Annotated in this window: 53 protein-coding genes (2 of these 53 running past the window's edge); 33 read left to right on the top strand and 20 right to left on the bottom strand. The window is 71.5% G+C overall.

Going from position 1 to position 55,477, the window contains the following annotated elements; translation table 11 throughout:
- From AB0P08_RS15965 to AB0P08_RS15955, 3 genes are all read right to left on the bottom strand, one after another.
- On the bottom strand, window positions 1-599 hold the 5' portion of the coding sequence (locus AB0P08_RS15965; RefSeq protein WP_363590503.1) for a carbohydrate ABC transporter permease. Its footprint begins 385 nt before the window's first position; only the first 599 of its 984 coding nucleotides appear in the window; it begins with the start codon at window positions 597-599; its stop codon lies beyond the left edge, outside the window.
- Between the two features lie 96 nt (window positions 600-695).
- Window positions 696-1,964, bottom strand: a complete 1,269-nt coding sequence (locus AB0P08_RS15960; protein ID WP_187662499.1) for an ABC transporter substrate-binding protein — start codon at window positions 1,962-1,964, stop codon at window positions 696-698.
- 131 nt (window positions 1,965-2,095) lie between these two features.
- Window positions 2,096-2,632 (bottom strand): CGNR zinc finger domain-containing protein, encoded by a 537-nt coding sequence (locus AB0P08_RS15955; RefSeq protein WP_363590502.1) that lies wholly within the window; start codon window positions 2,630-2,632, stop codon window positions 2,096-2,098.
- A gap of 38 nt (window positions 2,633-2,670) precedes the next feature.
- Here AB0P08_RS15955 and AB0P08_RS15950 point away from each other — a divergent pair, with 38 nt between their 5' ends.
- The 6 genes from AB0P08_RS15950 to AB0P08_RS15925 all read left to right on the top strand — a co-directional run bounded on the left by AB0P08_RS15950 (window position 2,671) and on the right by AB0P08_RS15925 (window position 9,815).
- A complete protein-coding gene (locus AB0P08_RS15950; protein WP_363590501.1) occupies window positions 2,671-3,615 on the top strand; it encodes an EamA family transporter in 945 nt (314 codons plus the stop codon).
- 196 nt (window positions 3,616-3,811) lie between these two features.
- Entirely contained in the window at window positions 3,812-4,477 is a 666-nt protein-coding gene (locus AB0P08_RS15945; protein WP_187662496.1) for a GntR family transcriptional regulator, read from the top strand.
- Window positions 4,474-6,000, top strand: coding sequence for an MmgE/PrpD family protein (locus AB0P08_RS15940; RefSeq protein ID WP_363590500.1), 1,527 nt, complete (start codon window positions 4,474-4,476; stop codon window positions 5,998-6,000). The genes AB0P08_RS15945 and AB0P08_RS15940 overlap by 4 nt, the downstream gene beginning before the upstream one ends.
- A 118-nt stretch (window positions 6,001-6,118) precedes the next feature.
- Entirely contained in the window at window positions 6,119-7,021 is a 903-nt protein-coding gene (gene prpB, locus AB0P08_RS15935; protein WP_187662494.1) for a methylisocitrate lyase, read from the top strand.
- 2 nt (window positions 7,022-7,023) lie between these two features.
- The gene (locus AB0P08_RS15930) at window positions 7,024-8,157 is read left to right on the top strand and encodes a bifunctional 2-methylcitrate synthase/citrate synthase (RefSeq protein ID WP_363590499.1); all 1,134 of its coding nucleotides are present in this window, start codon (window positions 7,024-7,026) and stop codon (window positions 8,155-8,157) included.
- Between the two features lie 170 nt (window positions 8,158-8,327).
- Window positions 8,328-9,815: an MFS transporter gene (locus AB0P08_RS15925; protein WP_363590498.1), complete on the top strand. Its 1,488-nt coding sequence runs from the start codon at window positions 8,328-8,330 to the stop codon at window positions 9,813-9,815.
- Window positions 9,816-9,828: 13 nt separating this feature from the next.
- On the opposite strand, the gene AB0P08_RS15920 is transcribed toward AB0P08_RS15925, so the two are convergent.
- Entirely contained in the window at window positions 9,829-10,431 is a 603-nt protein-coding gene (locus AB0P08_RS15920; protein WP_062765537.1) for an antibiotic biosynthesis monooxygenase, read from the bottom strand.
- 741 nt (window positions 10,432-11,172) lie between these two features.
- On the opposite strand from AB0P08_RS15920, the gene AB0P08_RS15915 reads away from it, so the two are divergent.
- The 4 genes from AB0P08_RS15915 (at window position 11,173) to AB0P08_RS15900 (ending at window position 15,620) form a co-directional block, all read left to right on the top strand.
- Entirely contained in the window at window positions 11,173-12,672 is a 1,500-nt protein-coding gene (locus tag AB0P08_RS15915; protein ID WP_363590497.1) for a CoA-acylating methylmalonate-semialdehyde dehydrogenase, read from the top strand.
- Between the two features lie 9 nt (window positions 12,673-12,681).
- The gene (locus tag AB0P08_RS15910) at window positions 12,682-13,863 is read left to right on the top strand and encodes an acyl-CoA dehydrogenase family protein (protein WP_268777066.1); all 1,182 of its coding nucleotides are present in this window, start codon (window positions 12,682-12,684) and stop codon (window positions 13,861-13,863) included.
- The gene (gene mmsB / locus AB0P08_RS15905; RefSeq protein WP_363590496.1) at window positions 13,860-14,738 is read left to right on the top strand and encodes a 3-hydroxyisobutyrate dehydrogenase; all 879 of its coding nucleotides are present in this window, start codon (window positions 13,860-13,862) and stop codon (window positions 14,736-14,738) included. The genes AB0P08_RS15910 and mmsB overlap by 4 nt, the downstream gene beginning before the upstream one ends.
- Window positions 14,739-14,843: 105 nt before the next feature.
- Window positions 14,844-15,620 (top strand): enoyl-CoA hydratase-related protein, encoded by a 777-nt coding sequence (locus tag AB0P08_RS15900; RefSeq protein WP_363590539.1) that lies wholly within the window; start codon window positions 14,844-14,846, stop codon window positions 15,618-15,620.
- 93 nt (window positions 15,621-15,713) lie between these two features.
- On the opposite strand, the gene AB0P08_RS15895 is transcribed toward AB0P08_RS15900, so the two are convergent.
- The 3 genes from AB0P08_RS15895 to AB0P08_RS15885 are packed head-to-tail and all read right to left on the bottom strand — an operon-like array spanning window position 15,714 to window position 17,160.
- Entirely contained in the window at window positions 15,714-16,157 is a 444-nt protein-coding gene (locus AB0P08_RS15895; protein WP_363590495.1) for a YdeI/OmpD-associated family protein, read from the bottom strand.
- Window positions 16,154-16,624, bottom strand: coding sequence for an SRPBCC family protein (locus tag AB0P08_RS15890; protein WP_363590494.1), 471 nt, complete (start codon window positions 16,622-16,624; stop codon window positions 16,154-16,156). The genes AB0P08_RS15895 and AB0P08_RS15890 overlap by 4 nt, the downstream gene beginning before the upstream one ends.
- A complete protein-coding gene (locus tag AB0P08_RS15885; protein WP_259953343.1) occupies window positions 16,624-17,160 on the bottom strand; it encodes a MarR family winged helix-turn-helix transcriptional regulator in 537 nt (178 codons plus the stop codon). The genes AB0P08_RS15890 and AB0P08_RS15885 overlap by 1 nt, the downstream gene beginning before the upstream one ends.
- Window positions 17,161-17,335: 175 nt before the next feature.
- Here AB0P08_RS15885 and AB0P08_RS15880 point away from each other — a divergent pair, with 175 nt between their 5' ends.
- Genes AB0P08_RS15880 through AB0P08_RS15860 form a run of 5 tightly spaced genes read left to right on the top strand, consistent with a single transcriptional unit; the run spans window position 17,336 to window position 22,376 of the window.
- Window positions 17,336-18,112: an electron transfer flavoprotein subunit beta/FixA family protein gene (locus AB0P08_RS15880; RefSeq protein WP_363590493.1), complete on the top strand. Its 777-nt coding sequence runs from the start codon at window positions 17,336-17,338 to the stop codon at window positions 18,110-18,112.
- A gap of 1 nt (window position 18,113) precedes the next feature.
- Window positions 18,114-19,085, top strand: coding sequence for an electron transfer flavoprotein subunit alpha/FixB family protein (locus tag AB0P08_RS15875; RefSeq protein WP_363590492.1), 972 nt, complete (start codon window positions 18,114-18,116; stop codon window positions 19,083-19,085).
- A gap of 2 nt (window positions 19,086-19,087) precedes the next feature.
- Entirely contained in the window at window positions 19,088-20,734 is a 1,647-nt protein-coding gene (locus AB0P08_RS15870; protein WP_363590491.1) for a cytochrome b/b6 domain-containing protein, read from the top strand.
- 3 nt (window positions 20,735-20,737) lie between these two features.
- On the top strand, window positions 20,738-21,211 hold the full coding sequence (locus AB0P08_RS15865) for an ASCH domain-containing protein (protein ID WP_363590490.1): 474 nt from the start codon (window positions 20,738-20,740) through the stop codon (window positions 21,209-21,211).
- Window positions 21,212-21,224: 13 nt separating this feature from the next.
- Window positions 21,225-22,376: an acetyl-CoA C-acetyltransferase gene (locus tag AB0P08_RS15860; protein WP_363590489.1), complete on the top strand. Its 1,152-nt coding sequence runs from the start codon at window positions 21,225-21,227 to the stop codon at window positions 22,374-22,376.
- 52 nt (window positions 22,377-22,428) lie between these two features.
- On the opposite strand, the gene AB0P08_RS15855 is transcribed toward AB0P08_RS15860, so the two are convergent.
- Entirely contained in the window at window positions 22,429-22,938 is a 510-nt protein-coding gene (locus tag AB0P08_RS15855; protein ID WP_060922628.1) for a GNAT family N-acetyltransferase, read from the bottom strand.
- Between the two features lie 130 nt (window positions 22,939-23,068).
- Between AB0P08_RS15855 and AB0P08_RS15850 the strand changes: the two genes are divergently transcribed.
- The 7 genes from AB0P08_RS15850 to rocD all read left to right on the top strand — a co-directional run bounded on the left by AB0P08_RS15850 (window position 23,069) and on the right by rocD (window position 31,612).
- Window positions 23,069-23,629 (top strand): acyl-CoA thioesterase, encoded by a 561-nt coding sequence (locus AB0P08_RS15850; protein ID WP_187662479.1) that lies wholly within the window; start codon window positions 23,069-23,071, stop codon window positions 23,627-23,629.
- 64 nt (window positions 23,630-23,693) lie between these two features.
- Window positions 23,694-27,368, top strand: a complete 3,675-nt coding sequence (locus AB0P08_RS15845) for a proline dehydrogenase family protein (RefSeq protein WP_363590488.1) — start codon at window positions 23,694-23,696, stop codon at window positions 27,366-27,368.
- A 271-nt stretch (window positions 27,369-27,639) separates the two neighbouring features.
- Window positions 27,640-28,074 carry a hypothetical protein gene (locus tag AB0P08_RS15840; RefSeq protein WP_363590487.1) on the top strand — a complete coding sequence of 145 codons (435 nt, stop codon included), beginning with the start codon at window positions 27,640-27,642 and terminating at the stop codon, window positions 28,072-28,074.
- Window positions 28,074-28,304, top strand: a complete 231-nt coding sequence (locus tag AB0P08_RS15835; RefSeq protein WP_187662476.1) for a helix-turn-helix transcriptional regulator — start codon at window positions 28,074-28,076, stop codon at window positions 28,302-28,304. The genes AB0P08_RS15840 and AB0P08_RS15835 overlap by 1 nt, the downstream gene beginning before the upstream one ends.
- On the top strand, window positions 28,301-29,299 hold the full coding sequence (locus AB0P08_RS15830; RefSeq protein WP_363590486.1) for an NAD(P)-dependent alcohol dehydrogenase: 999 nt from the start codon (window positions 28,301-28,303) through the stop codon (window positions 29,297-29,299). The genes AB0P08_RS15835 and AB0P08_RS15830 overlap by 4 nt, the downstream gene beginning before the upstream one ends.
- Before the next feature lie 163 nt (window positions 29,300-29,462).
- Window positions 29,463-30,341, top strand: coding sequence for a dimethylargininase (gene ddaH, locus AB0P08_RS15825; RefSeq protein WP_187662474.1), 879 nt, complete (start codon window positions 29,463-29,465; stop codon window positions 30,339-30,341).
- A complete protein-coding gene (gene rocD / locus AB0P08_RS15820; RefSeq protein ID WP_363590485.1) occupies window positions 30,338-31,612 on the top strand; it encodes an ornithine--oxo-acid transaminase in 1,275 nt (424 codons plus the stop codon). Before ddaH ends, rocD begins: the two co-directional genes overlap by 4 nt.
- Before the next feature lie 90 nt (window positions 31,613-31,702).
- Here the strand turns inward: rocD and AB0P08_RS15815 are convergent, their stop codons facing one another.
- From AB0P08_RS15815 to AB0P08_RS15805, 3 genes are read right to left on the bottom strand one after another with little or no spacing between them, the layout of a single operon-like run.
- A complete protein-coding gene (locus AB0P08_RS15815; protein WP_025105431.1) occupies window positions 31,703-31,987 on the bottom strand; it encodes a hypothetical protein in 285 nt (94 codons plus the stop codon).
- Window positions 31,988-32,047: 60 nt separating this feature from the next.
- Window positions 32,048-33,379: an MFS transporter gene (locus AB0P08_RS15810; RefSeq protein WP_280567314.1), complete on the bottom strand. Its 1,332-nt coding sequence runs from the start codon at window positions 33,377-33,379 to the stop codon at window positions 32,048-32,050.
- Window positions 33,380-33,384: 5 nt separating this feature from the next.
- Complete coding sequence (locus AB0P08_RS15805; protein WP_187662473.1) at window positions 33,385-33,825, bottom strand: MarR family winged helix-turn-helix transcriptional regulator; 441 nt, start codon at window positions 33,823-33,825, stop codon at window positions 33,385-33,387.
- Window positions 33,826-33,895: 70 nt separating this feature from the next.
- Between AB0P08_RS15805 and AB0P08_RS15800 the strand changes: the two genes are divergently transcribed.
- From AB0P08_RS15800 to AB0P08_RS15780, 5 genes are all read left to right on the top strand, one after another.
- Window positions 33,896-34,654 carry a copper homeostasis protein CutC gene (locus tag AB0P08_RS15800; RefSeq protein WP_363590484.1) on the top strand — a complete coding sequence of 253 codons (759 nt, stop codon included), beginning with the start codon at window positions 33,896-33,898 and terminating at the stop codon, window positions 34,652-34,654.
- 9 nt (window positions 34,655-34,663) lie between these two features.
- On the top strand, window positions 34,664-35,518 hold the full coding sequence (locus AB0P08_RS15795; protein ID WP_187662471.1) for an alpha/beta fold hydrolase: 855 nt from the start codon (window positions 34,664-34,666) through the stop codon (window positions 35,516-35,518).
- A 543-nt stretch (window positions 35,519-36,061) separates the two neighbouring features.
- Window positions 36,062-36,799: a DUF1684 domain-containing protein gene (locus AB0P08_RS15790; RefSeq protein ID WP_363590483.1), complete on the top strand. Its 738-nt coding sequence runs from the start codon at window positions 36,062-36,064 to the stop codon at window positions 36,797-36,799.
- Window positions 36,800-36,832: 33 nt separating this feature from the next.
- Window positions 36,833-37,882, top strand: a complete 1,050-nt coding sequence (gene lplAB, locus AB0P08_RS15785; protein WP_315636266.1) for a lipoate-protein ligase LplAB — start codon at window positions 36,833-36,835, stop codon at window positions 37,880-37,882.
- Window positions 37,883-37,995: 113 nt separating this feature from the next.
- Window positions 37,996-38,913 carry a DNA-methyltransferase gene (locus AB0P08_RS15780; protein ID WP_187664232.1) on the top strand — a complete coding sequence of 306 codons (918 nt, stop codon included), beginning with the start codon at window positions 37,996-37,998 and terminating at the stop codon, window positions 38,911-38,913.
- 24 nt (window positions 38,914-38,937) lie between these two features.
- Here the strand turns inward: AB0P08_RS15780 and AB0P08_RS15775 are convergent, their stop codons facing one another.
- Genes AB0P08_RS15775 through AB0P08_RS15765 form a run of 3 tightly spaced genes read right to left on the bottom strand, consistent with a single transcriptional unit; the run spans window position 38,938 to window position 41,182 of the window.
- A complete protein-coding gene (locus AB0P08_RS15775; protein WP_363590482.1) occupies window positions 38,938-39,288 on the bottom strand; it encodes a cupin domain-containing protein in 351 nt (116 codons plus the stop codon).
- On the bottom strand, window positions 39,285-40,688 hold the full coding sequence (locus AB0P08_RS15770) for an NAD(P)/FAD-dependent oxidoreductase (protein ID WP_363590481.1): 1,404 nt from the start codon (window positions 40,686-40,688) through the stop codon (window positions 39,285-39,287). Before AB0P08_RS15770 ends, AB0P08_RS15775 begins: the two co-directional genes overlap by 4 nt.
- Before the next feature lie 26 nt (window positions 40,689-40,714).
- Complete coding sequence (locus AB0P08_RS15765) at window positions 40,715-41,182, bottom strand: Lrp/AsnC family transcriptional regulator (RefSeq protein ID WP_025105441.1); 468 nt, start codon at window positions 41,180-41,182, stop codon at window positions 40,715-40,717.
- 99 nt (window positions 41,183-41,281) lie between these two features.
- Here AB0P08_RS15765 and AB0P08_RS15760 point away from each other — a divergent pair, with 99 nt between their 5' ends.
- Window positions 41,282-42,730, top strand: coding sequence for a gamma-aminobutyraldehyde dehydrogenase (locus tag AB0P08_RS15760; protein ID WP_363590480.1), 1,449 nt, complete (start codon window positions 41,282-41,284; stop codon window positions 42,728-42,730).
- 12 nt (window positions 42,731-42,742) lie between these two features.
- Here AB0P08_RS15760 and AB0P08_RS15755 read toward each other — a convergent pair whose 3' ends face one another.
- Window positions 42,743-43,270: a GNAT family N-acetyltransferase gene (locus AB0P08_RS15755; protein WP_363446477.1), complete on the bottom strand. Its 528-nt coding sequence runs from the start codon at window positions 43,268-43,270 to the stop codon at window positions 42,743-42,745.
- 239 nt (window positions 43,271-43,509) lie between these two features.
- Between AB0P08_RS15755 and AB0P08_RS15750 the strand changes: the two genes are divergently transcribed.
- From AB0P08_RS15750 to AB0P08_RS15740, 3 genes are read left to right on the top strand one after another with little or no spacing between them, the layout of a single operon-like run.
- On the top strand, window positions 43,510-44,655 hold the full coding sequence (locus tag AB0P08_RS15750) for an ROK family protein (protein ID WP_363590479.1): 1,146 nt from the start codon (window positions 43,510-43,512) through the stop codon (window positions 44,653-44,655).
- 19 nt (window positions 44,656-44,674) lie between these two features.
- Entirely contained in the window at window positions 44,675-45,604 is a 930-nt protein-coding gene (locus AB0P08_RS15745; protein WP_363590478.1) for a polysaccharide deacetylase family protein, read from the top strand.
- Window positions 45,601-46,926 (top strand): MFS transporter, encoded by a 1,326-nt coding sequence (locus tag AB0P08_RS15740; protein ID WP_363590477.1) that lies wholly within the window; start codon window positions 45,601-45,603, stop codon window positions 46,924-46,926. Before AB0P08_RS15745 ends, AB0P08_RS15740 begins: the two co-directional genes overlap by 4 nt.
- Before the next feature lie 2 nt (window positions 46,927-46,928).
- Here AB0P08_RS15740 and galE read toward each other — a convergent pair whose 3' ends face one another.
- Genes galE through galT form a run of 3 tightly spaced genes read right to left on the bottom strand, consistent with a single transcriptional unit; the run spans window position 46,929 to window position 50,360 of the window.
- Entirely contained in the window at window positions 46,929-47,906 is a 978-nt protein-coding gene (gene galE, locus AB0P08_RS15735) for a UDP-glucose 4-epimerase GalE (RefSeq protein ID WP_292797446.1), read from the bottom strand.
- A 46-nt stretch (window positions 47,907-47,952) separates the two neighbouring features.
- Window positions 47,953-49,137, bottom strand: coding sequence for a galactokinase (galK, locus tag AB0P08_RS15730; RefSeq protein WP_363590476.1), 1,185 nt, complete (start codon window positions 49,135-49,137; stop codon window positions 47,953-47,955).
- Window positions 49,134-50,360, bottom strand: a complete 1,227-nt coding sequence (gene galT, locus AB0P08_RS15725; protein ID WP_522727320.1) for a galactose-1-phosphate uridylyltransferase — start codon at window positions 50,358-50,360, stop codon at window positions 49,134-49,136. The genes galK and galT overlap by 4 nt, the downstream gene beginning before the upstream one ends.
- 67 nt (window positions 50,361-50,427) lie before the next feature.
- On the opposite strand from galT, the gene AB0P08_RS15720 reads away from it, so the two are divergent.
- Complete coding sequence (locus tag AB0P08_RS15720) at window positions 50,428-51,393, top strand: LacI family DNA-binding transcriptional regulator (RefSeq protein ID WP_363590538.1); 966 nt, start codon at window positions 50,428-50,430, stop codon at window positions 51,391-51,393.
- Window positions 51,394-51,396: 3 nt separating this feature from the next.
- On the opposite strand, the gene AB0P08_RS15715 is transcribed toward AB0P08_RS15720, so the two are convergent.
- Both AB0P08_RS15715 and AB0P08_RS15710 read right to left on the bottom strand, forming a co-directional pair.
- Window positions 51,397-53,355: a DUF2264 domain-containing protein gene (locus tag AB0P08_RS15715; RefSeq protein WP_363590474.1), complete on the bottom strand. Its 1,959-nt coding sequence runs from the start codon at window positions 53,353-53,355 to the stop codon at window positions 51,397-51,399.
- The gene (locus AB0P08_RS15710) at window positions 53,352-54,365 is read right to left on the bottom strand and encodes a hydroxyacid dehydrogenase (RefSeq protein WP_363590473.1); all 1,014 of its coding nucleotides are present in this window, start codon (window positions 54,363-54,365) and stop codon (window positions 53,352-53,354) included. The genes AB0P08_RS15715 and AB0P08_RS15710 overlap by 4 nt, the downstream gene beginning before the upstream one ends.
- Before the next feature lie 186 nt (window positions 54,366-54,551).
- On the opposite strand from AB0P08_RS15710, the gene AB0P08_RS15705 reads away from it, so the two are divergent.
- On the top strand, window positions 54,552-55,477 hold the 5' portion of the coding sequence (locus tag AB0P08_RS15705; protein ID WP_363590472.1) for a substrate-binding domain-containing protein. Its footprint extends 175 nt past the window's final position; only the first 926 of its 1,101 coding nucleotides appear in the window; the start codon lies at window positions 54,552-54,554; its stop codon lies off the right edge, out of view.

Raw genomic sequence — 55,477 nt, 5'->3', positions numbered from 1 at the left:
TGCGACCACACGATCGTGAAGATCACGCTCGCCTTGGCGAAGGTCGGGTCCGTGAGGAACGGCATCGCCGGGAGGCCGAGCGTGCTGAGCAGACCGTTGACGGCGCCGGTGGGGGAGAGCATCGCCGACCACAGGAAGCCGATGATGAGGGCGCTGATCACGTACGGGTAGAAGAAGACCGTCCGCAGGATCGTGTTCGAGCGGCCGGGCCCGGAGATGAGGGCGGCGATCGCGAGGCCGATGGCGTTGCAGAGGATCGTGCCGACCACGGCGATGATGCCCGTGAAGATCGCGGCCTGTATCGAGCGCGGGCTGCGGAACGCCTTGATGTAGTTGTCCCAGCCGACGAAGGTGAAATTGAGGCTGTACCCGTTCCAGTCGGTGAAGCTGAGCACCGCCGCCAGGATCATCGGGATGACGAACATCGCCAGGAACACGGCGACCGCCGGGCCTCCCATGAGGATGCCGGGGATCCGGTTCCGCCACTGCTGCAGCGCGGTGCGGCGGGGCGGGGCGGGGGTCGAGCTCATCGGCGTCGATGGTCCTGTCGGGGAGGTGGCCGCGGCCGGGGGCGGCGCGGTCGTGGTGGGCGGGGTCATGGCGGCACTCTCGTTCTCGGTGGCGCGTAAGCGGGGAGGGCGCTGGAGCAGCGCCGGGGAGGAGCCGGGGACGATGTGTCCCCGGCTCCTCGAGGGTCAGCCGGCGTTCGCGGCGAACCAGTCGTCCATGGCCTGCAGCACCTGGTCGGCGGGCGCGCCGCCGAGGAGGGCCTGGGTCTGGGTGTTGATCTCGCCCGCGTAACCGTCGGGGAGGGTGCGCTCGCCGTAGCCACCGCCGGTGGGCGTGTAGGCCTCGGCGGGGGTGTCGGCGACGATCTGCAGCAGCTCCTCGCCGAGCGGCGTCATGTCGTACTCGTAGCCGTCGCGGAAGTTGCCGTCGACAGCGAGCTGGTCGCTCACGGCGGTCTGGTCGGTGGTGAGGAACTCGATGAGCTTCGCCGCGGCATCCTGGTTCTTGCTCGCCTTGAGGATCGAGTAGGGACTGGCGATGTTGGCGCCCATCGCGGGCTGCTCGTCGGCGCTCATCGCGGGGGCGCGGAAGACGCCGATGTCGGCCGAGTCCGTCGCCTTCGCCTGGGTGCCGGCGAACCAGCTGCCCATCGAGTACACCGCAGTCTTGCCGGAGAGGAAGGCCTGCTCGGCATCCGGGTACTTGATGCCCAGGGCGTCGCCGGGGATGTACCCCTCGGACACCCAGTCCGCGTAGGTCTCGACCGCGTCGCCGTAGGTCTCGCTGAACGTGACATCGCCCGCCGAGATGTCCTGGAACCACTCCGGGTCGTCGGCGATGATGGTCGGCAGTCCGAGCGCTTGCAGCGTGTGGCTGGTCATCCAGTCGCCGCCGGTCTGGACGGGGGTCCACCCTGCGTCCTTGAGCTTCCCGAGGGCGTCCGTGAGCTCGTCGACGGTCGTCGGCAGCTCCGTGATCCCGGCCTCCTCGAAGGCGGTCTTGTTGTAGAAGAAGAGGCTCTGCAGCTGCACGCCGATGCCGGCCATGTAGTTCTTGCCGTCGATCGAGTACTGGTCGGCGAGCGGACCGGACGACGCCCATTCGTACTGCGAGAGGTCGACGAGCTCGGGAGCGAGCTTGGTCGTCGGGGCGATGGACTGCACGACGTCGGGAGCGTCACCGGCGGCCAGCAGACGCGGCACGGCGGCTTCGACACCCTCGGCACCCGGGTTCTGGATGACGACGTCGATGTTCGGGTTGGCGTCCTCGAACGGGGCGACGAGGTCGTTCCAGAACTCCTCGGTCAGGTTCGGGGTGACGTTCACGAGCATGCGGACGGTGACGTCGCCGCCGGCATCGCCGCCGTCGTCGCCGGCGGTGGTCGAGCAGCCGGCGATGGCGAGGGCGGATACCGCCGCGATGCCGGCGAGGGGGAGGACTCGGGCCTTGATCATCGTTGATCCTTTCCTGATGCATGAGGGAGGGCCGCTCGCGACATTACACTAATCGATAATCGTTTGTGAAGAGCGGGCAGCATCAGATCCCGCTCGGAGAGGGCGGCCTCCGAGCGTGGTGGGTGCCGCGGTCAGCGGGCGGCGCGACGAGCGCGGTAGGCGGCCACGGCATTCCGGTTGGCGCAGCTCGTGGAGCAGTACCGTTTGGAGCGGTTGCGGGAGAGATCGAGCGCGATCGCCTGGCAGGTCTCGTCCGCGCAGACGGTGAGGCGAGAGCCCTCGTCCGTGCGGATGACGTCGATCAGGGCCATCGCCGTCTCCACGAGCACGCGTTCGGCGAGCGGGCGCTCATCGGCGAGGCCGTGCAGGTGCCAGTCCAGCTCGTCGTGACGCACGAGCCGCGGGGTCAGACGCACCTCCGCGAGAGCGGCGTTGACGTGCCCGGCCATCTCGTCGCGCGGGGCGAGCAGCATCGCGCGGAGCCGCGGGCGCAGGGCGCGGAGGTCGTCGAGCTCCACCGTGTCCCCGTCGACCCGTCCCGTGTACGGGAACACCTTCAGGAAGGCCTTCTCGTCGTCGATGTCGACGAGGGTGTCCGGTTCTTCCGCCGAGTTCGCGAGCCAGACCGCGGCTCGGAGTGCGTCCTCGGTGTCATCGGTGAAGACCATGTTGACAGCTTACTCCCGTCGGCGTAGCGTCATCTCCCATGAGCACCGTGGCTGATGACAAGATAAGCACACGGGCGAGTGTGCGTCTCGGCCTCCCGCTCGCAATCGCCGCCGCTTTCGCGTTCGGGTCCTCCGGGGCCTGGGCGCGCGGACTCATCGATGCGGGGTGGACGCCGGGTGCCGCCGTCACCGTGCGGGTGTGGGTCGCGGCGCTCGTGCTGCTCGTCCCCACTCTTCTCGCGCTGCGGGGACGGTGGCGTGCGCTCCAGCAGAACGCGGGGATGGTCGCCGTCTATGGTCTGCTCGCCGTCGCAGCCACCCAGCTCTGCTACTTCCAGGCTGTCGCGGTGATGGACGTCGGGATCGCTCTGCTCATCGAGTACACCGCCCCGGTCGCGGTGCTCCTCTGGCTCTGGCTGCGCCGGGGAGAGCGTCCCACGCGGCGCAGCATCCTCGGTGCGGCCATCGCCTTCGTGGGACTCGTCCTCATGCTCGACATCGTCACCGGTGCGCAGGTGAACGTGCCCGGGGTGCTCTGGGCGCTCGGTGCGATGGTGGGGGCCGCGAGCTACTTCGTGCTGTCCGCGCGGGCCGACACCGGCATCCCGCCGATCGCGCTCGCGGGGAGCGGGTTGCTGCTCGGCGCCGTCGGCCTGAGTCTCGCCGCGCTCGTCGGGGTGCTGCCCTTCGCGTGGACGACCTCCGACGTCGACTACCGCTTCGGCGCGGTGCCGTGGTTCGTGCCGGTCCTCGCGATCGGCGTGATCGCGACGGCCCTCGCGTACGTGCTCGGCATCGTCTCGACACGGATGCTCGGCTCGCGCCTGGCCTCGTTCGTCGCCCTCGCCGAGGTCGTGGCGGCCCTGCTCTTCGGCTGGCTTCTGCTCGGCCAGCTCCCCGGCCCGCTGCAGGCCGTCGGTGGCGTGCTCGTGCTCACCGGCGTGGTCGTGGTCAAGCTCGGCGAGCCCCGCCCCGCGGCCTGAGCGGCGTCTCCGCGCACAACTTCGGACTCCAGGGCCGACACGCCGGCCCCCCGGCCCCCGCCGTGCGGCGTGTCCCCGGCGATCTCCGAAGCTGTGCCCGGATGGGGGAACGGCTGGGCGGAGACTATGTATACGAATGCACTACCTGAATAAGACAGGTGGCCTGCTGGGGACCATTTATGTATACACTGACGACATGGTTCTCCCGGTCGAGCGCACGTCCATGGGTGATCGCGCCTATGCGGCGCTCCTGGACGGCATCCAGTCCGGGGAGCTGCCGGCCGGTTTCGTGCTCGGCGAGGTGGAGCAGGCCGAGCGCCTCGGCGTGAGCCGGACGCCGCTGCGGGAGGCGCTGCGTCGTCTGGCCGCCGACGGCCTGGTCGTGCAGCAGTCGCCCCGCGTCACCGTGGTCGCCGACCTCGACGCCGACGACATCCGGTCCCTGTTCGAGATCCGCCGCGCGCTGGAGGAGACCTCCGCCCGCCTCGCGGCCGTCCGGGGCGACGCCGACCGGTTCGCCGCGCTCGCCGCGGAGTTCGCGCACGTGGACCTCACCAGGGCGGAGGGCCGCGACGCCTACTACGCCCTGATCGCGCGGTTCGATGCGGCCCTCGACGACGCCGTCGCCAACGACTACATCGCCGCGGCGCTGCGCACCGTCCGCACCCACCTCGTGCGCGTGCGGCGCATGGCCCGTGACAAGCCCGCGCGGCTCGCCGCCTCCGCGGCCGAGCACCGCACGATCGCCGAGGCGCTCGCCGCCCGCGACGGCGACCTCGCCGCCCATGCCACGCACGTGCACCTGCACAACGCGCTCACCGGCATCCTCGACTCCCTCCCCGACAGCGAAGGACACTCATGACCGTCACCCACCACGTCCGCGTGCACGCCAGCTCCGAGAACCTCGTCCGTGAGGACCAGCTCGCCTGGAAGATCGCCGAGGTCGCGGTCGACCAGGTCGAGGTCGAGCAGCCCGTCGTCGACATGATCATCAACCGCATCATCGACAACGCGTCCGTCGCCGCGGCCTCCCTCACCCGTGCGCCGATCGTCGCAGCCCGCGCGCAGGCGTTCAGCCACCCCGTGTCCACCGGTGGTGCCGGCGCCAACCTCTTCGGAACACCGCTCGACCGCCGCACCAGCCCGGAGTGGGCGGCCTGGGCGAACGGCGTGGCCGTACGCGAGCTCGACTACCACGACACGTTCCTCGCCGCCGAGTACTCGCACCCGGGCGACAACATCCCGCCGACCCTCGCGGTCGCGCAGCACACCGGCAAGGACGGCCGCGCGCTCGTGCGCGGCATCGCCACCGGCTACGAGATCCAGATGGACCTGGTGCGCGCGATCTGCCTGCACAAGCACAAGATCGACCACGTCGCGCACCTCGGCCCGTCCGCCGCCGCCGGCATCGGCACCCTCCTCGGCCTCGACGTCGAGACGATCTACCAGGCGGTCGGCCAGGCACTGCACACCACGACCGCCACCCGGCAGAGCCGCAAGGGCGAGATCTCCACGTGGAAGGCGCACGCCCCGGCCTTCGCCGGGAAGATGGCCGTCGAGGCGGTCGACCGGGCGATGCGCGGACAGACCAGCCCCGCGCCGATCTACGAAGGCGAGGACGGCGTGATCGCCTGGATGCTCGACGGCAAGGACGCCGCCTACGAGGTGCCGCTGCCCGCTGCGGGCGAACCCAAGCGCGCGATCCTCGACTCCTACACGAAGGAGCACTCCGCGGAGTATCAGGCGCAGGCGTGGATCGACCTCGCCCGCAAGCTCGGCACGGCGAACCCGGCGCTCCGCGACCCCGCGAACATCGCCTCGATCGTGCTGCACACCAGCCACCACACGCACTACGTGATCGGCTCGGGTGCGAACGACCCGCAGAAGTACGACCCGACGGCCTCCCGCGAGACGCTCGACCACTCGATCCCGTACATCTTCGCGGTGGCGCTGCAGGACGGCGGCTGGCACCACGTCGACTCCTACACGCCGGAGCGCGCCGGCCGGGCCGACACGGTCGCCCTGTGGCACAAGATCACCACGGCCGAGGATGCCGAGTGGACGCGCCGCTATCACTCGGAGGACCCGGACGAGAAGGCCTTCGGCGGCCGCGTCGAGATCCGCCTCACCGACGGGTCGACCGTGGTGGACGAGATCGCCGTCGCCGACGCCCACCCGCTCGGTGCCCGACCGTTCGCACGGGAGAACTACATCGCCAAGTTCCGCCTGCTCGCGGAGCCCGTACTCGAGGCCGCCGAGATCGAGCGGTTCCTGGAGCTCGTGCAGCGCCTGCCCGAGCTCACGGCCGCCGAGGTCGCCGAGCTCTCGATCGTCGCGAAGCCGGGTCTGCTCGACGACGCCGCGGCGCCCGCCGGTCTGTTCTGATGCCCACGCCGTTCATAACTCAGGAGAATCGGCGCGGAACGCGTCGGCTGACCGCCTACACGGCTGTTTCCCCCGCCGGTCTCCTGAGTTGTGAACCCCGATCGAAGGGGAGCAACTGATGCTGTACTCCACCACGACGCCGGCCGAGAAGCGGCGCCTGTTCCGGGAACGGCTCGCCTCCGGGGAGCTGCTGCGGTTCCCCGGCGCGTTCAACCCCCTGAGCGCCCGACTGATCGAACAGAAGGGGTTCGAGGGGGTCTACATCTCGGGCGCCGTGCTCTCCGCCGACCTCGGCCTGCCCGACATCGGCCTCACCACGCTCACCGAGGTCGCCGGGCGGGCGAAGCAGATCGCCCGGATGACCGACCTCCCCGCGATCGTCGACGCCGACACCGGCTTCGGCGAGCCGATGAACGTCGCCCGCACGATCCAGGAGCTCGAGGACGCCGGCCTCGCGGGAACGCACATCGAGGACCAGGTCAACCCCAAGCGCTGCGGCCACCTCGACGGCAAGGCCGTGGTCGACGAGGACACCGCGATCAAGCGCATCCGCGCAGCCGCCGACGCCCGTCGTGACGAGAACTTCCTGATCATGGCGCGCACCGACATCCGGGCGATCGAGGGGCTGGACGCGGCGATCGACCGGGCCCAGGCGCTCGTCGACGCGGGAGCCGATGCGATCTTCCCCGAGGCGATGCGCACGATCGGCGAGTTCGAGGCCATGGCCGCGGCGCTGGACGTGCCGATCCTCGCGAACATGACCGAGTTCGGCAAGAGCGAGCTGTTCTCCGTCGACAGTCTCCGCGACGCCGGCGTGCGGATGGTGATCTGGCCGGTGTCGCTGCTGCGCATCTCGATGGGGGCCGCGGGCCGCGCACTGGATACGCTGAACGACGAGGGGCACTTGACCTCGAAGCTCGGCGAGATGCAGCACCGCGCCGACCTCTACGAGCTGATCGACTACGAGTCGTACAACCGTTTCGACTCGGGCGTCTTCAACTTCACCGTTACGAAGGAGTGACCATGACCGAGCCGGAGATCAAGAAGGGCCTCGCGGGCGTCGTCGTCGACACGACGGCGATCTCGAAGGTCAACCCCGAGACGAACAGCCTGCTCTACCGCGGCTATCCCGTGCAGGAGCTCGCCGACACGCAGTCCTTCGAGGCCGTGGCGTACCTGCTGTGGAACGGGGAGCTGCCGACGGGCGACGAGCTCGCCGCGTTCCGGCTGGAGGAGCGCAAGCACCGCGCTCTGGCTGACAACGTCAAGGCCGCGATCGATCTCGTGCCGCTCGAGGCGCATCCGATGGACGAGGTGCGCACCGCGGTCAGCCTGATCGGCGCATCGGACCCCGAGGCCGGCGGCTCGGTGCTCGACGCCGGTGGCAGCCCGGAGCAGAACCTGGCGCGCAGCATCCGCCTGTTCGCGGCGCTGCCGGCCATCGTGGCCTACGGTCAGCGTCGCCGTCGTGGCCAGGAGCTCATCCCTCCGCGCGACGACCTCGACTACTCGGCGAACTTCCTCTGGATGACCTTCGGCGAGGAGGCCGACCCCGTCGTGGTCGACGCCTTCAACCGGTCGATGATCCTCTACGCCGAGCACTCCTTCAACGCCTCGACCTTCACCGCCCGGGTCATCACCTCGACCCTCAGCGACATCTACTCGGCTGTGGTCGGGGCCATCGGTGCGCTCAAGGGCCCGCTGCACGGCGGGGCGAACGAGGCCGTGCTGCACATCTTCAAGGAGATCGGATCGGCGGACGCCGTGGAGGCCTGGCTCGACAAGGCCCTCGCGGAGAAGCGCAAGATCATGGGCTTCGGGCACCGCGTCTACAAGAACGGCGACTCGCGCGTGCCGACGATGAAGGCCGCGCTGGACACCCTCGTCGCGCACTACGGCCGGGAGGACGTCGCCGCGCTGTATGACGCGCTGGAGTCGCAGTTCGTCGAGCGCAAGGGCATCCACCCGAACCTCGACTACCCGTCCGGTCCCGCGTACAGCCTCATCGGCTTCGACACGCTCACCTTCACGCCGCTGTTCGTCGCGGCGCGGGTGACGGGGTGGACCGCGCACGTCATCGAGCAGGCCGGCGCGAACGCCCTGATCCGTCCGCTGTCCCACTACGACGGCCCCGTCGAGCGGCACGTGGCCGGCTGACCCCTCCGTTCGAATCGCCTGAATGGCTCCATCTCACCGCGGAATGGAGCCATTCGCGCGATTCGGAGCAGTAGCGTGCCGACGGCCCCCGGGTCAAGCGGATGCGGCGGATTTCCGGGAGGAGTAAACCGGATCCGGGACGAAAGCACGTCCCGCGAGAAGGAGGCCCCATGTCCGCGTCCGACGTCACCGTCAAGGAGGTCCGGTCGCTCGTCCCCGCGCGCATGGACCGGCTCCCCTGGTCGCGCTTCCACTGGATGATCGTCGTCGGACTCGGGTTCTCCTGGATCCTCGACGGTCTCGAGGTGCAGATCGTCGCGGCCAACGGCTACGCGCAGACGCTGGGGATGGGTCCCGCCGAGGTCGGCCTCGCCGGCACCTGCTACCTGCTCGGCCAGGTGTTCGGCGCCCTCGTGTTCGGCCGCCTCGCCGACCGCCTCGGCCGCAAGAACCTCTTCCTGCTCTCGCTCGGGGTGTACCTCGTCGGGTCGGCCGTCGCCGGTCTCGCGTTCGCCCCCTGGTTCTTCTACATCTGGCGCTTCGTCGCCGGGGCGGGCATCGGCGGTGAGTACGCGGCGATCAACTCGGCCATCGACGAGATCATCCCCGCGAAGTACCGCGGCCGCGTCGACATCGCCATCAACGGCACCTACTGGGGTGGTGCGGCCCTCGGCGCCGTCGCCAACATGTTCTTCCTCAACACCGACATCCTGCCCGCCGACATCGGCTGGCGGCTGAGCTTCTTCGTCGGCCCGATCCTCGGCCTCCTCATCATCTGGCTGCGACGGCACATCCCGGAGAGCCCGCGCTGGCAGATGACGCACGGCCGCGAGGAGGAGGCGGAACGCAACGTCGACGAGATCGAGGAGCGCATCCGCAAGGAGGGCAAGACGATCGAGCCCGTCGACGAGAGCAAGGCCATCACGGTCAAGGAATACGGCAGCGTCCCGTTCCTCGTGATCGCGAAGGTGCTGTTCAAGAAGTACCCGCGGCGCACCCTCGTCGGCATCACGATGATGGTGACGCAGTCCTTCCTCTACAACGCGATCTTCTTCACCTACGCGCTCGTGCTGGAGAACTTCTACGACACCCCGCCGGCGTCCGCATCGCAGTACTTCATCGTCTTCGCGGTCGGCAACCTCGCGGGCGCCCTCATCCTCGGCCACTTCTTCGACACGTGGGGTCGTCGGCGGATGCTGTTCGGCACCTATGTGCTCGCGGGTCTGATCCTGCTCGTCAGCGCCTTCCTCTTCAACGCGGGTGTGCTGAATGCGGGCACGCACACGGCGTTCTGGTGCGCGTCGTTCTTCTTCGCCTCGGCCGGAGCATCGGCCGCGTACCTGACCGTGAGCGAGATCTTCCCGCTCGAGCTGCGCAGCCAGGTGATCTCCTACGTCTTCTCCATCGGGCAGCTCGTCGGCGCGGTCGCCCCGGTTCTCTACGGCGCGCTGATCGGCGCGAGCGCGGAGTCGGGCGACCGCGGTCCGCTGTTCTGGGGGTACGTGCTCGGTGCGGCGATCATGATGTTCGGCGGCGTCGTGTGTGGTGTCTTCGGCGTGAGTGCGGCCGGGAAGTCACTGGAGGACATCGCCGATCCGCTGTCACTCGTGGAACCGGCGAAGAAGGGCGTCACCCCGGGGTCGGAGTCCGGCTCATGAGAAGGCGGTTCCGCTAGCGGGCGAGCCAGTTCCGCAGGGAGCGCGTGACGAACGGCAGCACCCAGTACGTCATGATCGGCGTGAGCACGAGGGTGGTGATGAGCACGCGGAGCCACAGCGGCACGGCGTCCCATCCCGGCACCGGGCTCATGGCGTAGGTGAACGCGAGGTTCACGGGGAAGAAGCCGAGCCAGATCGAGACGGCCTGCTTCCACCGCGGCGGCGCGGGGGCGACGGTCACGGTGCTGGTCGTGCCGTCAGGGTCGACGACGGGGATGGAGCCGGTGGACGGCTCGTCGAACCAGCCCTCGATGCCCGAGCGGCGCTTGGACCTCTCGCTGCGGACGAAGCCCTGGCCCATCGACAGCCACCACGCGCGTTCCCCGGACTGCTCCCACGCGGTCAGCGCGTCCTCGCTCGCGAAGCGGTAGAGCATGTGCCAGACCTGCGAGTCCTCGCCGGCGCGGACCCAGCCGGAGCCGAGGAAGCCCGGGTACTTCGTCGCGAGGTTCACTCCGGTCTGCACCCACGCGGTCGCCTCGGCGATGCGCTCCGGGTCGACCTCGCGGCGGATGGAGACGGTGACGGGTTCGGACACAGGGGCGGATGCGGACATGGTGCGGTCCTCGGGGTGAGCGGCGTCGGGGTGCGGACGCGGGGCGACGGCGCCAGGGTCGCGGCGCCTGGTCGATTCTAGTTCTCCTTCGAGTCGCGCGATTGGCTCCGAATCCGGGTCGGGTGCCGCCAGCGACCCCGGTCGTCGAACACGTCGACACGGCGGTCGCGTGGCTGAAGAAGTGTCCGGTGTGCAGGATCGGCGCGTAGGACTGGGCTCGTGCCACCCGCGCTCGTCGCTGACGTTCGTACGGGTCGGCGATGTCGATCACGGGGTCCGCTCGCGGGTGCACGCGGACGCCGTGGAACGGAGCCTCGAGGTCGGATCCGCGCAATCGACCGCGGCTCACGCCGTGCAGCCGCGCCGTCCGTACCGCGAAGTCCACCCCGAAGCGGGCCGGAAGCTCGTGTCGTCGTCCCATGCCCCCACGCTCCCACCGCTGCTGTCGCGCTGGGTCCGAAGGGAAGAAGAAGACCCCCGCCGACCCGATTCGGCGGGGGTCTCGGGAGCGAGAGTGCTCACCGTGTGCACGGGAGACGCGACTACCCGATCCGGTCTGAGTCTGTGCCGTGCATCTGCAGTTGTAATCGGCCCGGATGTCCGGCGGGTGAACGACCGGAGAACGGGCGACGGCGGCATCCGAACGCGGGCGCCGCAAGATACAAGGACGTCCTCGTATTTTCACGGTCGTCGGAGTAAACTCGCCGATGTGCCAAAGAGGGCACGGAGGGATGTCGCACAATGACCCGTACTATCCCGCACTTCGTGGGCGGAACGCATGTCACCCCGGAAGACGGCCGCTTCGCCGACGTCTTCGACCCGAGCACCGGCGCCGTGCAGGCCCGGGTGCCGCTCGCATCCGCGGAGGAGGTGCGCCGCGTCATCGGGAACGCCGAGCAGGCCCAGGCCGCGTGGGCGGCGACCAACCCGCAGAAGCGCAGCCGCGTCCTGCTGCGGTTCCTCGACCTCGTGCAGCAGGAGATGACCTCGCTCGCCGAACTCCTCGCGAGCGAGCACGGCAAGACCGTCGACGACGCCAAGGGTGACATCCAGCGGGGTCTCGAGGTCATCGAGTTCTCCGCCGGGGCCCCGCACCTGCTCAAGGGCGAGTACTCCACCGGTGCCGGGGCCGGCATCGACGTGTACTCGATGCGGCAGCCGCTCGGAGTCGTCGCGGCGATCACGCCCTTCAACTTCCCCGCCATGATCCCGCTGTGGAAGGCCGGCCCCGCCCTCGCCGCCGGCAACGCCGTGGTGCTCAAGCCGAGCGAGCGCGACCCCTCCGTGCCCGTGCGTCTCGCCGAGCTGTTCCTCGAGGCGGGCCTGCCCGCCGGTGTCCTCAACGTCGTGCACGGAGACAAGGAGGCGGTGGACACGCTGCTCACCGACGACCGGATCCGCGCGGTCGGCTTCGTGGGCTCCACGCCCATCGCCGAGTACATCTACGCCACCGCGGCCGCTCACGGCAAGCGGGCGCAGTGCTTCGGCGGCGCGAAGAACCACATGATCGTGATGCCCGACGCCGACCTCGACCAGGCCGTCGACGCCCTCATCGGCGCCGGCTACGGCTCCGCGGGGGAGCGGTGCATGGCCATCTCCGTCGCGGTCCCGGTCGGCGAGGAGACCGCGGATGCGCTCGCCGCCAAGCTCACCGAACGCGTCGCCCAGCTGCGCGTCGGGCCGTCCCTGGCGAAGGACGTCGACTACGGCCCCCTGGTCACGAGCGCCGCGGTCGAGCGGGTTGAGGGCTACATCCAGCAGGGGATCGACGAGGGCGCGACGCTGCTCGCCGACGGCCGCGGCTTCACGGTCCCCGGGCACGAGGAGGGCTTCTACCTCGGGCCGACGCTCTTCGACCACGTGACGACCGACATGGCGATCTACCGCGAGGAGATATTCGGCCCCGTGCTCGTGATCGCCCGCGCCGCCGACTACGAGGAGGCGCTGCGCATGGCCTCCGAGCACGAGTACGGAAACGGTGTCGCGATCTTCACGCGCGACGGCGATGCCGCCCGCGACTTCGCCGCCCGGGTGGAGGTCGGGATGGTGGGCGTGAACGTGCCCATCCCGGTGCCGATCGCCTACTACACGTTCGGCGGCTGGAAGCGCAGCGGCTTCGGCGACCTCAACCAGCACGGCGCCGACGCCTTCCGCTTCTACACGAAGACCAAGACCGTGACGAGCCGCTGGCCGTCGGGGATCCGCGAGGGCGCGAGCTTCGTGATCCCCACCATGCACTAAGGACACGCGATGACCATGACCACTGTCACCACCACCGACGAGGAGCGCGAGGCGATCCTCGACGCCGTGCGGGAGTTCGCCGACGCGGAGCTCGCTCCGTTCGCCGCCGAACGCGACGAGAAGCACCTGTTCCCGCGGGAGTCGCTCCAGCGCGGTGGCGAACTCGGCCTCGGCGGGATCTACGTGAGCGAGGAGTTCGGCGGCACGGGGCTCACCCGCGTCGACACCGTCGCCATCTTCGAGGAGCTCGCCAAGGCCGACCCCGCCGTGGCCGCCTACATCTCCATCCACAACATGGTGGTGTGGATGATCGACACCTACGGCGACGACGAGCAGCGGTCGCGCTGGCTGCCATCGCTGACCGCCATGCAGGAGTTCGGCGGCTACTGCCTCACGGAGCCGGGAGCCGGATCCGACGCGGCGAACATCGCGACCAGCGCCGTCCGCGAGGGCGACGAGTACGTGCTGACCGGGGTGAAGCAGTTCATCTCCGGAGCCGGTGAGGCCGCGGTGTACGTCGTCATGGCGCGGACCGGCGAGCCGGGAGCCCGGGGCATCAGCGCCTTCCTCGTCCCCGGGGACGCGGAGAACCTGAGCTTCGGCGCCCCGGAGAAGAAGATGGGGTGGCACGCGCAGCCCACCCGTCCCGTGATCATGGACGGCGTGCGGGTGCCGGCGTCCGCGATGCTCGGCGACGAGGGCCGCGGCTTCGCGATCGCGATGTCGGCGCTCAACGGCGGACGCCTCAACATCGCGGCGTGCTCGATCGGCGGTGCGCAGGCAGCGCTCGACAAAGCCGTGCAGTACGTGCACGAGCGCGTCGCGTTCGGGGAGCCGCTGGCGGAGAAGCAGTCGATCCTCTTCGCGATCGCCGACATGCGCACCGACCTGCAGGCGGCGAGGCTGATGATGCGCGACGGCGCGCAGGCGGTGGACGAGAAGGCGCCGGACGCGACGATGCGGTGCGCGATGGCCAAGCGCTTCGCGACCGACGCCGGCTTCGAGGTGGCCAACCGCGCCCTCCAGCTGCACGGCGGTTACGGCTACCTGCAGGACTACGGCATCGAGAAGATCGTCCGCGACCTCCGCGTGCATCAGATCCTCGAGGGGACGAACGAGATCATGCGCCTCATCGTGGGGCGGGAGATGCTGCGACCCGCGGGGTCGACGTCGATGCGGAGCGCCTCATGACCCGCGTGGCCTTCCTCGGCCTCGGCCACATGGGCCTGCCGATGGCGAAGAACCTCGTCGCCGCCGGACACGAGGTGCACGGCTTCGACCTCGTGCCCGGGGCGATCGAGGCGGCGGGGACGGCCGGGATCCCCGTGGCCGCGAGCGGCGCGGAGGCCGTGACGGACGCGGAGGTCGTGGTCACGATGTTCCCGGCGGGGAAGCACGTCATCGAGGCCTACCGCACGGAGCTGCTGGCGGCCGCGCGCCCCGGGACGCTGTTCATCGAGTCGTCGACCATCGCGGTGGACGAGGCGCGGGCCGCCCATGCGCTCGCGCTCGCCGCGGGCCATCGGCACATCGATGCTCCGGTCTCCGGAGGTGTGGTCGGGGCGGAGGCCGGGACCCTGGCGTTCATGGTCGGGGGCTCCGATGACGACTTCGCGGCGGCGCTTCCGTTGCTGGGGATCATGGGGAAGCGCATCGTGCACTGCGGCGGCCCGGGGCTAGGTCAAGCAGCGAAGGTCTGCAACAACATGGTGCTCGCGGTGTCGCAGATCGCCGTCGCCGAAGCGTTCGTGCTGGGCGAGCGGCTCGGGCTCGAGCATCAGGCCCTGTTCGATGTGGTGTCCCAGGCGTCCGGGCAGTGCTGGGCGCTCACCACGAACTGTCCCGTGCCCGGACCGGTGCCCACGAGCCCCGCGAACCGGGACTACCAGCCGGGGTTCGCCGGAGCCCTCATGGCGAAGGACCTCGGTCTCGCGCTGCAGGCCATCGAGCAGACCTCGACGGATGCCCGGATGGGTCGTCTGGCGCAGGAGCTGTACGCCGCCTACGCCGCCGGCGACGGCGCTGCCCGCGACTTCTCCGGCATCATCACCGACATCCGCGGCTGACCCCGGCTTTCGAATCGCGCGATTGGCGCCGAATCCGGCCGAAATGCAGCACATCGGGCGATTCGAAGGGGAGGGTGGATGACAAACGACAGGAAGGCGGCAGCGATGACCGAGTACGAGACGATCCTGGTGGAGCAGCGCGGACGCGTGGGGTGGATCACGCTCCACCGTCCGGAGGCGCTCAACGCGCTGAACAGCCGGCTCGCCGAGGAGGTCACCGCGGCCGCGCAGGCCTTCGATGCGGATGACGGGATCGGGGCGATCGTCCTGACCGGCTCCGAGAAGGCCTTCGCGGCCGGTGCCGACATCAAGGAGATGGAGGGCATGTCCGCGGCGGAGATGCTCGAGACCGACCACTTCGGCGTCTGGCACGACTTCGCTGCCGTGCGCACCCCGGTCATCGCGGCGGTCTCCGGATTCGCGCTCGGCGGCGGCTGCGAGCTGGCGATGATGTGCGACATCATCCTCGCCGCGGACACCGCGAAGTTCGGACAGCCGGAGATCAACCTCGGGGTGATCCCCGGCATGGGCGGCACGCAGCGGCTCATCCGCGCGGTCGGGTACTACAAGGCCGCGGAGCTCGTGCTGTCCGGCCGCTTCATGGGGGCCGAGGAAGCGGAGCGCTCCGGACTCGTGTCCCGCGTCGTCCCCGCGACGGACCTCCTGGCCGAGGCGACGACGCTGGCGGAGACGATCGCGTCGAAGTCGCTGCCGTCGGTCTACGCCGCCAAGGCCGCGCTCGATGCGGCGATGGAGACGACGCTGTCCGCCGGCCTCGCCCACGAGAAGCAGGCGTTCGCGGCGCTGTTCGACACGCACGACCAGAAGGAGGGGATGGCGGCCTTCCGCGAGAAGCGCACGCCCGACTTCCAGAACCGCTGATCGCGGTTCACAACTCAGGAGGATCGGTCGCGGAGCCGGCGTTCTGCGGTTGCGCGTGGTTGTGGGCCGCAATTCTCCTGAGTTGTGAACGGGTCAGCCGCGCAGGGACTCCACGATCTTCGCGATCCGGCGGTCGCGCGTCGCGTCCTGCTTGGCGTCGGCGACCGCCCTGGCGTGCTCCTTCCGCGCTGAGGGGGAGAGGGCGTCGAAGGCCGCGCGCACCGCGGGGTCGGCGTCGAGGGCGGCGGCCAGGGCGGGCGGCACCTCGACCGTCCGCTCTGCGGTGTCGAGCCGGATCACGGCGTCCACCTCCTGGTCGATCTCCACCCCGAGGTCTGCGCGGGCGGCCTTGCTGAGACCGATCATGTTCTCGCCGCCCATCCGGGCCAGGCGCAGGCGGGCGGTGCGGGCGCCGATCGTGACCGCGACCGGGAAGGTCTTCCCCGCGCCGAAGGAGGCCACCTGCTCGTCGGTGAGGAGGATCGCCGCGGCGGGACCGCGACCGGTGAGGACGGTGTGCACGCGCAGTTCGCTCATGCAGGAAGAGTACGCCCGCCGTCCTCGATCGCGGCGACGAGGGCGGTGTTGCGCTCCGCGATCAGCCGCTCCATGTACCGTCCCAGGACCAGGGTGTCGACGAGGCGGCCGAGGGGCCCGAAAGGCGACCGGAACGCGACGGTGTCCCGCATGAGGGTGCCACGCGGGTGCTCCTCGAACACATGCTCGTGCCGGAGCTCGCGGAACGGTCCGGCGATCTGACGGTCCGTGAACCGATGCGGCGCGTCGATGTCGAACACCACGGAGCGCAGGCGGAACGGGATGCCGAAGTGCCGTGCGCGCCAGGTCACCGTGGACCCCTCGGTGAACGCGCCGCCCGCAGGCTCCTCGATCATGGTCTCGCCGTATCGCGCCATGGACTGCAGATGCAGTTCGGGGTCCAGTGCCGCGGCGAAGACGACCGGGCGGGGCGCCGCGATCACGGTGTCGAGCACGAACCGGGGCATCAGAGCGGTTCGGGGAGGGGGCGCGGATCGATGAAGTCGCCGGCGTCACGCCGCAGGCGGGCGACGATGGCGACGAGCTCCGCGGCGTCGGCCTCGCTCATGCCGGGGTCGGCGAAGACGTCGGCGTTCAGGGCGGTCGTGGCGCGCTCGACGAGGTCGCGCCCGGCGTCGGTCAGGGCGAGCATCGCGGCGCGTCCGTCGTGGGGGTGCGGTTCGCGGATCACGAGGCCGTCGCGCACGAGCCGCTCGGCGGTGCTGGTGATGGTGGTGGCGTGGACCTGCAGGCGCGCGACGACGCTCGACAGCGGCAGTCGTCCGGCCCGGCTGAAGGCGAGCAGCCGGAGCACCTCGTACCGCGCGAAGCTCAGCGCGAACGGTTTGAGGGCCGCGTCGACGCGGGCGAGGAGGAGCTGCTGGGCCCGCATCACCGACGTGACGACCGTCATGCCGTCTGCGGCCTCGGTCCAGCCGTGCGCGATCCACTGCCGCTTCGCCTCGGCGAGCGGGTCGACGGGAAGCGGGCGGGGTCGGACCACGTCTCTACGGTACCGGCGTAGGGCGCCCCCGGTCGCCAGCGGCGAGCCGAGGACGGCAACTGTCGACTATGTATACATTCGCGGCCGAAATGTCGGGTGCAGCCTGCGGATCCCTCTGTCTTTGGCTACATAGAAGAGCGGGCGGATAGACTCAGCGTGTCGTGAGGAGCATTCGATGAAGATCTTCGTCCTGGTCAAAGAGGTGCCGGACACCTATGGTGATCGCACGTTGAATCTGGAGACCGGCCTCGCCGATCGCGGCGCCGGGGATGTGGTCCTCGACGAGATCACGGAACGGGCCCTCGAGGTCGCTCTCTCCTACGCCGACAAGAACGAGGGCACCGAGGTCGTGGCCCTCACGATGGCGCCGGAGAGCGCGACCGCGTCGGTGCGACGGGCCCTCGCGATCGGCGCCGTCTCCGCGATCCACATCGTCGACGAGCAGCTCGTCGGTGCCGACCTGGGGCTCACCGCCGAGGTCCTCGCCGCCGCGATCCGCCGTGGCGCCCCTGACCTCGTCATCACCGGCAACCTGTCCACCGACGGCGCCGGTGGCGTCCTGCCCGCGATGCTCGCCGAGCACCTCGGCTGGGCGCAGGCCACCGCCCTCTCCGCGGTCGAGATCACGGCCGACGGCATCTCCGGCACCCGGGGCGCGGACGCGGGGAACCAGCAGGTGACCGCGCCGCTGCCCGCCGTGATCTCCATCACCGAGGCCCTCCCTGACGCCCGGTTCCCGAACTTCAAGGGCATCATGGCGGCGAAGAAGAAGCCGCTGGAGGTGCTGTCCCTCGCCGACCTCGACGTGTCGGCGGACCCCGCGGCGGCTCCGCGCACCATCATGACCGCCGTCTCCGAGAAGCCTCCGCGGGCGGCCGGTGTCAAGATCACCGACGAGGGCGATGCCGCCGAGAAGCTCGTCGAGTTCCTCGTGCAGAACAGGCTGGTGTGACATGGCGTACCCCGAGAACCCGATCCTCGTGCTCCTCGACGTCGACCCGTCCGGCGAGCTCGCCAGCAGCACCGCCGGACTCCTCGGCGCGGCGGCGGCCATCGGCACGCCGGTGGCACTGATCGTCGGCGGTTCCGAGACCGCGGTCGCCACGGCCGCGGCGGCCGGAGCCGCGGTCGTGCTCACGGCCGAGGGCGACCCGTCGGCGCTCACGGTCCCGATCGTCGACGCGCTGCAGGCCGCCGCCGCGCAGGTGCAGCCCGAAGCCGTCCTCATCTCGAACTCGATCTCCGGGCGCGATGTCGCCGGCCGGTTCGCGGTGCGATCGAAGAGCGCTCTCGCCGTGGATGCCGTCGGGGTCTCCCGCGACGACGAGGGCATCGTCGCCCACCACTCGGTCTACGGCGGGGCGTATCTCGTCGATGCGGCCGCGACGTACGGCACGCTCATCGTCACGGTGCGCCAGGGCGCGGTGGAGGCCAGGGCCGAGGCGGTCGCCTCCCCGCAGGTCGAGCAGCTCGCGGTCACCCCGTCCGGAGCGGTCGCCGCGACGGCGGGCCCCGTCGAGACCGTCGAGGCCACCTCGTCCCGTCCCGAGCTGCGCGGAGCGACCCGCGTCGTCTCCGGTGGCCGCGGCCTCGCGTCGAAGGAGAAGTTCGTGCTCGTCGAGGAGCTCGCCGACGCTCTCGGCGCGGCCGTGGGTGCCTCGCGCGCCGCGGTCGACGCGGGCTACATCCCGCAGTCCCATCAGGTCGGGCAGACCGGGGTCTCGGTGTCGCCGCAGCTCTATGTCGCGCTCGGGATCTCCGGCGCGATCCAGCACCGGGCCGGCATGCAGACGTCGAAGAACATCGTGGCGATCAACAAGGACCCGGAGGCGCCGATCTTCGACGTCGCCGACTTCGGCATCGTCGGCGACGTGTTCGCGATCGTCCCGCAGGTGATCGCCGCGCTCGAGGCACGGAAGAAGTAGTCATGGCGACGCGGGTGCTGCGCCGCGGGCTTCCGCGGGTGCCGGGGGGCGAGCCGTGGCCGCCCGCCGATGCGACGGTCGAGACCGTCGATGCGGCCGTCGCCGTCGAGGCGCCGGTGGCGACGCCGGTCTCCGCGACGCCGGAGCGCGGGGAGGACGACCCCACCGCGGTCACGCCGGACGCCACCGGCGTCCAGGCTGCGCAGCCGGACGCCGCGCCGCGTCGGGCGCTCCGCCGGGGTCTCCCGCGCGTTCCCGGCGGTGAGCCCTGGCCGCCGTCTACGGTCGGGGCCGCGCGCGCGGCGTCGTCCGCACCCGCAGTGGTGCCGGGCGAGACCGCACCTTCCGCCGCGGCGTCCGCCGCGCCTCCTGCCGCCCCCGCTGCCGCTGCGTCGTCCGCCGCGCCGGCTCGGACTCCTGCTGCGGCGCCTGCTCCCGAGACGCCCGCCGCAGGCGAGAGCGTCCGCCGCGGACTGCCCCGAGTCCCGGGTGGCGAGCCCTGGCCCCCCGCGGGGACCGTGCCCGCCCGTCCGACCTCCGCTCCCTCCCCGGCCGTGGCGGCGGATGTCTCCGCGATCCCGGAGGCGGCGGCGCCGTCCGCGACCCTCGTCTCCGAGCCGGCCGCTGTCCCGGGGACCGCGCTCGCCACCGGCGCCGACATCAGCGCGCCGCTGCCCTGGACCCGTACGGTCTGGAACGGTCGAGCACCGCGGCATCTCCCGGCCGCCGCCTCATCGACCGTCTCCGGCGCTCGCCGTCGCCCGACATGGACCCAGGCGATCGCGACGCTGTTCGGCGCCGCCGCCCTCGGCGTGCTCGCGGCCGCGGCCGTGGCCCTCGTCCGCACGCTGCTGAGCCTCCCGTTCATGCAGGACTTCCTGGCGGCCTTCCCTGGCGAGTACGAGCCACCGATCCCGGTCGAGCCCGGCTTCGCGCCGTGGGTCAACTGGGCGCACTTCTTCAATATGTTCCTGATCGTGCTGATCATCCGCTCGGGGCTGCAGGTGCGCACCGAGAAGCGGCCGAGCGTGTTCTGGTCCCCGCGGAACAACCCGAAGGGCAAGATCAGCCTGAACCTCTGGTTCCACCAGGCGCTCGACATCCTGTGGCTGGTCAACGGCGTGATCTTCGTCGTCCTGCTGTTCGTCACCGGGCACTGGGTGCGGATCGTGCCGACGAGCTGGGAGGTGTTCCCGAACGCGCTGTCGGCGGCCCTCCAGTACATCTCGTTCGACTGGCCGCACGAGAACGGCTGGAACAACTACAACAGCCTGCAGCAGCTCGCCTACTTCGTCACCGTCTTCCTCGCGGCGCCGCTCGCCGCGGTCACCGGGTTCCGCATGTCGGGGCTCTGGCCCAAGAGGGCGGAGCGCCTGTCGAAGGCGTACCCGGTGGAGTGGGCGCGTGCCCTGCACTTCCCGGTGATGCTCTACTTCGTGGCGTTCATCATCGCGCACGTCGCGCTCGTGATGCTGACCGGCTTCCTGCGGAACCTCAACCACATGTTCGCCGCGCAGGATGCCGCGACGTGGACGGGGTTCTGGGTGTTCATCGCCTCGCTCGTCGTGATCGCGGTCGCCTGGGTCGCTGCGCGCCCGCTCGTGCTCGCGCCGATCGCGAAGGCGTTCGGCAAGGTCTCGGGGCGCTGATCCATGACCGATCGCACCGCCATCGAGGACTACTGGCGCGAGGCCCGCATCGCGCTGCCCCACCTGCCGGAGCCTCTTCCCGAGGCGTGGGGTTTCGGCGCGACGCCGGAGCACGCCGACGAGCTCCTGGAGCTCGTGCTCGCGGGTATCAAGGTGGGCACGGCGTCCTCTCTCTGGGACTACGAGGAGTCGGGGGATCCGCTGCCGACCGTCGGCGAGCTCAGCATCATCCTCGATGGGACCGGCGCTCCGCGCGCCGTGATCGAGACCACGGCGATCGGCATCGTTCCGTTCGACGAGGTCGACGAGGTGCACGCCTTCGCCGAGGGGGAGGGCGATCGCACCCTGGCGCACTGGCGCGAGGTGCACGAGCGCTACTGGCGCACCCACTCCGAGAACCCGCGCGGCTACGAACCCGATATGCCGGTGCTGTGCGAGCGCTTCCGGCTGCTCCTGCCGGCCGGCACGGAGGACTGAGAAGAGGGAGATCATGGCAGAGGCCTACATCGTCGACGCGGTCCGTTCGCCGGTCGGACGCCGTGGCGGCGCTCTCGCGGAGATCCACCCCGCCGACCTCGGCGCGCACAGTCTGCGGGCCCTCGTCGACCGGACCGGCATCGACCCCGGCGCCGTGGACGACGTGATCCTCGGAGCCATCGATGCGATCGGCGGGCAGGCCGGGAACGTCGCGCGCACCGCGTCGCTCGTCGCCGACTTCCCGGAACACGTGCCAGGCGTCACGATCGATCGGCAATGCGGATCGAGTCAGCAGGCCGTGCACTTCGCCGCGCAGGCGGTGCTCAGTGGCACCAGCGACCTCGTGATCGCCGGCGGGCTGCAGAACATGTCGCGGATCCCGCTCACCGCGGCCGCGACCGTCGGCCGGGAGTACGGCTTCACGACGCCGTACGCCGAGTCCCCCGGGTGGCGGGAGCGCTACGGCGACCAGGAGATCTCGCAGTTCCGCGGAGCGGAGCTCATCGCCGAGCGGTGGGACATCTCGCGGGAGGAGATGGAGCGGTACGCGCTGGAGAGTCATCGGCGCGCGGCCCGGGCCCAGGACGACGGGCGGTTCGCGGCCGAGATCGCGCCGCTCGCCGGGCTCGACCACGACGAGGGCGTGCGCCGGGACACCACCCTCGAACGCATGGCGGGATTGCAGCCGCTCGCGCCCGGTGGACGGATCACCGCCGCCGTCGCGTCGCAGATCAGCGATGCGTCGAGTGCCGTGCTCATCGCCAGTGCGCGGGCGGTGCAGGAGCACGGCCTCACGCCGCGGGCCCGCATCCACCACGTCTCCGTCCGCGGCGACGACCCCGTGCTCATGCTCACGGCACCGATCCCGGCGACCCGGCACGCGCTGGAGCGCACCGGGCTCCGGATCGAGGACATCGACCTGTTCGAGGTCAACGAGGCGTTCGCCTCGGTCGTGCTCGCCTGGATGCGCGAGACCGGTGCGCCGCACGAGAAGGTCAACGTCAACGGCGGCGGCATCGCGCTGGGGCACCCGATCGGCGCGACCGGCACGCGCATCCTGGCGACCCTGCTCAACGAGCTGGAGCGCACCGGCGGACGGTACGGCCTGCAGACGATGTGCGAGGGCGGCGGCGTCGCGAACGTCACGATCATCGAACGCCTCTGAGCGCAGACGAAAGGGCCGCCCCGTGGGGCGGCCCTTTCGGTGAGGACGAGGGTCAGGGGCGCACGAAGCGGACCTCGGTGAGCGTCTCGCCGAGGAACGGCTCGGTGTGCGCCGCGCCGTCGAGGTGGAACCCGTTGCGCGTGTAGAAACGGTGCGCGCGAGGGTTGTCCTCGGCGACCCAGAGGTAGAGCGGCTCGTCCTTCTCGACGGCCGCGTCGAAGAGCTTCTGTCCGATGCCCGTGGAGTGGTAGGCGTCGAGCAGGTAGATGAAGTACAGCTCGCGGAACGCCGGGGCGTCCTTGTCGCGGGCCGGACCCGAGCCGACGAAGCCGACGATCTCGCCGTCGACGAGCGCCGCGTTCATCTTGAAGTCGGGGCCCTGCGAGGCCCAGTGCGTCCACAGCTCGGCCATACGGCGGGGCGAGACCTTCTCCAGCGCCGCCTTGCTGATGAGGTGATCGTAGGTCTCGTGCCAGCACTGCGCATGCACGCGACCGAGGGCTTCCGCATCCACATCACGGACCGGACGGACGATGACTTCGGGCTGGGCTTCGGCGCTCATGCGGTGACTCTACGGCGGGTCCGTGGAAATCGGAAATCGGGATGACGGCCCGTGGGAAGCCCTTCGACGGCATGGAGGATTCGGACAACGAAGTTCGACCGTCGTGCGCGGATGGCTACGATCAGTGCTCGTGAATGTGATCTGGCGGACCCTCCTCGTGATCCTCGGTGCGCGTCGCCGCGTGCGGCAGGGGAAGACCCTCGACCCCACCGCCGTCGGCACCGTCACCGTGACCACCCTGCCCACGGACCTCGACATCCTCCGCCACATGAACAACGGCCGGTACCTGTCGCTGTTCGACCTGGGCCGCTGGGACCACCTCATCCGCACGGGGCTGTTCGACGTGATGAAGGAGCAGGGCTGGTACGCGGTGGTCTCCAGCGAGACCATCACCTTCCGCAAGTCGCTCCAGCTCTGGCAGCGGTTCGAGGTGCAGTCCCGCTTCATCGGGCACGACGAGAAGGCGCTGTTCCTGGAGCACCGGGCGGTGGTCGCCGGCGAGGTCTACGCCAGGGCCATCGTGCGGGCCCGCGTCCTGCGCCGGTCCGGCGGCACGGTCAGCAACGAGGAGCTGTTCGCCGCGGTGGGCAAGCCCGACGGGGTGCCGGAGATCGACGCGTGGGTGCACGACTGGGCCGCCGCGTCCGCCCTGCCTCCCGTGCGCACGCCCGCCCCCAGCATCTGGAACTGACCCGGCTGCGGCCCGCCCGGTCGGGCACCCCGGGATTCCGCGACCGGAGACCTAGGGTGGTCACATGGCAGAGTCGTCGTCATCCTCCGCGGAGGCGGGGGCATCCGCATCCCTCGCCGATCAGGCCGTCGAACTCGCGCGCCGTTGGGTGATCGAGGCGGCTGCGGCCGACGTCGACCCCGCCGCCGAGCGTCTCGCCGGCGTCCTCCGCGACGCCAACGGCCTGCCGTTCACCCTCGGTTTCGTCGACGGCGTGATGCGGCCGGAGAGCCTGACCGCTGCGGCCGCCCAGCTGCGCCGGATCGCGCCCATCGTGCCGGAGTTCCTGCCGTGGTACCTGCGCTCCGCCGTGCGGCTCGGCGGCGGGGTCGCCCCGGTGCTGCCGACGCCGGTCGTGCCGATCGCGCGGCGGGCGCTGCGCGAGATGGTGGGGCACCTCGTGGTGGACGCGCGACCCGCGAAGCTCGGACCCGCGATCGAGAAGCTGCGGGAGTCGGGGTCGCGTCTGAACCTCAACCTCCTCGGGGAGGCGGTGCTGGGGGAGGCGGAGGCGCAGCGGCGGCTCGACGGCATCCACGAGCTCATCCGGCGTCCGGATGTCGACTACGTGTCGGTCAAGGTCTCCGCCATCGTCAGCCGCATCTCGATGTGGGGCTTCGACGAGGTCGTCGAGCGGGTCGTCGACCGGCTGCTCCCTCTCTACGTGACGGCTGCGGAAGACGGCACCTTCATCAACCTCGACATGGAGGAGTACCGCGACCTCGACCTCACGATCGCCGTCTTCACGCGGCTCCTGGAGGACCCGCGGCTCACCGGACTCGAGGCCGGGATCGTGCTGCAGGCCTATCTGCCCGACGCGCTTCCGGCCCTCCAGGAGCTCACCGCCTGGGCGCAGGACCGCGTGATCCACGGGGGAGCCCGCATCAAGGTACGCCTCGTGAAGGGTGCGAACCTCGCGATGGAGCACGTCGAGGCGACGATGCACGGGTGGACGCCCGCGCCCTACGACACGAAGCTCGACACCGACGCCAACTACCTGCGCTGCCTGGACTGGGCGCTGCAGCCCGAGCACACGTCCTCGGTGCGGATCGGGGTGGCCGGCCACAACCTCTTCGGCATCGCCCATGCGTGGCTGCTCGCCGGGGAGCGCGGGGTCCGCGACGCGGTCGAGTTCGAGATGCTGCTCGGCATGGCTCAGGGGCAGGTGCAGGCAGTGTCCCGCGAAGTGGGTCCGGTACTGCTGTACGTGCCGGTCGTCGCGCCCGCCGAGTTCGATGTGGCCATCAGCTACCTCGTGCGGCGGCTGGAGGAGAACGCGTCGTCCGAGAACTTCCTCTCCGCGGCGTTCCACCTGCACGACGACGAGTCTCTCTTCGCGCGGGAGGCCGAGCGCTTCCTCGACGCGCTCGACCGGGCGGGGGACCCGGCCCTCGGCCTCGGCCCGCGGCGCACCCAGGACCGCCTCGCGCCCGTGCACGAGTCCGTGCGCCCCGCCCCGGTCGGTCCGGTGGCGGAGGCTGACCTCACGAAGGCGGTGCTCGGCATCGTGCGCGGCTCCGACGACACCGACACCGGCGCCTACCTCGAGACCGCCGTGTACGCCGCGCGCGAGCGCGGGGAGGACACCGGGGGCGCGCCGGGCTTCGTGAACACGGCCGACACCGACCTCGCCCTCCCCGCCAATCGCGAGTGGGCGGCGGGGATCCGCGCGCGGCTCGCGGACTCGGCGGTCGGGAGGGATGTCCTGGACGCGGCCCGCGTCGATGACGCCGATGACCTCGGCCGCATCGTGCGTGGCGTGCAGGGCGCGGCGGCAGCGTGGGGATCACGTCCCGCGGCCGAGCGGGCGGAGGTGCTGCTGCGCGCGGCGGCCGCTCTCGAGTCCCGCCGCGGGGAGCTGATCGAGGTCGCGGCGGCGGAGACCGGCAAGGTCTTCGCCGAGGCCGACGTCGAGGTGAGCGAGGCCGTCGACTTCGCCCGGTACTACGCCGCGACGTGCCGCGAGCTCGATGCGATCTCCGGCGCCGTGTTCGTCCCCGCCCGGGTGACCGTCGTCGCTCCGCCGTGGAACTTCCCCCTCGCGATCCCCGCCGGTGGCGTGCTGGCGGCGCTCGCCGCGGGGTCCGGCGTCGTCCTCAAGCCCGCCCCGCAGGCGCGGAGGTGCGCGGCGGTGCTCGTGGCGGCGCTGTGGGAGGGCGGCGTGCCCCGCGAGGCCCTCGCTCTCGTCGACATCGAGGAAGGCGACCTCGGCCGTGCCCTCATCACGGACGAGGCCGTGGACCGGGTGATCCTCACCGGCTCGTGGGAGACCGCGGCGCTGTTCCGCTCCTGGCGCCCCGACCTGCCTCTGCTCGCGGAGACCAGCGGCAAGAACGCGATGATCATCACGCCCTCGGCCGACCTCGACCTCGCCGTGGCCGACCTCGTGAAGAGCGCGTTCGGGCACGCGGGGCAGAAGTGCTCCGCGGCGTCGCTCGCGATCCTCGTCGGGCCGGTGGGGCGCTCGCAGCGCTTCGCGCGTCAGCTCGCCGACGCGGTCCGCTCGCTGCGGGTCGGGTGGCCCTCGGATCCGCTCGCCGAGGTGGGCCCCGTCATCGAGAAGCCCGAGGGCAAGCTCGCCTGGGCCCTCTCCGAGCTGGAGGGCGACGAGCGGTGGCTCATCGAACCCGCCCTCGATCCCGCCGACGACGGCAGCGGACGGCTCTGGCGCCCCGGCGTGCGGGTCGGCGTGCAGTCCGGCTCCCGCTTCCACGCCGAGGAGTTCTTCGGACCGGTCCTCGGGATCATGCACGCCCCGACCCTCGCGAAGGCCGTCGACCTGCAGAACGCGGTCGCCTACGGTCTCACGGCGGGGCTCCACACCCAGGATCCCGACGACCTGGCCTTCTGGCTCGACCGCGTGCAGGCCGGGAACCTCTACGTCAATCGCGGCACGACCGGAGCGATCGTACAGCGGCAGCCGTTCGGCGGGTGGAAGCGCTCCTCCGTCGGCGCCGGTGCCAAGCCCGGCGGGCCGAACCACCTCATCGGGCTCGGAACGTGGCGCGCGCAGCACGGGTCCCCGGCGTCGAGCACCCTCCACCTACGCGGGCTCGACTCCCGGATCACCGCGCTCATCGAGGCCGCGCAGCCCTCCCTCCCGTTCGAGTCCTTCGAGTGGCTCCGGCGGTCCGCGCTGTCGGACGCGTTGGCCTGGGACCGGGAGTTCGGCCGGGTGCGAGACGTGTCGCGGCTGGAGATCGAGCGCAACCTCTTCCGGTATCGGCCCGTGCCGGTGGAGATCCGCGCCACCGAGGACGCCGCCCTGCACGACCTGCTGCGGGTCGTGATCGCGGGGGTGCGTGCGGGGGCGGGCTTCGTCGTGTCCACTCCGGTCGGGCTTCCGGCGGGCGTGCGGCATGCTCTGGGCGACCTCGACGCCGTGGTGTTCCTGGAGACCGAGGCCGAGTGGCTCCAGCGGATGCAGGCGACCTCGGGTGAGGGGTCCTCGGGTGATGCCGAGGGTCCAGTGCTTCCGCGGCATGAGCGTGTGCGGCTCGTGGGCGGGCGGGAGTCGGTGGCGGCGCTGCACTCGGCGCTGGCGGTCGCGACGGGCGGTGATCCGGACCTCGCGGTGTACGACGCGGAGGTGACGGCGGCCGCCCGCATCGAGCTCCTTCCCTTCGTGCACGAGCAGTCCGTCTCGATCACCGCGCACCGCTACGGAAACCCCGACCCCTGGAGCGCCTCCGTCATCTGACCCCGTCCCCCGGCGCGGCTGCCGGAGCCGGTGCGGTGCGGTGCGGGCTCGAAAAGGTGCCTTCCCGGCCCGCGGCAGGTGCGTTTTCGATCCCGCTTCGGGATGCGCAGGACATGCGGGATCGGAAACGGGCGGGAGCGGCGGCTCGGGGGTGCGATTGTGATCCCGGAAGAGACTGCGCGGGGACGGAATGCGGGTGTAAAAGATTCTTGACACAGGTGCGATGCGGACGTACTCTCGTGTCAAGAATCTTTGACACGAGGAGAAGCGCATGGTCTACGAGGAGCGCAACGTCTGGGCCGGGCTCATCGTCAGTCCGATCGTCGCGGTCGTCTACGTGCTGCTGCTCATGCAGCAGGCCGGTGGCGGTCCGCTCACCGCGACGGACTGGTTCCCGCTGATGCTGTGGACGATCGGCGGGGGCATCGTCGGGACGATCGTGCTCAGCATCCTCTGGGGCATCATCGCCGGGATGTCCGATCCGGACGGCGTCGGCCGCTCCGACATCCGCGACCGGGACATCGGCCGGATGGGGGCGCGCGTGGAGCAGGCCTTCGTCGCCATCGCCGGCCTCGGGGTCATCGTCCTGTGCGGTCTCGCTGCCGACGCGTTCTGGATCGCGAACACCATGTTCGCGGGGTTCCTCGTGGCGGCCGTCGTCGGCGGTGTCGCCCGGGCGATCGCGTACCGTCGGGGCCTGGTCTGATGGTCAAGCCCACCCTCGTCTCCAACAGCATCCGCGCCCACCGCGAGCGTGCCGGACTCACGCAGGCCGAGCTCGCCCGCACGATCGGGGTCACGAGGCAGACGCTCATCGCGATCGAACAGCAGAAGTACTCGCCGACGCTCGAGCTGGCGTTCCAGATCGCCCGGGCCTTCGGCGTCGGGATCGACGACCTGTTCGCGTATCCCACCGACCCCGGAGGTGCCGCATGACCGAGACGATGCTCGCCTGGACCCGCGAGACGTACGGCCCGGCCGCCGGGACTTCGCTGACCCGCCTGCCCGTGCCGCAACCCCACCGGGGAGAGGTCGTGCTGCGCGTGCAGGCCACTGCCCTCAACGCCGGCGACGTGCGGCTGCTCCTCGGCGATCCGCTGCTGGTCCGGCCTTTCTTCGGCCTCACGCGCCCGAAGCACCCGGTCCGGGGGCTCGACGTCGCGGGCACCGTCGTGGCGGTCGGCGCCGACGTCGTGAACGCCGAACTCGGCGAACTCGTGGTGGGAGAGCTGCAGGGCGGCGGCGGCCTCGCCTCCCGCGCCCGCATCGCGGCCGACCGCGTCGTGCCCGTGCCCCCGGATGTGACGCCCGAGGCGGCTGCGTGCCTGCCGATCGCCGGAGGCACCGCGTGGCAGGCGCTCGATGCGGCCGGGGTGGGGCTGCGGCACCGTGCGCAGCGGGTCCTCGTGATAGGGGCGTCCGGCGGCGTGGGGACCTTCGCCGTGCAACTCGCGGCGCTCCGTGGGGCCGAGGTCTGGGCGACGTGCCGTCCCCGGAACGCCCTGCTGCTGGATCGTCTCGGAGCCGTGCGCACGCTCGACCACCGCACGTCTCCGCTCACGCACCTGCCCTCCGCCCGGTTCGACGCCGTCATCGACCTCGCGGGAGGTGTGCCGATCCGCGAGCTGCAGCGTCTCGTCCGCACGGGTGGTCGCGTGGTGCTGGTGACGGGCGACGGCGGACGCGTACTCGGTCCTGTGCCGCGGATGATCCGCGCCGCCGTGCTCTCGGTCCGCGGACCCCGGGTGGTGTCCCTCGCGGCGACCTCGCACCCGGAGATCCTCGCGAAGCTGCTCGAGCTCGTGGAGGAAGGGCACCTGGTCCCCGTGATCGAGCGCACCTACCCGTTCGCCGAGGCCGTGTCGGCGCTCGCGCACGTCGAGGCCGGGCACACGGTCGGCAAGGTCGTGGTGACGCAGCGCGAGGGCTGATGACGACACGGGACGGATGCTGGTGGCGCCCAGGGTCCGGTGGCACAATGGTCACCGGCGTGCCCGAGTCGCATCTTCCCCTCCGCCTCTTCCGAGCAGGGGGTCGAAGGACCGCCGGGCCCCTGGACAGCGTCCGCCGCGCCCGTTCACACGAGGAGCATCCATGTCGACGCCGGAGACCGCCGTCACCACCGCCCCCACGCGCACCGCGCACCGCCGCCACTACCTGATGTGCCGTCCCGAGCACTTCACGGTGAACTACTCCATCAATCCGTGGATGGAGCCGTCGCGGCCGACCGACACCGCCAACGCCGTCGCCCAGTGGCAGAAGCTCTACGACCTGTATGTCGAGCTCGGCCACGAGGTCGAGCTCATCGACCCGCTCCCCGGCTACCCGGACATGGTCTACACGGCCAACGGCGGGTTCCTCATCGACGGCCGCGCCTACGTGCCGGAGTTCCGGTTCGTGGAGCGGCAGGGGGAGGCTCCGGCCTTCGCCGACTGGTTCCGCGCCGCCGGCTACGACACCGTCATGCCGGAGGAGGTCAACGAGGGCGAAGGCGACTTCCTGCTCGTGGGCGATGTGATCCTCGCCGGCACCGGGTTCCGCTCCACCGGCGACAGCCACCGCGAGGTCGGCGAGGTCTTCGGCCGCGAGGTCGTGTCGCTGAACCTCACCGACCCCCGCTTCTACCACCTCGACACCGCGATCGCGGTGCTCGACCCCGTGCAGGGCGTGGAGAACGGCGGCCCCGAGCGGGCGAACATCGCCTACCTCCCCGGGGCCTTCGACGACGCCAGCCGTGCCGAGCTGGAGAAGCGCTTCCCCGACGCGATCCTCGTGTCGGACGAGGACGGCGCGGTGTTCGGCCTGAACTCCTCGAGCGACGGCTACAACGTCATCATCTCGCCGCGGGCGAAGGGCTTCGAGCAGCAGCTCCGGGAGCGCGGCTACAACCCGATCACCGTCGACCTGTCCGAGCTCCTCCTCGGTGGCGGCGGGATCAAGTGCTGCACGCTCGAGCTGCGGGGTGCGAAGTGACGATCGAGCAGACGGCGGGCGCTTCGACCCTTCGACAGGCTCAGGGCGCTTCGACGAGCTCACCGACCCTTCGACAGGCTCAGGGACCCACCGCGGTCGCGGAGCCGCACGTCGCGCACAACTACCACCCGCTGCCGGTGATGATCGCGCGCGGCGAGGGAGCGTGGGTGACCGATGTCGAGGGCAAGCGCTACCTCGACCTGCTCGCGGCCTATTCCGCGGTCAACTTCGGGCACCGTCACCCCGCGCTCATCGCGGCACTGACCGAGCAGCTCGGTCGGGTCACGCTCGTCAGCCGGGCGTTCCAGAGCGACATGCTGGAGCCCTTCGCGGCCGCGCTCGCCGAGCTCTGCGGCAAGGAGCTCGTCCTGCCGATGAACACGGGCGCCGAGGCGGTGGAGACCGGCATCAAGGTCGCCAGGGCGTGGGGCTACCGCGTGAAGGGCATCCCCGAGGGGAAGGCGCGGATCGTCGTGGCGAAGGGCAACTTCCACGGCCGTACGACGACGATCGTGAGCTTCAGCGACGACGAGACCGCGCACGACGACTTCGGTCCCTACACGCCCGGTTTCGACCGCGTGCCGTTCGGCGACGCGGAGGCGATCGCCGCGGCGATCACCGAGGACACGGCGGGCGTGCTCGTGGAGCCGATCCAGGGCGAGGCCGGTGTGGTGATCCCGCCGGAGGGGTACCTCCGCCGCATCCGTGAGATCTGCGACGAGAAGAACGTGCTGTTCATCGCCGACGAGATCCAGGCCGGACTCGGACGTGTCGGCGAGACGTTCGCGTGCGACCGCGAGGGTGTCGTGCCGGACCTGTACCTGCTGGGCAAGGCGCTCGGCGGTGGCATCCTCCCGGTCTCGGCCGTGGTGGGGAACACCGATGTGCTGGGCGTGATCCGTCCCGGTGAGCACGGCTCCACGTTCGGCGGCAACCCGCTCGCGGCGGCCGTCGGCCTGCGCGTGGTGGAGATGCTGCAGACGGGCGAGTTCCAGGAGCGTGCGCGGGCACTCGGCGCACACCTGGAGCAGGCGCTGCAGCCGCTGATCGGCCACGGTGTCACGGGCGTGCGCATCGCCGGGCTGTGGGCGGGCGTCGACATCGACCCCGCGATCGGTTCGGGCCGAGAGATCGCGGAGAAGCTGCTCGACCGGGGTGTGCTCGTGAAGGACACGCACGGGCAGACCATCCGCATCGCGCCCCCGCTCGTCATCCGGGCGACCGAGCTCGACTGGGCCGTCGAGCAGCTCAAGGTGGTACTCGACGCCTGACCGCGGCCGACCCACCCCCTTCTGCACGACCCACCCCCTTGCGAACGTTCGCAAGGGGGTGGCTCGTCTCGAAAGGGGTGGGTCGACGGCTCAGGCCGGCGGGGAGTCGGGGTCGAGCGTGCGGAGGGTGTCCTCCTCGGCGGCGTTGTCGGCCGCGAGCTCGTCCTCGGTGTTCTCGTCGCCGCCCAGCGGCGCGTCGTGGCCGGGGCCGGAACTGCCCTGGATGGCGCCACCGGTCGACTCGCCGCGGGAGCTGTCGCCCTGGATCGCGCCGCCGGTGCCGTCGCCCTGGCCGGAGTTCTCGTCAGGGACGTCGACGCCGGGAGCGCCTTCGGCCGGATCCTGCGGGTGCGGGGTGCTCATGTTCTCGTCCATGACACGACGCTACGACCGCCGGGACGTGATGAGGAAGGCGTTGACAAACGCGCCCGCAGCTCACTCGTCGTCGCGTCGAGGAAGCCGGATGGGCGTCGTCGCCGCGGCCTTCTCCGTGTAGTCCACCGGCTCGACCGGCTGCACGACGCGCAGTGGGCGGGTCTCGTCGAGGGTCAGGCGGAAGCGGCTGCTCTCCTCGCGGCGCAGCCTCCCCGACGTCAGCACCCACGTCACCCCGATCGCGCACGCGATGAAGCCGGCCGTCCCGCCGAGCATGATGGCGGCGCGGGGACCGAACGTGTCCGCCACCCAGCCCGCGATCGGTGCGCCGACCGGGGTCGACCCCATGATCACGGCCATGTAGAGGGCGAGGACACGGCCGCGGAGCGCCGGATCCGTCGTGATCTGCACGTAGCCGTTGGCCGTGGTCAGCAGCGTCACGATCATGAAGCCGGTGAACGTGAGCGTGACCGCGTAGGAGAGGTAGGTGGGCATCGCGGCCGAGACGAAGGCCGCGATCCCGAAGCCGCCCGCCGCGAGGATCACCACGCGCACCCTCGCACGGTCCCGCCGTGCGGCGAGGAGGGCGCCGATCAGGGAGCCGATAGCGAGCACCGAGCTCAGCACCCCGTACCCGTCGGCGCCGGCTCCGAACTCCAGCGCCATGGTCGAGGCGAAGATGGGGAAGTTCATGCCGAACGCGCCGATGAGGAACACCGTCACGAACACGACCTTGAGGTCGCTGCGCGCCCAGACGTACCGGAAGCCCTCCGCGAGGCCGCCGCGGCTGCGGTTCTTCGGCCGTGGTGCCAGCAGGTGCGTGCGCATGAGCATCAGCGCGACGATCATGGCGAGGAAGGTCGCGGCGTTGACGATGAACACCCAACCGGAGCCGATCGCGACGATGAGCAGACCACCGACCGCGGGGCCGATCATGCGGGCGAGGTTGAAGGAGGCGGAGTTGAGCGCCACGGCGTTGGAGGTCTCCGTGGCGGACACCATGTCCGACACGAAGGCCTGCCGGGCGGGTGCGTCGAACGCGTTGACGATGCCGAACCCGAGGGCGAACGCGAGCATCATCGGCAGGGTCATCACGCCGGCCAGCAGCAGGGATCCGACCGCGATCGCGAGGCCGAGCAGCGCGGTCTGCGTGGTCAGCAGGATCTTCCGCCGATCGAAGCGATCAGCGACCCAGCCGGTCAGGCTCACCAGCACCAGCGGTGGGCCGAACTGCAGCGCCATGGTGACGCCCATCGCGGTCGCGTCGTTGTCGGTGAGCTCGGTCAGCACGACCCAGTCCTGGGCTGTGGCCTGCATCCACCCGCCGACGTTCGACACGAGGGCGCCGGCGAACCAGATCCGGTAGTTGATGTTCGCGAAGGAACGGAACATGGCGCTCATCGCTCCACCACCCTCCGCATCAGGGCGCTCGCTTCTCGCAGCGTCGTCAGTTCCTCCTCGGTGTAGTCGACCTCGCGGAGCATGTCGGCCAGCAGCACGTCGCGGCGGCGGATGGTCTCGACGACGACCTCGACGCCGGCGGCGGTGATGTCCACCTGCACGCGGCGGCGGTCGTCCTCGTCCGGGGTGCGGGCGACGAAGCCCTGCTCCTCCAGGCCGTTCACGATGCTCGTCATCGAGGGGGCGGTCACGCGCTCGCGCTCGGCGAGGGTGGAGATCGTGCGCCGGCCGTTCATGCGCAGCTCGGCGAGAACGGCGAGCTGCGTGTCGCTCATCATGTCGGCGGCGCGGGCGCAGCGGAGCCGGCGGGCGAGCCGGAACGTGGCCATGCGCAGGTCTGTGGCGGTGAGGTGCAGGGAATCATCGGACGCAGACATACTTAGTTAGTCTATCTAATATTTCTGACGCGGGGGCGGGAGGAGCCGGGGCAGCGGGCACAATGGAGGGGTGACCCGAACGATCGCTCTCGAAATCGCCGTCCAGGATCCCGCCGGAGTGCGCATCGCCGCAGAGGTCGGCGCCGCCCGCGTCGAGCTCGCCACCGCTCTCGCCCTGGGCGGGCTCACCCCGTCGCCCGCCACGCTGGAACTCGCGCTCGAGGCCGCGGGGGCGAACGGCCCCGAGGTGCACGTCCTCATCCGTCCGCGCGCCGGCGGCTTCCACTACAGCGCCGACGAGCTGGCCGTCGCCGAACGCGACGTGCGGCACGCGGTCGCCGCAGGCGCGGCCGGCGTGGTGATCGGCGCGCTCGACGCCGAGGGGCGGCTCGACCACGATGCCATGGCGCGGCTGCGGGATGCGGCCGGGGGAGCTCCGGCGACCCTGCACCGGGCCATCGACGTGACAGCCGACCCGGTGGCGACCCTGCGGGCCGCGAGAGAGCTCGGGCTCCGGCGCGTGCTCACGTCCGGAGGGGCATCGGCCGCGATCGACGGCCTCGACATCCTGCGCGCGCTCGTCGCCGCGGCCGAGGGGCAGATCGAGGTCATGGCCGGCAGCGGCGTCGACGTCGCGAGCGCTCCGGTGCTCGCCGCGGCCGGCGTCGACGCCCTCCACTTCTCCGCGAAGCGGGCGGTGACCGAGGACGGCGGCGTGCGCATGGGCTCCGCCTCCGACGGGGTCGGCGGCTACGAGGTGACGGACCGCGACATCGCCTTCGCGATCCGGGACGCCATCCGCGACGCCGTCGAGGGAACCGACCGGTAGGGCCGACCCATGACCGAGACCCGCGAGTACACCGACAGCCACGGCATCGCCATCGTCTACGACGTCCACCCCGCGGAGGGCACGCCCCGCGGCGTCGTCCAGCTCCTGCACGGGGTGGGCGAGCACGCGGGACGGTATCCGGCGCTGATCGCCGCGCTCACCGGAGCCGGGTTCACCGTCTACGCGGACGACCACCGTGGGCACGGGCGCACCGGCATGCGCCAGCACGGCGATCCGGCCCGGCTCGGTCGGCTCGGCCCCGGGGGTCTCCGGGCGGCCAAGGATGCGATCTGGCAGCTGACCGGCATCATCCGCGACGAGAACCCGGACCTTCCGCTCGTGCTCCTCGGGCACTCGTGGGGGTCGTTCCTCGCACAGATGCTGGTGAACGAGCACGCCGAGGCCTTCGATGCGGTCATCCTGTCCGGCTCGGCGCTGCGGACGCCCCGCTCCCTGAACCCGGCGCCGCTGAACGCCGCGTGGGCCGCCGACGACGCGACCGGGTACGAGTGGCTGAGCCGCGACCCCGCGGTGTGGAAGGCTTTCGAGGAGGACCCGCTCACGACGGGGGTGCCGCTTCTCAAGCTCTTCGGTCTGCTCGACGCGGCGCGACTGTACGGGCGTCCGGCGACGCACCTCGCGCGCGACCTCCCGATGCTCCTCCTCGTCGGCCGTGACGATCCGGTCGGCGGTCCCCGCAGCGTCCACAAGCTCGCCGACCAGTACCGGCGCCGCTCCGGACTCACCGACGTCACGACCCTCGTCTACCCCGACGCCCGGCACGAGATCTTCCAGGAGCTGCAGCAGGACGAGGTGCGCGCCGACGTCCTCGCCTGGCTCGACGCCCACATCCCCGCCCGCTGACCCCCGTCCCGGGTCCGGTCCCTTTACGGTCCGGGATCACTTTCGCCCCTTCCCCCGGTCCCGCGGGATCACTTTCGCGCGTGGCACAGGCCCCAGCGGAACGTTTTCGAACACGCACTGTGCGTGGGTGCGCCGGTGAGTCCGCGTCCACGATGACCTGTCGGGGTCAAGGTCGAGCCTCCCGTCACCGCCCGCGAGATCACCTTCGAGCCTCCCGACATCCCGCGGGATCAGTGTTGTGCCTCCCGCCACTGCCGCGGGATCACTTTCGTGCCCGGGACGGACCTCGGGGGAGCCTTCTCGAACACGCACGGTGATTCGCGCGCCGGTGGCGGTGGGGTTCACGGATGGCGGGATCAGAAGCGGGCGGGGGAGGGTGCGATGGGGGACGATTTCGATCCCGCGGGAGGTGCGCGGGGACCGCGGGGAGTGTGACGCGGGATGACGCGGGGTGAAGGCGTGTGACGGAGGGAGGCCACGGCGGATGAGGGCGGGCCTAGATTCGGGGCACATCCGCACGAGCGAGGGGGAGGGCCCGCGGCGATGAGCTTCCTGACGGACTGGCATGAGTGGCATGCGGCGCGTGAACGCTATGCGGGGTCGGAGTACGGGCCGTCCGCGCTGGAGTCGACGAACTGGCTCATCACCGAACCCGCAGCGGTCGACGGCGTCCCCGGACTCTGGGCCCTCACCGGCGACGGCGGCATCCGCGGCAGCGAACTCGGACCGTCGGGGTCGGTCGTCACCCTCCGCGGCGCCCAGACCCTGCGCCTCGGGCGGCGGGAGTTGCGGGTGTTCGATCGCAACGGGCTGCTGGCCCTCCGCGTCTGGAATCCGGCCCGTCCGCAGCGGGAGTGGTTCACGGCGATCGACGCCTACGCCCCGGACGAGCGCTGGCGGCTCCCCGCGACGTTCGAACCCGCGCCAGACGAGCGGATCGTCGTCACCTCGGTCGACGGTGAGGAGCGCGAGACCGCGATCGCCGGACGCCTGCGGTTCGAACTCGCCGGCACCCCGCACGAGCTCACCGTCACCCGCAGCGGGAGCGGAGCGCTGAGTGCGGTCTTCGCCGACGGGACGAACGGGCTGGAGACGTACCGGTTCCGGTTCCTCCCCGTCGACGAGCCCGCCGCCGACGGGTCCGCCGTGATCGACTTCAACCGGGCGTACCTCCCGCCGTGCGCCTTCTCCGACCAGTTCATCTGCCCCCTGCCCACACCAGGCAACCGCTACTCCACGCCGATCAGGGCAGGGGAGCGCGTGGTCGTGCTCGGCGGCTGACCACGGGGGCAGCGCGCGCCTTAAGCTGGATCCGTGCACGGTGAATACAAGGTTCCTGGGGGCAAGCTCGTCGTCGTCGACCTCGAGGTCGAGAACGACCGGATCGCGCGGTTCCGGCTCGCCGGGGACTTCTTCCTCGAACCGGACTCCGCGCTCGACGACATCAACGCCGCTGTCGAGGGTCTCCCCGTCGAGTCCGACGCCACGGCCATCGCCGCGGCCGTCCGCGGCGCCCTCCCCGAGGGGGCCCAGCTGCTCGGCTTCACCCCCGAGGCGGTCGGCACCGCCGTCCGCCGCGCGCTCGTCACGGCGCCCGGCTGGGGCGACTTCGACTGGGAGATCGTCCACGAGAAGGCGGTCTCGCCGCGCATGAACCTCGCCCTTGACGAGGTGCTCACCTCCCGCGTCGGCGAGGGGCGTCGGCGTCCGACGCTGCGCATCTGGGAGTGGGACGAGTCGGCCGTCGTCATCGGGTCGTTCCAGTCGTATCGCAATGAGGTCGACCCCGAGGGCGCTGCGAAGCACGGCTTCGACGTCGTCCGCCGGATCTCCGGAGGCGGAGCGATGCTCATGGCCGCGGGGCAGATCATCACCTACTCGCTGTACGTGCCGGCGTCGCTCGTCGCGGGCATGACCTTCGCCGACTCCTACGCGTTCCTCGACGACTGGGTGCTGCAGGCGCTCCGTTCGCTCGGCATCGACGCCGTCTACCAGCCGCTCAACGACATCGCGAGCCCGACCGGCAAGATCGGCGGCGCCGCGCAGAAGCGCCTCGCGAACGGAGGTGTGCTGCACCATGCCACCCTCTCCTACGACATCGACGGCCAGATGATGACCGAGGTGCTGCGGATCGGCCGGGAGAAGCTCAGCGACAAGGGCACGACCTCGGCCGCCAAGCGCGTCGACCCCCTGCGCAGCCAGACCGGCCTGGAGCGCGCCGAGATCATCGAGCGCTTCAAGGACACGTTCCGCTCGCTCACCTCCGCCGAGGACGGCGGCATCACGCCGGACGAGTACGCCGATGCCCAGGCTCTCGTGGAGTCGAAGTTCTCGACCGACGCGTGGCTGCACCGGGTTCCGTGAACCCTTCGACAGGCTCACGCCCTTCGACAGGCTCAGGCCCTTCGACAGGCTCAGGCCCTTCGACAGGCTCAGGGACCCAGGGTGCTGGCCCAGCGGTCCAGGTCCCGGGGCGGGTGTCGGTGATCGAGGGGGACAACCTCGCCGTCGCGGCGACCCTGCCGTCCGGGTCCTTCACGCTCGTCTACCTCGACCCGCCGTTCAACACCGGAAGAGTGCGGGAGCGGCAGGTGGTCACCGCCCGCCGCACGTTCACAACTCCGGAAGAATCGGCGGATCCGGACGGGGGCAGCTCCCAACCGGCCGAAACCGCGTCGGATCTCCTGAGTTCTGAACACGCGGTCGGCGGGCCGGAGGTGCGGCACGGCTTCCACGGACACCGATACGAGCGGGTGCGCGGCATGCTGCGCGCGTACGACGACAGCTTCGACGACTACGGCGCCTTCCTCATGCCGCGGCTGGAGGAGGCCTGGCGCCTGCTCGCCGACGACGGCACCCTGTACCTGCACCTCGACTACCGCGAGGCGCACTACGCGAAGGTCATGCTCGACGCGGTGTTCGGCCGGGACTGCTTCCTCAACGAGCTCATCTGGGCGTACGACTACGGCGCGAAATCCCGGCGGCGGTGGCCCACCAAGCACGACACGATCCTGGTGTACGTGAAGAACCCGCGGACGTACGTGTTCAACTCCGACGACGTCGACCGGGAGCCGTACATGGCTCCGGGGCTGGTGACCGCGGAGAAGGCGGCGCGCGGAAAGCTCCCGACCGACGTCTGGTGGCACACGATCGTCCCGACGACCGGACGGGAGAAGACGGGGTATCCGACGCAGAAGCCCGAGGGCATCCTCCGGCGCATCGTGACCGCGTCCAGCCGACCGGGCGATCGGGTGCTCGACCTCTTCGCCGGAAGCGGCACGACCGGAGCGGTGGCCTCCGCACTCGGTCGGGAGGCGGTGCTCGTGGACGACAACCCGGAAGCGGTGCGGGTCATGGCCGCACGCATCCCGCACGCGGAGGTCCGCCGGGCCTGAGTGGGACGCGCTCGGCACGAGCCGTCAGATCCCGATCGAGACCTTCCGCAGGGTCGCGTTCACGGTCCAGACCGTCCGCATGCCGGCCGTGAGCCGCATCACGGACCCTGGGCCGAGTCCCACGGGCGGGAGCGCGGGTGCGGTGAACGCCACGGTCGCGCGACCGGAGAGCACGACGAACACCTCGTCCTCCTCGACGTCCACCGCGGTGCCCGGCGTCATCTCCCAGACGCCGATCTCGATGCCGCGTGCGTCGTCGAGCACCGTGTACGCCGTGGTCGGCGCGCCGTCGCGGACGTCCTCGTCGGGCAGCGGGGCGTGCGTCAGCGCGAGGTTCCCCGCGTCGACGACGGCCCCCGGGGTGAGCGCGGTCACGAGTCGAAGCCCATGCCGAGGGCGTCGAGCGTCTTCAGGAACAGGTTGCGGCGCCCCTCGTTGTGGTCGGCCCTGTCCATCGCGGCGCGGACGAGATTGATGCCGACGGACGCGGCCGGCTCCGGTGGGAACGGGATCGGCTTCTCGCGCACCATCCGCAGCTGCGTGCGTTCGGTCTCCTCGCCGTCGAGCTTGTCGAGCATGACATCGGCCGCGAACCGGGCGGCCCCGACCCCGAGTCCGGTGAACCCCGTGGCGTAGGCGACCCGACCGCCGCGGGCGGTGCCGAAGAATGCGCAGAACCGGCTGGAGGAGTCGATGGCGCCGGCCCAGCGGTGCGTGAAGCGGAGGCCGGCGAGCTGCGGGAAGGTGGTGAAGAAGTGCGAGGCCAGGCGTCGGTGGCTCTCCATCCGATCCTCGTAGGCGGGGCGCACCTTGCCGCCGAAGTGGTAGACCGCGTCGTAGCCGCCGAACAGGATCCGGTCGTCGGCGGTGAGCCGATAGTAGTGGAACTGGTTGGCGCTGTCGGCGAGCCCCTGGCGGTTGCGCCACCCGATGGACGCGAGCTGCTCCGCCGACAGCGGCTCCGTCATCAGCACGTAGTCGTACACCGGGACCGTCATGAGGCGGTTGCGCTTCAGGAGCGAGGGGAACACGTTCGTCGCGAGCGCCACCGCGTCGGCGGTCACCCGGCCGTGCTCCGTGACGAGGGTCACCGGACCGGAGTCCGCGCCCTCGATCCGCCGGACGAGGCTGTGCTCGTGGATCTCCACGCCGAGCTCGACGGCCACCCGCGCGAGCTCCAGGCCCAATTTCGCGGGGTGCACGAGAGCGCTGCCCTCCCGGTCCCACGCGCCGGCGAGGAACGTGGGGGAATGCACTTCCGCCTGCACCGCCTCGCGGTCGAGGAAGCCCTCCTCCTCGCGCAGCCACTCGACCTGATGCGGCTCCACGGCGACCGCGAGCTGGCCCGTCCGCTCGAACTCGGCATCCATGTCGTACCGCCGCACGGTCTCGGCGATGCCGTCGAGGTTCTCGTGGCCCAGCTCCTCGAGGCGGTCGATCTCCTCGGGCCAGCGGTTCACGCCGTTCTCGTGGCCGTGCGTGAGGCTGGACTCGCAGAAGCCGCCGTTGCGCCCGGATGCCGCCCAGGCCACGCGGGATGCCTCCAGGAGGACCACCTTCCGCTCCGGATCCCGCTCCTTCGCGCGCACGGCCGTCCAGAGCCCGGTGTAGCCGCCGCCGACGACCACGAGGTCCGTGTGCACGGTGCCGCGCAGCGGCGGATGCGCGGGCCGCTCGACGTCGTCGAGCCAGAAGACCGACAGGGCCGTGTCGCGCAGGGCGTCGTCGACGACGGACTGCGGAGGACGACGGCGTTCGAAGACCGTGGTGCCCATGTTCACTCCGATGCGAGGGGAGCGCGTCAGCGCGTTCCCCAGTTGTAGAGGTCTTTGTAGAGGCCGGCGTAGAGCAGGCTCTCCGTCTGGATGATGCCGGGGATGGTGCGGATGCGGGTGGCGATGAGGTCGAGCAGATGGTCGTCGTCCTCGCACACCGCCTCGACGAGGATGTCGAACGTCCCGAGGGTGACGACGACGTACGCCAGCTCGGGGATCGCCGTGAGTTCCTCAGCGATCGCGCGGGGGTCGCCGGACACCCGGATCCCGATCATCGACATGCGGTGGAAGCCGAGCTGCAGCGGGTCGGTCACGGCGACGATCTGGATCAGGCCCGATTCGGTCAGGCGCTGCACGCGCTGGCGGGCCGCGGCCTCGCTGAGCCCGACTTCGCGGGCGATCTCCGCATAGGGACGCCGCCCGTCCTCCTGCAGCAGCTCGACGATGCGCTTCGAGATGTCGTCGAGGGCGGGGGGAGGCGTCTTCGGACTCATGTACCGATCGTGACATTCTGACCCGCCCTGCGCAACTGATTCCGTCGATCTGTGGACGAAAAGCTACAGATTCCGCGCTCGGATGGCTACCATGGCGCTATGTCCTCACCGTCGACGATGACCGTGCCACTGCAGAACTTCATCGGCGGTCGCGCCGTCACCGCATCGGGGAGCGGGCGCCTGCCGCTCATCGATCCGGTGACGGAGGAAGCCTACGGCGAGATCCCGATCTCCGACCGCACCGACGTGGATGCCGCGTATGCCGCGGCCGCGGCGGCGTTCCCGACCTGGCGGGACACCCCGCCGTCTGCGCGCCAACTCGCCCTGTTCCGCATCGCCGAGGACATGGCCGCGCGGGCCGAGGAGTTCGCCGACCTCGAGTCGAAGGACACCGGCAAGCCGCGGGCGACGCTCGTCGCCGACGAGATCCTGCAGTCGGTGGACCAGCTGCGGTTCTTCGCCGGGGCCGCGCGTAGCCTCGAGGGTCGAGCCGCCGCGGAGTACCTCCCCGGGCACACCTCTTTCGTGCGCCGGGAGCCGATCGGCGTGATCGGGCAGGTGACGCCGTGGAACTACCCCCTGAACATGGCGGTGTGGAAGATCGCTCCCGCGCTCGCCGCCGGCAACACCGTCGTGCTGAAGCCGGCCGAGTCCACGCCGCTCACCACGCTGCTGCTCGCGGAGATCGTCGCCGCGCACACTCCCGCGGGCACCCTCAACGTCGTGCTCGGCGACCGCGAGACCGGAGCGGCCCTCGTCGAGCATCCGACACCGCAGATGGTGGCGATCACCGGCTCGGTGCGCGCGGGGATGGCCGTGGCCCGCTCCGCGGCCGACGACGTCAAGCGCGTGCACCTGGAGCTCGGCGGCAAGGCGCCCGCGATCGTCTTCCCGGACGCGTCGCTCGAGAAGGCGGTCGAGGGCATCGTCACCGGGGCCTTCTTCAACGCGGGTCAGGACTGCACCGCGGCGACCCGGGTGCTCGTGCACGCATCGGTGCACGACGAGCTCGTCGCCGCACTGGTGGAGCGGACCCGCACGCACGCGCGGACCGGGGTGCCGGACGAAGAGGGCGTGCTGTACGGGCCGCTGAGCAGCGCGGCCCAGCTCGCTCAGGTGCAGGGTTTCGTCGACCGGCTTCCGGCGCACGCGACCATCGCCACCGGTGGGAGGCGGCAGGGCGACCGCGGTTACTTCTGGGAGGCGACCATCGTGACCGGGGTGCGGCAGGACGACGAGGTCGTGCAGGGCGAGATCTTCGGACCCGTGCTCACCGTGCAGCCCTTCGATACCGAGGAGGAGGCGCGCACGATGGCGAACGACGTGCCGTACGCGCTCGCCGCCTCGGTGTGGACGCGGGAGCACACCAGGGCCATGCGCTTCTCCCGCGACTTGGACTTCGGCTGCGTCTGGATCAACACCCACATCCCGTTCGTGTCGGACATGCCGCACGGCGGGTTCAAGCACTCCGGATACGGGAAGGACCTGTCGCAGTACGGCTTCGACGACTACACCCGGATCAAGCACGTGATGAGCGCGCTCGACTGACGCGGCGGTCGTTCAGCGCGGGGCGAGGAGCTTGACGCGGCGGTGCTCCCGGAGCGTGAACTGCGGGCGCTGATCGATCTTCGTGGCCCCGTCGAGCTCCCACCCGTGCCGGGCGTAGAAGCCGTCGGCGCGGTCGTTGCCGTCGAGGACCCAGAGGTAGGCGCGGGTGTGGCCAGCGTCGATCATGCGCTGCTCGGCCGCGTCGAGGAGGGCATGCCCCGCCCCCGTCGACCACGCGGTCGGGTCGGCGTAGATGCCGTACAACTCGGCGTCGTCCAGGCCGTCGGGGTCGCGACCGGAGCCGAACGACGCCCAGCCGACGACGGTGCCTTCACGCTCGGCCACCAGGGTCCCGAGGCTCGTGGGCAGCGGATCGGCGAAGATGCGGCGCCACCCGTCGGCCCGCTCCGAGACGGACAGCCCGTCCAGCACCTCCTGGTCGATGAGGCCCTCGTAGGCCGCCTGCCACGACCGCACGTGCACCCCGGCCACGGCCTCGGCATCGTCGGCGACGGCGTCTCGGATCACCAGCGGCGTCATCCCTCCACCCTATGCGGGCCCGCCGACGTCCTCGGTCCCCTCCCGGTACTCGGTCACCCGGTCACACCTGCACGACCCGGGTGCGTCTGTGGGGAGGACTCCCGGGATTCGTCGTGCGACCGTGCCCGGGGCGTGCAGGCGACGCAGCCGGGAAGGACGGGTCGACGGGTGCGACGCGATGTGGCAGGCTGGCGGGCACCGACTCCGCACGAGAATCGACCCTCCAGAGGTTCCGCCGCATGTCACGACCCCTCGCAGGACCGCAGACCCTGCTCCGCACGCTCAACGGCCGCGCGATCCTCGAGCGCCTCGCCCGGAGCGGACCGCAGACCCGGGCCGAGCTCATGGCGGCGACCGGCCTCTCCCGCACGGCCGTGACCCAGGTGCTGCGGATGCTCGACGCCGCGGGAGCCGTCACTGCGGCCGGGGTCGACCGCGACACCCGCGGACCGGCGGCGGGCCGGGTCGCGCTGCACCCCGCCCTCGGGGTCGCGGCGGCCGTGCACGTGGATCATCACGCCGCCCACGTCGTCCTCGTCGACGCGACCGGCACCATCAGAGCCGAACGGCACGGCGCCTTCCCCGCGGGCGAGGACCGGGTCGCGCACATCGCGGCCCTCGTCGCGGCCTGCCGCCGATCCGTGAAGGGCGCGGTCCACCTCGCCGTCGTCGGAGTGCCCGGCATCGTCGCGTCGGACGGTGCGATCCGCGACGACCAGGGACCGGACGGCGGTGCCTTCCGCTCGGCTCTCGCGGACGCTCTCGGCTGCCCGGTCCGCGTCGAGAACGACGTCAACCTCGCCGCGCTCGCCGAGTCGACCACCGGCGTCGGCATCGACCTCGCGAGCTTCGCGCTCCTGCTGCTCGATGACGACCTCGGCGCCGGCATCGTGATCGACGGGGCGCTGCATCGCGGGTTCTCGGGAGTGGCGGGCGAGGTGATGTACCTCCCGCAGACGCCGGTGCCCATCGGCGCGCCGGTCGCGGGCGCGGCGGTGGTGCGCGACCTCGCCCTCGGGCTCGGACTGGATGTCGACGCGCCTTTCCTCGCCCACCTGGAGGCGGCGCAACGCGGGGACGAGGCGGCGCAGGCCCTCGTCGCGGAGATCGGACGACGGCTCTTCCTCGCGGCGGGCAGCGTCGCCCTCGTGCTCGATCCCGAGGCCTTCATCCTCGGCGGGGAGGCGGTGCACCCGGCGCTCCTGGATGCGATCGAGCGGGTCGCGGACGAGTTCGCGGCGCAGCTGCCGCTCCGTTTCCTCGCCTCGGCGTTCGGTCCGGAGGCGCCGCTCGTCGGAGCTGTGGGTGAGGCGGCCTCCGCGCTCCGCGCCGACGTCTTCACCCGGATCCTCACACCCTCCCGCGCACCCGCCACCGGCCGCTGACCGCCCGACAGGACACGCCATGACCGCCTCCTCCGCTCTCGCCGACCGACTCGGGCTGCCGTCCGGTGCCAGGGCGGTCATCCTCAACGCCGACGACTTCGGGATGTGCCATGCCGCGAACGCCGCGATCTCCGGACTCCTCCTCCGCGAGCGGATCGACTCGGCGACGGTGATGGTGCCCTGCGCCTGGTCCCCGGAAGCACTCGCCTTCGCCGCCGCGCACCCGGACCTCGACGTGGGCGTGCACCTCGTGCTCACGAGCGAGTGGCGCCGATACCGGTGGCGTCCGCTCACCGCGGGCTCCTCGACCCTCGTCGACGCCGACGGCTTCTTCCCCGCCGACGTCGCGACCGTGGAGCAGCACGCGTCGGAGGAGGATGTCGCCGCCGAGATCGCCGCGCAGCTGCAGGCGGCACTCGATGCCGGCGTCGACGTGACCCACCTCGACAACCACATGGGCTCCGTCTACGGGCTGCTGACCGGCCGGGACTTCCTGCGCGCCGTCTTCGAGCTCGCCGCCCGGCACGGGCTCCCGTTCCGCCTGCCCCGCGAGATGGAGGGAGCGGACGCCGATCCGATGCTGCAGGCGAAGCTCACCGAGGCGGCGGCGGTGGCGGATGCGTTCGGCGTGGAGATCGTCGATCGGCTCTGGACGCATCCGTTCGAGCTGCGCGGCGAGGGCACCGCCGATGAGGAGTCGTACGAACAGGTGCGAGACGGGTTCCTCGCGGTGCTGCGCGCCGTCCCGCCCGGTGTCACCGAGATCTACCTGCACCCGATGGCCGACGGTGAGGAGCTGCGCGCCGCGGTGGACTTCGCGGCGGCCAAGCGCGGCTACGAGCTGCGGCTGCTCGACGATCCCCTCGTGCAGCAGACGATCGTCGAGGAGGGCCTGGTTCGCGTCGGCTGGCGCGCGCTGCGGGAGCTGCAGCGCGGAGACGCCCGGTGACGGCGCTCGGCGAACGGCTGCGCGACCGCCGTCTCGACGCCGCTCCCACCCGCTCCCAGACCATCGCCTTCGGGGCCTCGGGGTTCCCGACGCAGCTGATGACGCAGACGTTCTCGGCGTTCGTCGTGTACTTCTACGTCTCGCACCTCGCCGTCCCCGCAGGGTGGGTGGCGGCGGCGATGATCGCCCACGGCATCCTCAACGCGGCGCTCAACCCGGTCGTCGGGGCGCTCTCCGACCGGATCCGCACGCCGTGGGGCCGCCGCATCCCGTGGATCGGGCTCGGCATCGTGCCGCTCGTCGTCGCGTTCGCCCTCGTCTGGATGCCGCCCGCGCTCCCGGCGGCCGGGCTCATCGTGTGGTTCCTCGTGGTCGTCGCGGTCTACGACATCGCCTTCGTCGTGGTGGTGCTGAACATCTCGGCGCTGTTCCCGGAGATCTTCCGCACCACGGAGGAGCGCGCCCACGGGAACGTGCCGCGGCAGATCTTCGCGATCCTCGGCATGGTGCTCGGCACGGCAGGAGCCCCCGCGCTCTACGACGCGATCGGCTGGCCCGGGATGGCCCTCGTGCTGTCCGGCGTCTGTCTCGTGCTGCTCGTGTGGTCGTTCCTCGGCGGGATGATCGAGCGCCGGGTGCCCGAGGCCGCCTCCGAGGCCATGCGCTGGCGGGACCAGCTCGTCTACACGTTCCGCAACCGCGCCTTCGTGCCGTACGTGCTGGGCTCGCTCTGCGTGCAGACCTCGATCGCGGTGATCCTCGCCGCCGTCCCGTTCTACGTCCGCTACTCGCTGGGGGCGGCCGAGCGCGAGGGCAGCCTCCTGCTCGGCGCCATCTTCCTCACGGCCATCCCGTCGATCGTCCTGTGGAGCGCGGTGGTCCGGCGCACCTCCCCGCGCACGGCGCTGCTGTGGAGCGTCGCGGTGTTCGGGGTCGCGGTGCTCGGCTACCTGGTCCCGACGTCCGTGGGGGCGGCGGCTCTCGTCGGCGTCGCGGTCGGCGTCGGCGTCGGCGGGCTGCTGCAGCTCCTCGAGGTCGTGCTCGCCCAGATCATCGACGACGACGCGCATCGCACGGGCCACCGTCGCGAGGGTGCGTACTTCGGCGTGAACGGGTTCGTCGTGCGCGGCTCCGTTGTCCTCCAGGCGATCGTCGCCGCGGCTGTGCTGACCGCGACCGGCTTCGACGCCGAGCTCGGCGACGCGCAGCCGGAGGCCGTCGACGGCGGCATCCGGCTGATGCTGGCGGTCATCCCCCTGGCGTTCACCGCGGTCGGGTGGCTGTGCTTCTGGCTCTACCCCATCCGCACGCGCGACCTCTGAGATCAGCCGGCGGCGCGGCGGGCCTCCCAGCCCGTGCGCACCATCTCGTCGACGGTGTAGCGCATGGTCCAGTCGAGGTCGCGGGCCGCGAGCTCACCGGTCGCCACGATCCGATCCGGGTCGCCGGGGCGGCGAGGGCCGACCTCGGGGGTGAAGTCGATGCCGGTGACGCGGGCGACCGCATCCATGATCTGCTTCACGCTGAGGCCGTCGCCGGAGCCGAGGTTGTACGCGGGCTCGATCGGGGCGCCGGAGGCCAGGCGCTGCGCTGCGGCGACGTGGGCGGCGGCGATGTCGCCGACGTGCACGTAATCGCGCACGTTCGTGCCGTCAGGGGTGTCGTAGTCGTCCCCGAAGATCTTCGGGGTGCGGCCCTCGATCAGCGCCTCGAAGACGATGGGGAAGAGGTTGTGCGGGCTGACGTCGTAGACCGTCGGGTCGGCCGAGCCGACGACGTTGAAGTACCGCAGCGAGGTGTGACGCAGCGGGCGGTCGGAGTCGGCGGTGGCGATCGCCTGGTCGCGGAGCAGCCATTCGCCGATGAGCTTCGACTCGCCGTAGGGGCTCGCGGGCCTCTTGGCGGTGTCCTCGACGACGAGGGAGACGTCCGGGGTGCCGAACACGGCCGCCGAAGAGGAGAAGACGATGTTCGCGACGCCCGCCGCCGCCATCGCCTCGAGGATGATCCGCGTCCCCTCGACGTTCTGGGCGTAGGTGTGCAGCGGGCGCTGGACCGAGACGCCGGCGTACTTGTAGCCCGCGACATGGATCACGCCCTCCGCCTCGTGCGTGCGCAGGGTCTCCTCGACGAGGGCGCGGTCGAGGATGCTGCCCTGCACGAAGGGCACGCCCTCCGGCACGAAGGAGGCGACGCCGCTGGAGAGGTCGTCCAGGACGACGGGGGAGAGACCGGCCTCTGCGAGAGCGCGGACGACGTGGGCACCGATGTAGCCGGCGCCGCCGGTGACGATCCAGGACATGCGTTCCTCTCCTGCCGCGGCGGTGGCGGCTCGACCCTTCATTGTGTCAGGCGTCGCGGCGCGGACCTGCGGACGGGCTGACCTCGAACAGGTGCGGGGCGACGAAGCCCTCGGCGGCGAACCGCCCCCGCACCGCGTCGGCGAGGTGAGGCACGGCACCGCGGTCGACGAGGGCGATCGCGGCACCGCCGAAGCCGCCGCCGGTCATGCGCGCACCCACCGCCCCCGAGGTGAGGGCGGTCTCCACCGCGGCGTCGAGCTCCGGCGTCGAGATCTCGAAGTCGTCGCGCATCGACGCGTGGGACGCGACGAGGAGGTCGCCGATGCCGCGTGCGCCCGCGGTGCGCAGCGTGGCCACTGTGTCCTGCACGCGCTGGTTCTCCGTGACGATGTGGCGCACGCGGCGGAAGGTCACGTCGTCCATCAGGCTCTCGGCGCGGGCGAGGTCGGCCACGGCGACGTCGCGCAGCGCGGGCACTCCGAGGATCGCGGCTCCGCGTTCGCATGCGGCGCGGCGTTCCCGGTAGCCGCCGGTGGAGTGCGCGTGCGTGACGCGGGTGTCCATCACGAGCACCGCGAGGCCGGCGTCGGCCATGCCCAGCGGCACGACGTCGGCGGCGAGAGAGCGGCAGTCGAGGAAGATCGCGGCGTCGGGCTCCCCGAGCATCGAGGCCATCTGGTCCATGATGCCGGTGGGCGCGCCGACGGCCTCGTTCTCCGCCGTCCGTCCGATCCGGGCGAGGGCGACGGCATCGAGGCCGGCGTCCCAGAGCTCGTTCAGTGCCGTGGCCGTCGCGCCCTCGATCGCGGCGGACGACGAGAGCCCGGCGCCGACCGGGACGTCGGAGGCGATCGCGATGTCCAGGCCGGAGACCGCGGCCGCGGGGGCGGTCGCGCGGAGCGCCCAGGCGACGCCGAGCGGGTACGCCGCCCACTCCGGCACCGCGGGCGCCGTGCCGGGCGGGGTGGGGAAGAGACGGTCGAGGTCGTCGAGAGCGATCTCGACCGGCTCGTCCGCGAAGGTCGAGGCGACGCGGAGCCGCCGGTCGGCACGGCGGCCGACGGCGGCGACCGTGCGCTGCGGGATCGCGAACGGCAGCACGAAGCCGTCGTTGTAGTCGGTGTGCTCGCCGATGAGGTTCGCGCGCCCCGGGGCCGACCAGACGCCGTCCGGCGTGCGCCCGGCGAGGGCGGCGAAGAGGTCGACGGCGGCGTCGTGTGCGGAGGTCATGCGGAGGCTTCCTGGTCGGCGCGAGCGAGCGCCTCGCGGAGTCGTGCGGCCCCCTGCTCGGGGGCGACCTCGGCGGCCCAGGCCCACATCGCGGCCTCGGAGCCCGCGAGGAACTTGAGCTTGTCGGCGGCGCGGCGGGGGCTCGTGAGCTGCAAGTGCAGGCGCACGCTCTCGCGGCCGACGTGGACCGGAGCCTGGTGCCACGCGGCGATGTACGGGGTGGGGCTGTCGTAGAGCGCGTCGACGCCGCGGAGGAGACGGAGGTAGAGCGGGGCGAGCTCGTCGCGCTCTTCCGCCGTGGTCTCGGCGAGGTCGGGCACGTGCCGATGCGGCATCAGGTGCACCTCGAGCGGCCACCGCGCCGCGAAGGGCACGAACGCGGTCCAGTGCTCGCCGCGGAACACCACCCGCTCGGAGGCCTGCTCCTCGGCGAGGATGCGGGCGAAGAGGTCGGGTGCGGTGCGGTCGACGGCGTCCAGCACCCGGGCGGTGCGCGGGGTCACATAGGGGTATGCGTAGATCTGGCCGTGCGGGTGGGGGAGGGTCACGCCGATCGCCTCGCCGCGGTTCTCGAACGGGAAGACCTGCTGGATGCCGGGCAGGGAGGACAGAGCGGCCGTGCGGTCGGCCCAGGCCTCGATCACGGTGCGGGCGCGGGTCGCGGTCTGGGTGCCGAAGGAGCCGGAGTGCTCGGGGCTGAAGCACACGACCTCGCAGCGGCCGACGGCGGTGCGGGTGCGCCCGAGTCCGAGGGCCGCGAGGTCGTCGAGGCCGCGCGGGGGGTTCGTCGCCCCCGGGACGGTGCCGACGGGCTCGGCGAGAGCGGGGCCGAATGCGGGGGAGCGGTTCTCGAACACGGCCACGTCGTACCGGGACGGCACCTCGGACGGATTCCCCGGCGTCTGCGGCGCGAGCGGGTCGGCGTCGGCTCCCGGCATCATCACGCGGTTCTGGCGGTTGGCGGCGACGGTGATCCAGTCGCCCGTGAGAACGTCGAGCCGCATGGCCGCGGTGTCGGGTCGAGGGGAAAGGGTGCGGGCATCGACCGACCGTTCCGCGCCGAGGGTCGTCTCCGGGTCGTCGTAGTAGATGAGCTCACGGCCGTCGGCGAGGGTGGTCGGGCGCTTGACGACACCGGCGCCGAGACGCTCCGTGCGCAACTCAGGAGATTCGGGCGTGTTCACGTCAACATGGTAGGTCGGGCCGCGTGCTAACGTCAACATGACGGAGTTGTGAACGGAGGATCCCGTGGCCCGGAAGCTGTCGGCGGCGGTGTCCGCCCGCGTGTCCATGGCGACCGTGGCGGCGCGAGCCGGTGTCTCCGGACAGACCGTCTCCCGCGTCGTCAACGGCAGTCCGCGCGTGGACCCGCAGACGCGGGCGCGGGTCGAGGCCGCGATGACCGAACTGGGGTACCGGCCGCATCGGGCCGCGCGCGCCCTGCGCACCGGTCGCAGCCACACCCTCGGTCTCGTCGTGACCACCCTGGCCACGGTCGGCAACTCCCGGATGCTGCAGGCCGCGGCCGAGGCGGCGGCGGAACGCGGCTATGCGCTCACGGTCGTCACGGCTGCGGACGGCGTGGACCCGGCGTTCGCCCGGCTCGCCGACCAGGGCGTCGACGGTGCCCTCGTGCTGAACGAGGCTTCGGCGCTGGTCCCTGCCGCCACTCTGCCGCCGGAGCTGCATCTCGTCGTCGTGGACGCTCCCGCAGGAGCCGGAGCGATCGTCGTGCACAGCGATCACGCCGCGGGAGCAGAGGCTGCCACGCGCCACCTGCTCGCCGCGGGGCACGAGACCGTCCACCACCTCGCGGGACCGCCGGAGTCGTTCGCCGCCGCCGAGCGCGAGCGCGGGTGGCGCGAGGCTCTGACGGCTGCCGGTCTCACGCCTCCGGCGGTCGTGCACGGGGACTGGAGTGCGGAGTCCGGCTTCGCCGCGGGGGCGGCGCTGGCCCAGGCGACGGCGGTGTTCTGCGCCAACGACCAGATGGCGCTCGGGCTGCTGCGCGCGGTGGCGGAATCCGGACGCACGGTCCCCGGCGACGTCAGCGTGGTCGGCTTCGACGACATCCCGGAAGCGGCGAGCTTCCTCCCGCCGCTCACGACGATCCGCCAGGACTTCCCGGCGCTCGCGCAGCGGGCGGTCACAGCGCTCATCGCCGCCGTGGAGGGCGACGCGGCGGCGACCGATCCCGCCGCGCCCGTGGTGGTGCCGACTCGGCTCGTCGAGCGCGCGAGTACGGCACGCCGCTGACGCTCACCCCCGCGGAAGGAACTCCTCGGGGCGGAAGCGCGTCGTGGCACCGTCCGGCCAGGACACCGCCGCGTCGCCTGCCCGCAGGTCGAGCTGCGGCACGCCGGGGGAACTCCCGAGAAGCACGCCGACGGCCATCCAGACGTCCGGCCGCACCGCCGCCGAGAGCCACGGGGTGGCGGTCTCCGGGCCGAGCGGGGTCGCGTCCCGTTCCCGTCGGACCCCCGCGGTCGCACCGTCGACTCCGAGGAGTCCGATGACCCGGCTCTGCGTCTCGCCGCCGAGGGCGAGGGCGGCGGTGACAGCCGCGGGGCCGGTCTCGACGACCGTCGGGGAGGACAGCGCCCAGCCGCCGATGCGGAGGACGTCGCCGTCGCGGATCACCCCGTCCGTCCCCGCGCCCGCCCGGACCCGCACGAGCCGCACCTCCCATGGTCCGCGGAGCGCCGACACCACGTCGACCATGGGGCCGACCGTGGTCTCGGCGGCCGCGCCGCCTCCGCCGACATCGAACTCCGCGCGGAAGCCGTCGTGCCAGTGCACGGGGCCGGAGGAGCCGCCGAGCACGGCGTCGTCGACCTTCCGCAGCGCTCCGGTCGCGAAGCCGGAGCGATGGCTCGCTCGGCCGCCACGCACCACGGCGACCGTGCCGTCGAGCGGATCACGGACTCCGGGGCCGGCGAGCACGGGCGCGGTCGCGGTCGAGTACCCGAGCTTCGCGTACAACGGCGCATCCGGCTGGTGGACACCCGGCATCCGGTGGTCGGTGCCGTGGTTGACCACACGCACGATGCCGTCCGCGGTGCCCGTCTCGAGCCACCCCGGGGCGATGAGGACGCGGGTGAACGGACCCCGATCGATCGGCAGGGGCTGTTCGATGGCCGTCCAGAACGGATGCGCCGCGGGCAGGGCGAGCGGCAGGAGACCCTTCGCCGCCCAGTACGGAGAGCCGGGGCCGGAGTAGTCCTGGGCGAGCGGACGCCAGGCGCCGTGCCAGCCGAGTGGCAGCACTCCGGTCGCATCCGGCGCACCGCGGTCGGTGAAGTGCCGGACCTGACCGCTCACTGCCCGGCGCAGGAGGCCGGGGTCGTGCCGCGAGGTGCCGGAGAACGCCGCGACCCCGGCCGCGGCGGCCGTCGCGAAACGGTAGGTGAGGCTGCGGCCCTGGATGAGTGGTCCTCCGTCGGCGCCGACGAGGTGCAGTGCGTCGTCGAGGAACGCGTCCAGCCGCCGGCGATAACGGGCGATGCGATCCGCGTGGCGCGGCTCGTCGCCGACCATGTCCGCCCAGAGCAGCGGGTAGAACGACAGCGCCCAGCCGGCGTAGTGGTCGAACGATCGGGCGGCGCCGTCCGCGCTCCATCCGCCGTCCCGCTCGAAGCCGTCGAGCAGCGCGAAGTCGGCTGCGCGGTCCGCGTCGGAGGACGGCCCGCCGACGCTCTCCAGGAACTGCTCGACGAGCACCCGGAACCAGGCCCAGTTGTTCGGCGGATGGCTCCCGCCGACGACGGCCGCCAGGTAGTCCACGGTGCGGGTCCGGGCGCTGTCATCCAGGCGCGCCCACACCGTGTCGCGGGTGAGGTGCAGACCCAGGGCGAGCGCCGCGGCCTCGACTTTCGCCTGGTCGACCTCGTCGGGGCGCGGCCACCGTTCGGCACCGGCCGGATCGACACCTGCCGCCAGCCCTCTGGCATACCGCTCGGCCAGCGGCTCTGTGCCGCGTGGGTCGCCGGCGATGCGGAACGCGGCCAGCAGGAACGTGCGGCTGAAACCCTCGAGCGCGTCGACCGCGGCGCCGAAGCCGCCAGGGGCGCCGGGGTACCGGATGCCCGCACCCGCCGGGCTCGCATGACGGGCGGCCCCGTCGAGGATGGCATCGGCCACCGTCATCAGGTGCGCGCGCGTCCATCCCGTGTGCGGGGAGAGCGCCCGGTCTTCCGGAGGCAGCGCGAGGATCGTCATGCGCTGTGCGCGAGGTCGGCGCGGTGCACGGGGTGTCGCGGCGGACGGCCGGCCACCCACGCCTCGAGCTCGTCGAGGGCGGCGTCGGCCAGCCGGTGTGCCTCGGTGCCGAGCGAGCCGGCGAGGTGCGGGGTGACCGCGACGTTCGGCAGGAGCAGCAGCGGGTGGTCGGGCGGAAGCGGCTCCGGATCGGTGACGTCGAGGATCGCGTCGAGGCGACCGGAGGCGCACTCCGCGAGCAGCGCGTCGTGATCGAGGAGGGCACCGCGCGCGGTGTTGAGCACGGTGGCGCCGTCGCGCAGGGCCGCGAGCTGCGCGCGGCCGATCATCCCCCGCGTCGCGGGCAGCGCCGGTGCGTGCAGGGAGAGCAGGTCGACGGCGGGGAGCAGGGCGTGGAGTGGGACGAGCCGGGCGCCCGCCGCGGCCACCTCTTCGGCGTCCGCGTACGGGTCGGCGACGAGGACCTGCAGTCCGGGGAAGGGCCGCAGTAGGTCGACGACGCGGCGCCCGCTGCGGGAGAACCCGACGATGCCCACCGTGCGGTCGAGGTTGCCGATACGGCCCCCGACGCGGGGGGCGACGCGCAGGTCGCGCTGTGCGTCGTCCCCGCGGAGCGGGAGGAGGGCGCGCTTGCCGGAGAGCAGGATCATCGCGAGCGTGTACTCGGCGACGGGGGCCGCGTTGGCCTCGGCGGCGGACGTGAGCAGGATGTCGCGCTCCCAGAAGGCGTCGGACACGACGCCGCGCACGCTCCCCGCCGCATGGAACACCGCGCGGAGCCGGGGGAGCCGGTCGAGCAGGGCCGCGTCCAGGAGGGGGGCGCCCCAGCCCGTCACCAGCACTTCGATCCCTGACACGCGGTCGGCCGCGGCCGCCGCGTCGAGCGCGGGCGTGTGCAGCGGGGCGCCGGGGGCCACGAGCGTCCGCAGGCGGGCGCGCCGAGCGTCGTCGAACACGAGGTCCCACGCCTCCGTGGAGAGGGCGGCGATGGTGGACGGTCGGTGGGCCATGAGTCTCCGCGGGTCTCGGGTATGCGCTTGCCGAAGCGTGCCGTTCCAGTGAAGACTGTGCGTTCGAGCCCAGGCAACGTGTTCGAACAGGAACCATCCAGATCGAACACATTCGTACACGGAAGGCAACCGGATGCTGATCCCCCGCATCACCCTCGAAGATGCGCGGCACGTCGGGAGGGTCGGGTGACCGACGAGCGTCCCACCCCGCGTTTCGGCCTCTCCCGCCGCGAGCGCATCCTGGACGAGCTGCGCCGTACCGGCGCCGTGCGCGTCGCCGAGCTCGCCCGTGACTTCGGGGTGGCCGAGCTCACCATCCGTCGCGACATCACCGCGCTGGCGGACCGCGGGCTGCTGACCAGGGTGCACGGGGGAGCAGTGCTGCGGAGCGCGCTGGACACGACCGTCGCCCGCGCTGCCCTTCCCGGGCCGCAGTTCCGCATCGGGATGGTGGTGCCGTCGCTGAGCTACTACTGGCCGCAGGTCGTCGTCGGCGCCCGGAGCGCCGGGGTGGAGACCGGGGTGCAGCTCGTGCTCCGCGGGGCCAGCTACGCCGCGCAGGACCAGCGGCGCCAGATCGCGGCGCTCCTGGAATCCGGAACCGTGCACGGCCTCATCGTGGCCCCCGAGACGCAGGGCGCCGACGGACACGCGCTGCTCTCGTGGCTGGACACGCTCCCAGTGCCCGTCGTGCTGGTGGAGCGCCGGACCCCGCCCGCGCTCGCCCTCACCCGGATGCAGACCGTGGCGACGGACCACGCGTTCGGGGGTGCGCTCGCCGCCGGGCACCTCGCCGCACTCGGGCACCGGCGGGTGGGGGTGCTCACGTCGCCGCAGTCGCCGACCTCCGCCGGGCTTCGGCAGGGCTGGTCGCGGGCGGTCGCGGAGCTCGGTCTCGCGGTGGGCGTGGATCGCGATGCGGCGCTGGACCGGATGGAGGGGCCCGCGCAGGCGGACGTCGTGTCCTCGGTGCTCGCCGAGATCCGTGACACGGGCACGACCGCGCTGCTCGTGCACTCGGACCCGCAGGCGCTCCTGCTCCAGCAACATCTGCAGGATGCGGGCTGGCGGCTGCCCGACGACCTCTCCCTGATCGCCTACGACGACGAGGT

The organism is Microbacterium meiriae (assembly GCF_040686935.1).
Taxonomy (GTDB): Bacteria; Actinomycetota; Actinomycetes; order Actinomycetales; family Microbacteriaceae; genus Microbacterium; species Microbacterium meiriae.
Note: the sequence above shows the minus strand (reverse complement) of the source record. Positions and strands in the feature narration are given on the sequence as shown.

Coding starts and splice junctions, on each gene's coding strand:
- AB0P08_RS15845 (WP_363590488.1), top strand. CDS start 23,694: ATGGCAGAGTCGTCGTCATCCTCCGCGGAGGCGGGGGCATCCGCATCC.
- AB0P08_RS15900 (WP_363590539.1), top strand. CDS start 14,844: ATGACCGAGTACGAGACGATCCTGGTGGAGCAGCGCGGACGCGTGGGG.
- AB0P08_RS15715 (WP_363590474.1), bottom strand. CDS start 53,355: ATGACGATCCTCGCGCTGCCTCCGGAAGACCGGGCGCTCTCCCCGCAC.
- AB0P08_RS15815 (WP_025105431.1), bottom strand. CDS start 31,987: ATGGACGAGAACATGAGCACCCCGCACCCGCAGGATCCGGCCGAAGGC.
- AB0P08_RS15720 (WP_363590538.1), top strand. CDS start 50,428: ATGGCGACCGTGGCGGCGCGAGCCGGTGTCTCCGGACAGACCGTCTCC.
- AB0P08_RS15835 (WP_187662476.1), top strand. CDS start 28,074: ATGGTCAAGCCCACCCTCGTCTCCAACAGCATCCGCGCCCACCGCGAG.
- AB0P08_RS15875 (WP_363590492.1), top strand. CDS start 18,114: ATGGCGTACCCCGAGAACCCGATCCTCGTGCTCCTCGACGTCGACCCG.
- AB0P08_RS15860 (WP_363590489.1), top strand. CDS start 21,225: ATGGCAGAGGCCTACATCGTCGACGCGGTCCGTTCGCCGGTCGGACGC.
- AB0P08_RS15910 (WP_268777066.1), top strand. CDS start 12,682: ATGACCATGACCACTGTCACCACCACCGACGAGGAGCGCGAGGCGATC.
- AB0P08_RS15870 (WP_363590491.1), top strand. CDS start 19,088: ATGGCGACGCGGGTGCTGCGCCGCGGGCTTCCGCGGGTGCCGGGGGGC.
- AB0P08_RS15960 (WP_187662499.1), bottom strand. CDS start 1,964: ATGATCAAGGCCCGAGTCCTCCCCCTCGCCGGCATCGCGGCGGTATCC.
- AB0P08_RS15755 (WP_363446477.1), bottom strand. CDS start 43,270: ATGACGCCGCTGGTGATCCGAGACGCCGTCGCCGACGATGCCGAGGCC.
- AB0P08_RS15950 (WP_363590501.1), top strand. CDS start 2,671: ATGAGCACCGTGGCTGATGACAAGATAAGCACACGGGCGAGTGTGCGT.
- AB0P08_RS15880 (WP_363590493.1), top strand. CDS start 17,336: ATGAAGATCTTCGTCCTGGTCAAAGAGGTGCCGGACACCTATGGTGAT.
- AB0P08_RS15710 (WP_363590473.1), bottom strand. CDS start 54,365: ATGGCCCACCGACCGTCCACCATCGCCGCCCTCTCCACGGAGGCGTGG.
- AB0P08_RS15920 (WP_062765537.1), bottom strand. CDS start 10,431: ATGTCCGCATCCGCCCCTGTGTCCGAACCCGTCACCGTCTCCATCCGC.
- AB0P08_RS15770 (WP_363590481.1), bottom strand. CDS start 40,688: ATGGGCACCACGGTCTTCGAACGCCGTCGTCCTCCGCAGTCCGTCGTC.
- mmsB (WP_363590496.1), top strand. CDS start 13,860: ATGACCCGCGTGGCCTTCCTCGGCCTCGGCCACATGGGCCTGCCGATG.
- galE (WP_292797446.1), bottom strand. CDS start 47,906: ATGTCCTGGATCGTCACCGGCGGCGCCGGCTACATCGGTGCCCACGTC.
- AB0P08_RS15830 (WP_363590486.1), top strand. CDS start 28,301: ATGACCGAGACGATGCTCGCCTGGACCCGCGAGACGTACGGCCCGGCC.
- AB0P08_RS15955 (WP_363590502.1), bottom strand. CDS start 2,632: ATGGTCTTCACCGATGACACCGAGGACGCACTCCGAGCCGCGGTCTGG.
- AB0P08_RS15840 (WP_363590487.1), top strand. CDS start 27,640: ATGGTCTACGAGGAGCGCAACGTCTGGGCCGGGCTCATCGTCAGTCCG.
- AB0P08_RS15805 (WP_187662473.1), bottom strand. CDS start 33,825: ATGTCTGCGTCCGATGATTCCCTGCACCTCACCGCCACAGACCTGCGC.
- ddaH (WP_187662474.1), top strand. CDS start 29,463: ATGTCGACGCCGGAGACCGCCGTCACCACCGCCCCCACGCGCACCGCG.
- AB0P08_RS15745 (WP_363590478.1), top strand. CDS start 44,675: ATGACCGCCTCCTCCGCTCTCGCCGACCGACTCGGGCTGCCGTCCGGT.
- AB0P08_RS15865 (WP_363590490.1), top strand. CDS start 20,738: ATGACCGATCGCACCGCCATCGAGGACTACTGGCGCGAGGCCCGCATC.
- prpB (WP_187662494.1), top strand. CDS start 6,119: ATGCTGTACTCCACCACGACGCCGGCCGAGAAGCGGCGCCTGTTCCGG.
- AB0P08_RS15795 (WP_187662471.1), top strand. CDS start 34,664: ATGACCGAGACCCGCGAGTACACCGACAGCCACGGCATCGCCATCGTC.
- AB0P08_RS15940 (WP_363590500.1), top strand. CDS start 4,474: ATGACCGTCACCCACCACGTCCGCGTGCACGCCAGCTCCGAGAACCTC.
- AB0P08_RS15930 (WP_363590499.1), top strand. CDS start 7,024: ATGACCGAGCCGGAGATCAAGAAGGGCCTCGCGGGCGTCGTCGTCGAC.
- AB0P08_RS15895 (WP_363590495.1), bottom strand. CDS start 16,157: ATGAGCGAACTGCGCGTGCACACCGTCCTCACCGGTCGCGGTCCCGCC.
- AB0P08_RS15945 (WP_187662496.1), top strand. CDS start 3,812: ATGGTTCTCCCGGTCGAGCGCACGTCCATGGGTGATCGCGCCTATGCG.
- AB0P08_RS15915 (WP_363590497.1), top strand. CDS start 11,173: ATGACCCGTACTATCCCGCACTTCGTGGGCGGAACGCATGTCACCCCG.
- AB0P08_RS15890 (WP_363590494.1), bottom strand. CDS start 16,624: ATGCCCCGGTTCGTGCTCGACACCGTGATCGCGGCGCCCCGCCCGGTC.
- AB0P08_RS15765 (WP_025105441.1), bottom strand. CDS start 41,182: ATGAGTCCGAAGACGCCTCCCCCCGCCCTCGACGACATCTCGAAGCGC.
- galT (WP_522727320.1), bottom strand. CDS start 50,360: ATGTTGACGTTAGCACGCGGCCCGACCTACCATGTTGACGTGAACACG.
- AB0P08_RS15760 (WP_363590480.1), top strand. CDS start 41,282: ATGTCCTCACCGTCGACGATGACCGTGCCACTGCAGAACTTCATCGGC.
- AB0P08_RS15855 (WP_060922628.1), bottom strand. CDS start 22,938: ATGAGCGCCGAAGCCCAGCCCGAAGTCATCGTCCGTCCGGTCCGTGAT.
- AB0P08_RS15790 (WP_363590483.1), top strand. CDS start 36,062: ATGAGCTTCCTGACGGACTGGCATGAGTGGCATGCGGCGCGTGAACGC.
- AB0P08_RS15810 (WP_280567314.1), bottom strand. CDS start 33,379: ATGTTCCGTTCCTTCGCGAACATCAACTACCGGATCTGGTTCGCCGGC.
- AB0P08_RS15750 (WP_363590479.1), top strand. CDS start 43,510: ATGTCACGACCCCTCGCAGGACCGCAGACCCTGCTCCGCACGCTCAAC.
- galK (WP_363590476.1), bottom strand. CDS start 49,137: ATGACCTCCGCACACGACGCCGCCGTCGACCTCTTCGCCGCCCTCGCC.
- AB0P08_RS15925 (WP_363590498.1), top strand. CDS start 8,328: ATGTCCGCGTCCGACGTCACCGTCAAGGAGGTCCGGTCGCTCGTCCCC.